This is a genomic window from Myxococcus sp. RHSTA-1-4 (assembly GCF_020037125.1).
Lineage (GTDB): Bacteria > Myxococcota > Myxococcia > Myxococcales > Myxococcaceae > Myxococcus.
Genome location: NZ_JAIQDG010000033.1, coordinates 57,521 through 115,191 on the forward strand (window position 1 = coordinate 57,521; position 57,671 = coordinate 115,191).

The 57,671-nt window shown below is 70.2% G+C and carries 45 protein-coding genes and 1 pseudogene (1 of these 46 cut by a window edge); 27 read left to right on the top strand and 19 right to left on the bottom strand.

The genetic code is table 11. The annotated features are described in order from the left end of the window. Positions 1-254 precede the first annotated feature (254 nt). Positions 255-668, bottom strand: coding sequence for a hypothetical protein (locus tag K8638_RS34605; protein WP_223758975.1), 414 nt, complete (start codon positions 666-668; stop codon positions 255-257). 63 nt (positions 669-731) lie between these two features. Next, positions 732-2,183, bottom strand: coding sequence for a S8 family serine peptidase (locus K8638_RS34610; RefSeq protein WP_223758976.1), 1,452 nt, complete (start codon positions 2,181-2,183; stop codon positions 732-734). A 599-nt stretch (positions 2,184-2,782) separates the two neighbouring features. Between K8638_RS34610 and K8638_RS34615 the strand changes: the two genes are divergently transcribed. Next, positions 2,783-3,592: a prolipoprotein diacylglyceryl transferase family protein gene (locus K8638_RS34615; protein WP_223758977.1), complete on the top strand. Its 810-nt coding sequence runs from the start codon at positions 2,783-2,785 to the stop codon at positions 3,590-3,592. 165 nt (positions 3,593-3,757) lie between these two features. Beyond that, positions 3,758-4,336: a class I SAM-dependent methyltransferase gene (locus K8638_RS34620; RefSeq protein WP_223758978.1), complete on the top strand. Its 579-nt coding sequence runs from the start codon at positions 3,758-3,760 to the stop codon at positions 4,334-4,336. Here K8638_RS34620 and K8638_RS34625 read toward each other — a convergent pair. Further along, entirely contained in the window at positions 4,311-5,285 is a 975-nt protein-coding gene (locus K8638_RS34625) for a sigma-70 family RNA polymerase sigma factor (RefSeq protein ID WP_223758979.1), read from the bottom strand. The two genes, K8638_RS34620 and K8638_RS34625, sit on opposite strands and share 26 nt — an antisense overlap. A gap of 3 nt (positions 5,286-5,288) precedes the next feature. After that, positions 5,289-6,599 (bottom strand): NAD(P)/FAD-dependent oxidoreductase, encoded by a 1,311-nt coding sequence (locus tag K8638_RS34630; RefSeq protein WP_223758980.1) that lies wholly within the window; start codon positions 6,597-6,599, stop codon positions 5,289-5,291. Positions 6,600-6,749: 150 nt separating this feature from the next. On the opposite strand from K8638_RS34630, the gene K8638_RS34635 reads away from it, so the two are divergent. Together K8638_RS34635 and K8638_RS34640 are read left to right on the top strand one after the other, a co-directional pair. Further along, entirely contained in the window at positions 6,750-7,130 is a 381-nt protein-coding gene (locus K8638_RS34635; RefSeq protein WP_223758981.1) for a TfoX/Sxy family protein, read from the top strand. Positions 7,131-7,324: 194 nt separating this feature from the next. Then, entirely contained in the window at positions 7,325-8,266 is a 942-nt protein-coding gene (locus tag K8638_RS34640) for an alpha/beta fold hydrolase (protein WP_223758982.1), read from the top strand. A 58-nt stretch (positions 8,267-8,324) separates the two neighbouring features. Here K8638_RS34640 and K8638_RS34645 read toward each other — a convergent pair whose 3' ends face one another. Next, on the bottom strand, positions 8,325-9,230 hold the full coding sequence (locus K8638_RS34645; RefSeq protein ID WP_223758983.1) for a DMT family transporter: 906 nt from the start codon (positions 9,228-9,230) through the stop codon (positions 8,325-8,327). A 430-nt stretch (positions 9,231-9,660) separates the two neighbouring features. On the opposite strand from K8638_RS34645, the gene K8638_RS34650 reads away from it, so the two are divergent. Beyond that, on the top strand, positions 9,661-10,812 hold the full coding sequence (locus K8638_RS34650; RefSeq protein ID WP_223758984.1) for a glycosyltransferase family 2 protein: 1,152 nt from the start codon (positions 9,661-9,663) through the stop codon (positions 10,810-10,812). 109 nt (positions 10,813-10,921) lie between these two features. Here the strand turns inward: K8638_RS34650 and K8638_RS34655 are convergent, their stop codons facing one another. From K8638_RS34655 to K8638_RS34680, 6 genes are all read right to left on the bottom strand, one after another. Next, on the bottom strand, positions 10,922-12,361 hold the full coding sequence (locus tag K8638_RS34655; RefSeq protein WP_223758985.1) for a hypothetical protein: 1,440 nt from the start codon (positions 12,359-12,361) through the stop codon (positions 10,922-10,924). Positions 12,362-12,373: 12 nt separating this feature from the next. Continuing rightward, entirely contained in the window at positions 12,374-13,258 is an 885-nt protein-coding gene (locus K8638_RS34660) for an NAD(P)-dependent oxidoreductase (RefSeq protein ID WP_223758986.1), read from the bottom strand. Further along, positions 13,258-14,874 (bottom strand): GMC oxidoreductase, encoded by a 1,617-nt coding sequence (locus tag K8638_RS34665; RefSeq protein WP_223758987.1) that lies wholly within the window; start codon positions 14,872-14,874, stop codon positions 13,258-13,260. The genes K8638_RS34660 and K8638_RS34665 overlap by 1 nt, the downstream gene beginning before the upstream one ends. Further along, entirely contained in the window at positions 14,864-15,334 is a 471-nt protein-coding gene (locus tag K8638_RS34670; protein WP_223758988.1) for a hypothetical protein, read from the bottom strand. The genes K8638_RS34665 and K8638_RS34670 overlap by 11 nt, the downstream gene beginning before the upstream one ends. Positions 15,335-15,467: 133 nt before the next feature. Then, on the bottom strand, positions 15,468-16,877 hold the full coding sequence (locus K8638_RS34675) for a hypothetical protein (protein WP_223758989.1): 1,410 nt from the start codon (positions 16,875-16,877) through the stop codon (positions 15,468-15,470). Continuing rightward, entirely contained in the window at positions 16,874-17,482 is a 609-nt protein-coding gene (locus K8638_RS34680) for a TetR/AcrR family transcriptional regulator (RefSeq protein WP_223758990.1), read from the bottom strand. Before K8638_RS34680 ends, K8638_RS34675 begins: the two co-directional genes overlap by 4 nt. A gap of 139 nt (positions 17,483-17,621) precedes the next feature. Between K8638_RS34680 and K8638_RS34685 the strand changes: the two genes are divergently transcribed. From K8638_RS34685 to K8638_RS34700, 4 genes are all read left to right on the top strand, one after another. Continuing rightward, on the top strand, positions 17,622-18,947 hold the full coding sequence (locus K8638_RS34685; RefSeq protein WP_223758991.1) for an alpha/beta fold hydrolase: 1,326 nt from the start codon (positions 17,622-17,624) through the stop codon (positions 18,945-18,947). A gap of 8 nt (positions 18,948-18,955) precedes the next feature. Further along, the gene (locus K8638_RS34690; RefSeq protein WP_223758992.1) at positions 18,956-20,023 is read left to right on the top strand and encodes a BamA/TamA family outer membrane protein; all 1,068 of its coding nucleotides are present in this window, start codon (positions 18,956-18,958) and stop codon (positions 20,021-20,023) included. Between the two features lie 63 nt (positions 20,024-20,086). After that, positions 20,087-20,602 carry a GreA/GreB family elongation factor gene (locus K8638_RS34695; RefSeq protein WP_223758993.1) on the top strand — a complete coding sequence of 172 codons (516 nt, stop codon included), beginning with the start codon at positions 20,087-20,089 and terminating at the stop codon, positions 20,600-20,602. Between the two features lie 100 nt (positions 20,603-20,702). Next, positions 20,703-23,249: an ATP-binding protein gene (locus K8638_RS34700; protein WP_223758994.1), complete on the top strand. Its 2,547-nt coding sequence runs from the start codon at positions 20,703-20,705 to the stop codon at positions 23,247-23,249. 6 nt (positions 23,250-23,255) lie between these two features. On the opposite strand, the gene K8638_RS34705 is transcribed toward K8638_RS34700, so the two are convergent. Beyond that, positions 23,256-24,938 carry an ATP-binding protein gene (locus tag K8638_RS34705; protein ID WP_305071213.1) on the bottom strand — a complete coding sequence of 561 codons (1,683 nt, stop codon included), beginning with the start codon at positions 24,936-24,938 and terminating at the stop codon, positions 23,256-23,258. Positions 24,939-25,193: 255 nt separating this feature from the next. On the opposite strand from K8638_RS34705, the gene K8638_RS34710 reads away from it, so the two are divergent. From K8638_RS34710 to K8638_RS34720, 3 genes are all read left to right on the top strand, one after another. Next, on the top strand, positions 25,194-28,067 hold the full coding sequence (locus tag K8638_RS34710; RefSeq protein ID WP_223758995.1) for a PAS domain S-box protein: 2,874 nt from the start codon (positions 25,194-25,196) through the stop codon (positions 28,065-28,067). Between the two features lie 115 nt (positions 28,068-28,182). Further along, on the top strand, positions 28,183-29,613 hold the full coding sequence (locus K8638_RS34715; protein ID WP_223758996.1) for a VWA domain-containing protein: 1,431 nt from the start codon (positions 28,183-28,185) through the stop codon (positions 29,611-29,613). Between the two features lie 12 nt (positions 29,614-29,625). Beyond that, entirely contained in the window at positions 29,626-30,735 is a 1,110-nt protein-coding gene (locus K8638_RS34720; protein ID WP_223758997.1) for a hypothetical protein, read from the top strand. 12 nt (positions 30,736-30,747) lie between these two features. Here K8638_RS34720 and K8638_RS34725 read toward each other — a convergent pair whose 3' ends face one another. Beyond that, positions 30,748-31,107 (bottom strand): hypothetical protein, encoded by a 360-nt coding sequence (locus K8638_RS34725; RefSeq protein WP_223758998.1) that lies wholly within the window; start codon positions 31,105-31,107, stop codon positions 30,748-30,750. A 296-nt stretch (positions 31,108-31,403) separates the two neighbouring features. On the opposite strand from K8638_RS34725, the gene K8638_RS34730 reads away from it, so the two are divergent. Beyond that, positions 31,404-32,234, top strand: coding sequence for a sterol desaturase family protein (locus tag K8638_RS34730; RefSeq protein ID WP_223758999.1), 831 nt, complete (start codon positions 31,404-31,406; stop codon positions 32,232-32,234). A gap of 42 nt (positions 32,235-32,276) precedes the next feature. Here K8638_RS34730 and K8638_RS34735 read toward each other — a convergent pair whose 3' ends face one another. Further along, complete coding sequence (locus tag K8638_RS34735; RefSeq protein ID WP_223759000.1) at positions 32,277-32,687, bottom strand: hypothetical protein; 411 nt, start codon at positions 32,685-32,687, stop codon at positions 32,277-32,279. 367 nt (positions 32,688-33,054) lie between these two features. On the opposite strand from K8638_RS34735, the gene K8638_RS34740 reads away from it, so the two are divergent. Beyond that, positions 33,055-33,489, top strand: coding sequence for a fibril protein (locus K8638_RS34740; protein WP_223759001.1), 435 nt, complete (start codon positions 33,055-33,057; stop codon positions 33,487-33,489). Between the two features lie 6 nt (positions 33,490-33,495). On the opposite strand, the gene K8638_RS34745 is transcribed toward K8638_RS34740, so the two are convergent. Together K8638_RS34745 and K8638_RS34750 are read right to left on the bottom strand one after the other, a co-directional pair. Further along, the gene (locus K8638_RS34745; protein ID WP_223759002.1) at positions 33,496-35,274 is read right to left on the bottom strand and encodes a DUF885 domain-containing protein; all 1,779 of its coding nucleotides are present in this window, start codon (positions 35,272-35,274) and stop codon (positions 33,496-33,498) included. 104 nt (positions 35,275-35,378) lie between these two features. Further along, complete coding sequence (locus K8638_RS34750; protein ID WP_223759003.1) at positions 35,379-36,326, bottom strand: GRAS family protein; 948 nt, start codon at positions 36,324-36,326, stop codon at positions 35,379-35,381. A 611-nt stretch (positions 36,327-36,937) separates the two neighbouring features. Between K8638_RS34750 and K8638_RS34755 the strand changes: the two genes are divergently transcribed. From K8638_RS34755 to K8638_RS34765, 3 genes are all read left to right on the top strand, one after another. Next, positions 36,938-37,357, top strand: coding sequence for a hypothetical protein (locus K8638_RS34755; RefSeq protein ID WP_223759004.1), 420 nt, complete (start codon positions 36,938-36,940; stop codon positions 37,355-37,357). Between the two features lie 620 nt (positions 37,358-37,977). Further along, positions 37,978-39,288, top strand: a complete 1,311-nt coding sequence (locus K8638_RS34760) for an AHH domain-containing protein (RefSeq protein ID WP_223759005.1) — start codon at positions 37,978-37,980, stop codon at positions 39,286-39,288. Between the two features lie 22 nt (positions 39,289-39,310). Further along, positions 39,311-39,892 (top strand): imm11 family protein, encoded by a 582-nt coding sequence (locus tag K8638_RS34765; protein ID WP_223759006.1) that lies wholly within the window; start codon positions 39,311-39,313, stop codon positions 39,890-39,892. 106 nt (positions 39,893-39,998) lie between these two features. Here the strand turns inward: K8638_RS34765 and K8638_RS34770 are convergent, their stop codons facing one another. Genes K8638_RS34770 through K8638_RS34780 form a run of 3 tightly spaced genes read right to left on the bottom strand, consistent with a single transcriptional unit; the run spans position 39,999 to position 46,308 of the window. Continuing rightward, complete coding sequence (locus tag K8638_RS34770; RefSeq protein WP_223759007.1) at positions 39,999-42,974, bottom strand: type I restriction endonuclease subunit R; 2,976 nt, start codon at positions 42,972-42,974, stop codon at positions 39,999-40,001. Beyond that, positions 42,974-44,254, bottom strand: coding sequence for a restriction endonuclease subunit S (locus K8638_RS45400; RefSeq protein WP_223759008.1), 1,281 nt, complete (start codon positions 44,252-44,254; stop codon positions 42,974-42,976). The genes K8638_RS34770 and K8638_RS45400 overlap by 1 nt, the downstream gene beginning before the upstream one ends. After that, entirely contained in the window at positions 44,251-46,308 is a 2,058-nt protein-coding gene (locus tag K8638_RS34780; RefSeq protein ID WP_223759009.1) for a class I SAM-dependent DNA methyltransferase, read from the bottom strand. Before K8638_RS34780 ends, K8638_RS45400 begins: the two co-directional genes overlap by 4 nt. 311 nt (positions 46,309-46,619) lie before the next feature. Between K8638_RS34780 and K8638_RS34785 the strand changes: the two are divergent. The 10 genes and pseudogenes from K8638_RS34785 to K8638_RS34830 all read left to right on the top strand — a co-directional run. Next, positions 46,620-47,975: pseudogene (locus K8638_RS34785) on the top strand (AHH domain-containing protein). Positions 47,976-47,998: 23 nt separating this feature from the next. Continuing rightward, the gene (locus K8638_RS34790) at positions 47,999-48,571 is read left to right on the top strand and encodes an imm11 family protein (protein ID WP_223759010.1); all 573 of its coding nucleotides are present in this window, start codon (positions 47,999-48,001) and stop codon (positions 48,569-48,571) included. A gap of 90 nt (positions 48,572-48,661) precedes the next feature. After that, positions 48,662-49,231 carry an imm11 family protein gene (locus K8638_RS34795; RefSeq protein ID WP_223759011.1) on the top strand — a complete coding sequence of 190 codons (570 nt, stop codon included), beginning with the start codon at positions 48,662-48,664 and terminating at the stop codon, positions 49,229-49,231. A gap of 111 nt (positions 49,232-49,342) precedes the next feature. Further along, positions 49,343-49,627, top strand: coding sequence for a hypothetical protein (locus K8638_RS34800; protein WP_223759012.1), 285 nt, complete (start codon positions 49,343-49,345; stop codon positions 49,625-49,627). A 423-nt stretch (positions 49,628-50,050) separates the two neighbouring features. Further along, on the top strand, positions 50,051-52,756 hold the full coding sequence (locus K8638_RS34805) for an AsmA family protein (RefSeq protein WP_223759013.1): 2,706 nt from the start codon (positions 50,051-50,053) through the stop codon (positions 52,754-52,756). 261 nt (positions 52,757-53,017) lie between these two features. Next, positions 53,018-54,295: an FAD/NAD(P)-binding oxidoreductase gene (locus K8638_RS34810; RefSeq protein WP_223759014.1), complete on the top strand. Its 1,278-nt coding sequence runs from the start codon at positions 53,018-53,020 to the stop codon at positions 54,293-54,295. Positions 54,296-54,349: 54 nt separating this feature from the next. Further along, positions 54,350-55,666 (top strand): sigma-54-dependent Fis family transcriptional regulator, encoded by a 1,317-nt coding sequence (locus K8638_RS34815; protein WP_223759015.1) that lies wholly within the window; start codon positions 54,350-54,352, stop codon positions 55,664-55,666. 209 nt (positions 55,667-55,875) lie between these two features. Then, on the top strand, positions 55,876-56,580 hold the full coding sequence (locus K8638_RS34820; RefSeq protein WP_223759016.1) for an MBL fold metallo-hydrolase: 705 nt from the start codon (positions 55,876-55,878) through the stop codon (positions 56,578-56,580). A 145-nt stretch (positions 56,581-56,725) separates the two neighbouring features. Further along, on the top strand, positions 56,726-57,328 hold the full coding sequence (locus K8638_RS34825) for a rhodanese-like domain-containing protein (protein ID WP_223759017.1): 603 nt from the start codon (positions 56,726-56,728) through the stop codon (positions 57,326-57,328). Beyond that, a protein-coding gene (locus K8638_RS34830) for a sulfite exporter TauE/SafE family protein (protein WP_223759018.1) crosses the window boundary here: on the top strand, positions 57,328-57,671 show its 5' end (the start). It continues 526 nt past the right edge of the window; only the first 344 of its 870 coding nucleotides appear in the window; the start codon lies at positions 57,328-57,330; its stop codon lies off the right edge, out of view. Before K8638_RS34825 ends, K8638_RS34830 begins: the two co-directional genes overlap by 1 nt.

The following is a 57,671-nucleotide window of genomic DNA, read 5'->3' on the forward strand; positions in this document are numbered from 1 at the left end:
TGTCCGTTTCTGAACCATGACATCCGACCGCGCGGCAGTGGCCAGTTGGCAGGACAATCCCGAGTTTCTAAGCTAATCAGGAAGAAGCGGCCCTGACGTCGGTTCACCGTGGCGGGAACGACGGAACCGGGGCCCCTTCAACCGGGCGGCGCGAACGTGCGCCGCCGAAGGTGGCCCCGGAAGCCACCAGGGCTGCCCTCCTCACGCTCGGAGGGGGGCCCAGACCAGGGGTGCATGGCGAGGGGCACCCACCGCTAGATGAGGTCGAGGGGCATCATGGTGCCCGCTTCGAACTCCGGCGCGCGGCGCAATTGGTCCAGCACGCGCGGGGCGCAGCGCAGGTGGAGCATGGGCAGCGAGCCCGGCTCGCTCACCGAGCGCACGGCGCCCAGGAGATGACGCTCCTCGAGCCATCGCATGAAGCTCTGGTGGAAGCGCGCGCTCTCGGCCACACCGGACTGGTGTATCTCCGCCCTGGAGCGGGGCACCGGCCTGGGAGGCGTGCGCGCGCGCGGCGACACGGGTGCCTCACGGGGCATCACCGTGACGTCAATCCACTCGGGCTGCACGTCCGAACCGGCCGCGCCCGGAAGCGAGCGCACGTTCGAGGACAGCCGGGGTGCACCTTCGGCGTAGATGTCTCCCGGCCCGCCATTCTTCCTGCTCATGGCCTCATCCTCCCCCGGGTCCGGCGCTCATCTGGCGCCGACCCCGGTATCAACCCACCGCCGTCACCTGAACACGGCCAGGCCCTTGCCCGTCCGGTGTGTCCCCGAGCGAGCCAGCTTGACCGCATTGGCCAGGATCAAATCCCTCACCTCGAGCGCCGTCAAGTCGGGGGCACGGCAACGGTACAACGCTGCAATACCCGCTACATAAGGCGCCGCCATGCTCGTGCCACTCATTCGCTCGTAGAACGCCTGGTTGTTGCAGCGGCGCTCAGTGGACGAATACACGTTTACCCCGTAACCCATGACGTCGGGGACGATTCGCCTACCCACCGCCCCACTCGCGGAGAATGTGGCCACGTTGCGCTCGAAGTCGACTGCGCCCACCGCCAGGGATTCCGGAAAGGCGGCTGGATAACCAACCGTGTCGGGTCCACTGTTGCCTGCCGCGACAACAGGCAGGACATTGCTGTCGAGCAGACGACGAATCATGGTCTGCAGCGCGCGCAGGTTGAGGTTGTAGTCGGCCTCCGAGATTCCGGGCGGCGGGTTGAGGGGGAAGCCCAGCGACAGATTCACGACAGCCGGGCGCGTGGAGTTCTCCGGACGGCTGAACTGGTGCAGCAGCCACTCCATGCCGGCGGCGACGCGGCCGAGGCTGGTGCGGATGGTCTCCGATTCGATGACGGACGCGACGTAGAGGTCCACCTCCGGGGCGACGCCGTGGTGCACGCCCGCGGCGATGCCGCACACGTGCGTGCCGTGGCCGTCCGGGTCGAAGCCGCGGATGTCACGGGCTGGATTGTGCGGCGAGTTGGGGAACAGCGACACGTAACGGAACTGGATGACGCGGGCGGCGTGCTCGGGGTGGTCCGCGTCCACGCCGGTGTCGAGGATGCCGAGCATGACACCCGCGCCGCGGATGCCCTGGGCGTGGGCCAGGGGCACGCCGCACTCCTCGGGCCACTCACGCTCGGCGAGCGAGGACATGCCGCGGTTGCGAGGCCCCGTCTGTCCGGCGGATACCGGTCCGGGGAAGGACAGGGGCACGACATCGGGGATGAACTCGAAGTCGCGCTCCAGCTCGCCGCGCGCCTGCTTCTCGGTGGCGTCCTCGTAGAAGTGGGCCATGGTGGCGCCGATGAGCGGCATGAACCGGTAGCTGCCCGGCTCGGCGCCCGTCTGCTCCGCCACCGTGGCGCCCGGCATGGGCATGGTGGACGAGTCCGCGCCCTTCATGTCGATGCGCTTGCCCTTCGCGCCCTTCGCCGGCTTCGCGCTCTTCGCCTTCGCGGCCCGCAGGCGGTCTTCCTGCCCGCTCACCTGCGGACGCAGGCCGGGCAGCGTGGCGGAGCGCAGGCCGAGCGCCGACAGCGTGTCGGGGGCCTTGTTCGCGACGGCGAAGCGCAGCGCCGTGGTGCGCGGCAGCACGCGCTCGCCCTGCTCCGTGCCACGCGGCCCCACGCGCGCATCCGTCTCGATGGACTCCTTTGGAACCAACAGGTAGGACTTCATGGGTGGTGTGCTCCTTGGACGACCTTGCAACGCCGGATGCGTGAGGCGAGGGCCTCCGGCACCAGTTCAGCGCCCGCCGCGCGCGGTGCCTCTCGCGCGCGCGGGGGACCATGGGGGCGCGCTCGTGGCGGCGTCCCCCCGACAGGGGTGGCCCGCGCCCGTGGCGGCGCGTCCACCGTGGTGGGTGAGTCCGACATCCGCGCGGGGACACACGCCGGCCCCGCGCACCGAGGCGCGTCCGGCATGTGGTGGCTTTCCCCTAGCCGCGTCATGTCCTCACCTCGTTCTCCGAAGGCCCGGCCCACAGTGCGATTGGACAGGATGGGCCTGACAAAAAACCAAGGATTTCCTGTAGTAGACGCGTGAGCCCCCCTGATTCGGTCCTCCCGGGTCTTCCGCGAACGTCCGGAAGTGGGAGTGATTCCCTCCAGGGTACGAGGAGAGTGCCAGGAGGCACACAGGGAGGTTGTCATCCACCGGACCCACGGAGTCGGAGGGACGCGGCGGCGGCGGGAAAGTCCGCGTCCTTACAATTGTTCGCCACCGTCCCTCCACCCGGATAAAGGGAGGGACGTTCGCCCGTCCTGGAGCTTCAAGCCGTGATTCCCTACTGGAAACCGCCCTCCATCCACCTGGGGCCCCTCACCATCGAGCCCTTCGGCATCTTCGTGGCGCTGGGCATCCTGCTGGCCGCTCGCCTGCTCGTCCGCGCGGCGGAGCGCGAGAAGCTGGACCCGACGCCGCTCGCGGACTACGCGATGTGGGGCGTGCTCGCCGGTGTCGTCGTGGGGCACTGGGTGCACCTGTTCTTCTACCACCCGGAGGAGCTGTCCAAGAGCCCCTTCCAGATTCTGAAGGTGTGGGACGGGCTGTCGTCCTTCGGAGGCCTGCTCGGCGGCATCCTCGCGGCGGTGGTGTTCTTCCGGATACGCAAGCTGCGCTTCTCCGACTACGCGGACTCGTTCGCGCTGGGCGTGGCCCCTGGCTGGGCGGTGGCCCGCCTGGGCTGCTTCGCCGTGCATGACCACCCGGGCGTGCTGACGGACTTCTTCCTCGCGGTGAACTTCCCCGGCGGCGCGCGGCACGACCTGGGCATGTACGACGCCATCGCCCTCTTCGCCATCAGCGGGGTGCTGTACGCCCTGCGCAACGCCGGGAAGCTGAAGGGCAAGCTGCTGCCGCTGCTCGCGCTGCTGTACGCCGCGTGCCGCTTCTTCTTCGACACCCTGCGCGCCACGGACATGTCCTACGTGGACGCGCGCTACTTCGGCCTCACCCCCGCGCAGTACGGGTGCCTGGCCCTGGTGCTCTACGGGCTGTGGGGCCTGCTGCGGCGCGTGCCCGCCCGGGCCGCGCCCATGCCGCCCTCGGGCCCGGGCAGCACCCATCCGGCCGGCGCCGCGCGGTAGTCGCGCACCGGCCAGAGCGGCCGGGAGGGCACTCGCCCCCCGGCGGTACGACATGCGCTGGCGTTAGCATCGGCCCGGTGTTCCTGGCACACCGCCAGGGGTTCCGGGCCGAGCCGTTTCCGGCCCGTGGCTTCGTGACTTCATTCACGTGGAGGAGGGTTCGGCATGAAGGCGCTCGCGTACGACGCGGTGATGGCTCCGCTCGGATGGATGGGACTCACCGAGGCCCGGAGGAAGCTCGTGCGTGGGCTGGCCGGCCGTGTGCTGGAGGTGGGCACCGGCACCGGCCTGGCGCTGCCGGGCTACCCGGACACCGTGACGTCCGTCACCGCCATCGACGTGGACGCCGAGGCGCTCGAGCGGGCCCGGCGGCGGCGCCCGGACGCCGAGCTGGTTCACGCCAGCGTGGAGGAGCTTCCGTTCCCCGACGCGGCCTTCGACGCCGTGGTGTCCAGCCTCGTCTTCTGCAGCGTGGACGCGCCGGCGCGTGGGCTGGCGGAGGTGTTCCGCGTGCTGCGCCCCGGTGGCGAGCTGCGCATGCTGGAGCACGTGCGCGCGCCGTCTTCCGGGCTGGCCACCGCGCAGGACCTGCTCACGCCCGCCTGGAAGCGGCTGACGGGCGGGTGCCGCCTCAACCGGGACACCTGGCTGTTCGTCCAGCAGGCCGGCTTCGAGGGGGTCCGCCGCGTGCAGCGGCTCCAGGGCATGAGCGAGCTCATCATCGCCCGCCGCCCTCCCCACTGAGGGGCATGCGCAGGCCCGTGAGCTTGCGGTCCGTGAGCACCGAGTGGAGCCGGGTGATGCGCCCGTCCGCGTCCACCTCCACCCGCACCACCGCGCGCGAGGCCCACATCGGGTCCTTCACGTCCGCGTACACGATGACCAGCGCCGGCAGCCCGTTGAGCATCTGGAGCTCCACCGCCGCCGGCGGGCCGCGCATCTCCATCAGCCGCGTGAGGAAGGTGAGCACCCGCCGCGCGCCCACCACCGGCACGTGCGCCGCGCGCACCTTGCCGCCACCGTCCGTCAGCGCGCGCACGTCCTCGGACAGCATCGCCTCCGCCGCCGCCACGTCGCCCGATAGCAGCGCGCCCATGAAGCCCTCCAGCGCCGCGCGCGTGCGCTCCTGGAGCTCTCGCGTGGGAACGCAGCGCGCGCGGTCGTACTCCGCCATCGCCGCGCGGGCGCGGTGGTGCACCACCTTCACGTGGACCTCGCTCATGTTCAGCGCCTCGGCCACCTCGCGCACCGAGTAGTCGAACACGTCGCGCAGCAGCAGCACCGCCCGCTGCTTCGGCGCCAGCGCCTCCAGCGCCAGCAGGAACGCGAAGGAGACGCTCTCCAGCAATTCGTAGCGGCCCTCCGTCGTGCCCCCTCCCGGCAGCCGTGCCTCCACTCCCGGCGGCGGCTCGGTGTCGCTCGTGTCCACGGGGGACGGGAGCCAGGGGCCCACGTAGGACTCCCGCTTGCGGCGGCGCAGGTGGTCCCTCGCCAGGTTCACCGCCACCCGCGTCAGCCACGGGCGCAGCGCCTCCTTCCGCTCCGGTGGCGAGGCCAGCGCCCGCGCGTACGTCTCCTGCACCAGGTCATCCGCGTCCGCGGCCACGCCCGTCATCCGGTAGCAGAGCCCCCAGAGGAAGCGCTCGTGCTCGCGCGCCGCCTCCGCCACCGCCCCGTGCCCCTGCGCTTCCATGCGCTATGCCCCCACCGCGCGCCGCGGCTCCGCCCGCTGGCCCTGAAGCAGGGAGCGCGCCACGGACTCGGCGCTCGCGAAGGACGCGTCCGCGAGCATTCCCTCCTGCCCCACCCAGTCCCCCACCCGGTACAGGCCGCTCACGTGCGGCACCTCCACGGGGGGCCGTCCGGACAGGCCGCCTCTCTTCGCGCTCGGCAGCAGGTGGCTCACCAGCAGCGCGGGCCGGAAGCGCCGGGCGACCACGTTCATGCGCCAGCCGGGTTGCAGCACGTCCATCACCGCCTCCAGCTCCGTCTCGCTCGCGCCGGCATCCGCGCCGGACAGGTACTTCATCACATGCACCATCGCGCAGCCCTCCGGCGCCAGCCGCGCCGACGCCGAGTGCACGGACGCGTACCACGGACCGTCCACCCCGAGCGCGAACAACGCGTCCGGCCTTGGCAGACCGGACAGTCCGAGCTCCAGCGTCGCGGCCTTCACCGGCACCGCCTCCGCCGCGTCCCCCGCGAGCACCGCGTCTCCGGGCACCAGCGACGCCACGTCGCCCGGACTCCCCGACATCACCACCGCGTCCGCCGCGTGCACCGTGCCGTCCGCGAGCCGGAGTCCCTCCACGTGCGCACCCGGTCCGTGGCCAGCGAGGCCCACCGCCTCGACTCGCACGGAGGTCTCCAGCCGGACACCGGCCTCGCGCGCCCGGGACGCCAGCGCGTCCACCAGCGTGCTCCAGCCGCCGTCCACGTAGAGGACGTTGTCGGCGAGCGCCATCTGGATTTGCGACACCGCCACCTCCGCGCTCAGCGCGTCGTGGTCCGCGCAGTAGGACGACACCCGCGTCAGCGCGCCGACGAGCGCCCGGGCGTCGTCGCGGGACAGGCGCGTGTCCAGCCACTCGCGCATCGACATGCCCGCCAGCGCGTGCGTGTCGATGCGGCCGATGCCCGCCAGCAGGCGTGCCAACTCCAGCTTCCCGGCGAGCGTGAGCAGGTCCGTCGTCATCAGGGACACGGGCCCGCGAGGCAGCGTGTGCAGCCGGCCTCCGCGCAGGGCGAAGGTGCCCGTCTGGCCGGGGATGCCACCCGTGGGCTTCACCCCCAGGCGGGTGAGCACCCGCAGCGCCGCCCCGCCCCGGTACAGCGCGTGGGGGCCGAGGTTGAAGCGGAAGCCCTCCACCTCCGTCGTCCAGGCCCGGCCTCCGAAGTGCTTCGCGCGCTCGTACACCGTCACCGCGCAGCCCCCGCGCGCGAGCAACACCGCCGCCGCCAGTCCGCCCAGCCCGCCTCCCACTACCGCCACCCGGGTCGCCTGCATGTCCTTCCTCCCGCTGTTGGCCCGGGAAAGTTCCGGGCGTTCAGCGGCTCCACGAAAGAGGGCGGAAAAAGGTTACAGGCGCGGCGCGGATGCTCCCGGGAAGGGAGGGGCCGGGCGCCCGGCTTGGAGTAGAACGGGCGTTCCGAGCCCATGCCCTCGTCCCGCTCCTCGCGCACGAAGACTCCCGCCGTGACGGCTCCGACTCCGAAGAAGAAGCGGAGCGCGCCCGGTCCGGCGAAGGCCGACACTTCCGCCGCGGGCTCCACGGCCCGGCTGTTGAACCTTGGCGAGCGCACCTCCGAGCGACTCCACGCCGTGGGCATCACCGACGAGGCCATGCTGCGCGCGGTGGGTGCCACCGAGGCATACCGCCGCCTCAAGGCCGCGTTTCCGAAAGACGTGTCGGCCGTGGCCCTCTATGCCCTGCACGGCGCGCTCACGAACACGCACTGGAACGACTTCCCGCCCGAGGTGAAGGCGCAGATGCGGGCGCGGGCGGAGGACTCCGGGCCGCCGTCGCGGCGCCGATGAGCCTCCGGCCTCCATCCGCTCCAGCCCACCAGCGGGTCACACCCACCTCACGCTGGTCAGGCCGGCCTCACGGGGCGGACAAGAATTCCTGACAACCCCGCGAGTTACTCTCCATCGGGCAATGTCAGAGGTAGGCGTATGATGACTCGTACAGCGGCGGACTCTCCCGCCGCGAACGTCCGAGGCATCAACGCATGAGAAAGCTCCTCGCCGCCCTGCTCGCACTTCCCGTCCTCGCCGCCTGTGGCCCCGCACCGGAGCCCGACACCTCCACCACGGCCGGACAGGCGCAGCAGGTCGACGCGCGCACGGACACGCAGGAGCTGTCCGCCGCGCCCCGCGAGCGCTCCATCACCCTGAGCACCGGCGTGACGCTCCGCTACGTGGAGCAGGGCGCGAGGAACGGCCCCGTCGTGGTGTTCCTCCACGGCTACACGGACTCGCACCACACGTGGGATTTGAACCTGCCCATCTTCCCGCGCAACTTCCACATCTACGCGCTGGACCAGCGCGGCCACGGTGACTCGTCCCGTCCCGGGTGCTGCTACACGCAGCAGGACTTCGCCGCGGACGTGGTGGCCTTCCTGGATGCCATGGGCGAGGAGCAGGCCATCCTCGTCGGCCACTCCATGGGCAGCTTCATCTCGCAGCAGGTGGCGCTCGACTACCCGGGCCGCGTGCGGGCGCTGGTGCTCGTGGGCTCGGCCCCCACCGTCGCGGGCAACGAGGTGGCCCTGTTCCTGAAGTCCATCGTCGACACGCAGGTGGGCACGGTGGACCCGGACTTCGTCCGCGAGTTCCAGACGAGCACCTTCCTGCGGCCCGTGCCGCCCTCGTACATCGACACGCTCGTCTCGGAGAGCCTGAAGCTGCCCGCCAGCGTGTGGCAGGCCACGCTCGACGGCCTCATCGCGGAGGACCACTCGGCGCGGCTGGGCGAGATTGACGTGCCCGTGCTGGTGGTGGGCGGTGACTCGGACGGCTTCTTCCCCGTCGAGCAGCAGCAGGCGCTGGTGGATGCCATTCCCGGCGCCACCTTCGTCCTCTACCCGGGCACCGGCCACGCGCCCCACGCGGAAGTGCCGCACCGCTTCGTGCACGAAGTGCAGCGCTTCCTGAAGTCGGTGTCGAAGTAGCCTGACGCGCGGGCCCGGCGCGGGAGGCTCCAGGTGGGTCCCCGCCCCGTGCCGGCCTCTACCCCGGCCCCGCGGGCTGAGCGTCCCGCGAGGGAGCCTCGGATGAGGGGGGCGCACCGGCCCGCGCCAGCATCACCGCGGCGGTGAGGATGAGGAGGCCGCCCAGCATCTGCCGGGCGCTGAGCCGCTCTCCCATGAAGAGCGCGCCAATCACCACCGCCGTCAGTGGCTCCATGGTGGACACCAGCGACGTGTTCACCGGGCCGATGCGCACCATGCCCATGAAGAAGAGGAGCACCGCGGCCACGGTGCACACCAGCGCCAGGGCGAGCACCGCCCCCCAGCCGGTGGCGGTGGTGGGGAAGGCCGGGCCCTTCACCGCCACGCCGATGCCCAGCGTGACGGCGGCGGCGCAGAGGATGAGGGTGCTGGAGGCCAGGGGCCCCGCCGCGCCCGCCACCCGCGAGCTGATGACGACGTAGACGGCGTACAGGAGCGCCGACAGCAGGCCCAGCAGGAGGCCCACCGGCTTCACCCCTCCCGCCGCCAGGTCCACCGTCAGCGCCGTGCCCCCCAGCGCCAGCGCCACGGCCAGCCACCGCACCCGGCCCAGCCGCTCGCGGAAGACGAAGACCTGGAGGAGCGCCACCAGCGCCGGGAAGGAGTACAGCAGCAGCGCGGCCAGCCCCGCGGGGATGTGGCGGAGGGCGGCGAAGTAGGAGCCCGCTTCACCCACGTAGAAGCCACCCAGCAGCACCAGGCCCAGCGACACCTTCCAGCCCGGCAGCCGCTGGCGGCGCACCGCCATGACACAGGCCAGCACCCCACCGGCGAGGCCGAAGCGCAGGAAGAGCAGCGAGGCCACGTCCGCGCCCGCGTCGTAGGCGAGACGTCCGAAGAAGCCGAGCGCGCCGAAGCACGCCCCGGACAGGGCCACGAAGAGGAAGCCAGCGGTGCGGTTCATGACGGGCGCGCGCACCCTGCTTCAAGCGGGCGCCCGTGTCACGCGTCCCGCGCCCCTGGCGTCAGCCGGCCCGGACTACCAGTAGCTCACGTCCAGCGGCACCGCGCCTTCCGCGACGAGCTGCCGGGCCTTCTGTGAGAGTTCCTGGGGAGTCATACCTTTCATCCTCCGGCGAGCCGCCCCGGCGGAAGCGTGCATCTTCCAGGGATGTGGTGACTTTCCAGACGAGACGAGGGGACGGGAAGCCGTGGAATGAATGCCGGGAGGCAAGGGCCCACCCGGGCGCCTGCCTTTGGGGGCCGCCTCCTATCCCCAACCATTTTTCCCATGGTAAGAGGCCGCGGCCCTCCCAACCCGGTGCATTCCCTTGCCCTCTTCCGCGCTCATGCTCGCGCCTGATTCGTCCCAGCCCCAGCAGCCGGACGACTCGATGGAAGTGTCGGTCGTCATTCCCTGTCTCAACGAGGTCCGCACGCTCGGGGCCTGCATCGAAAAGGCACTCGCGAGCTTCCAGCGGCTGGGCCTCCGCGGCGAGGTCGTGGTCGCGGACAACGGTTCCAATGACGGCTCGGTGGAGCTGGCCCAGTCGCTCGGGGCGCGGGTGGTGCACGTGCCGCAGCGGGGCTACGGCAACGCGCTGCGCTTCGGCATGGCGGGGGCCAGGGGCCGCTGGCTCATCATGGGCGACGCGGACGACACCTATAACTTCGAGGAGATTGGCCCCTTCGTCGAGCGGATGCGCAACGGCGCGGAGTTCGTGATGGGCACCCGGCTGGGGCCGGGCAAAATCATGCCGGGCGCCAACCCGCTGCTGAACCGCTACGTCGGCACGCCCGTGCTCACCTTCGTGCTCAACCGGCTCTTCAGCACCCGCATCCGCGACGTCAACTGCGGCATGCGCGGGCTGACGCGAGAGGCGTTCGACCGGCTGCAGCTCGAGAGCGAGGGCATGGAGTTCGCGTCGGAGATGGTCATCAAGGCGGCGCTGCACGACCTGGACATCCAGGAGGTGCCCGTCACGCTGTACCCGGACCGCCGGGGCCGCCCGCCCCACCTGCGCCGCTGGCGCGACGGGTGGCGGCACCTGAAGTTCATGCTGCTGCACGCGCCCGACCAGCTCCTGTTCCGCCCCGGGATGGCGGCGCTGCTGCTCGGCCTGCTCTTCGTGGTGCCCGTGTCCTTCGGGCCGGTGGTCATCCTCGGCCAGTCGTTCGACTTCCACTACCTGTTCTTCGGCGGCACCCTCGTCCTCATGGGCATGCAGGGCGTGCTGGGCGCGTTGCTGGCGCGCAGCCTGGTGGGAGGCGTCATCATCCGCCCCGGGCGCTTCGCCTCCGCGCTCGCCAACTGGCTCACCTTCGGACGCGGGCTGGCGGTGGGCGGCGCGTTGCTGCTCGCGGGCCTGGTGCTCGAGGCGGTGGTGGTCGGCATCTGGCTGCACAACGACATGCGCGTGCTGATGGAGCCGCGCCGCAGCGTGCTGGGCATGTTGCTGATGGGCGCGGGGGCGGAGGTGGCGCTGTTCTCCTTCCTCCTCGCCGTCCTCAAGACGCACAGCCAGCCGCGCCAGGCCCAGGCCTGAGCAGGGCCCCCTCTGGAGAGGGGCCCACCAGAAGAAGCCCCGCGTCCCCTTCTGGAGCGCGGGGCTTCTTCGTTGCGGGAGTGGGGCCGCCAGCCGGCCCCGCGCCGCTTCAGCTCGCCACGCTGGCGCGGGCGGGGGCCTCGTTCGCTGGCGGCAGCGACACGGGCGCGGGCACCTCGCCGCCACCGCGCGCCGCGCGCCGGGCCCCCCAGAGCTGGTACGCCATGACGATACAGGCCAGCACGGGCAGCCACATCACCCGGGCCTGGTAACGGTGGTAGACGCCCGACAGCAGCGCTGTCACCATCGCGTTGCCCAGCAGCGTCAGGGCCACCATCACCGCCAGGAGCACCGTGCGCCCGTCCAGCCGGCGCCGGTAGGCGAGCACCGCCAGCACTGGCAGCAGCACCAGCGAGAGCATGCCCAGCGTGCGGTTGAGCGGCCGATGCTGCTTGAAGAACTCCTCCAGCCGATTCATCTGCTGCAGCGAGTGCTCGAAGGCGAACACCTCCCGCGGGTACTGCTCGGGGATGATTTGAAGAATCCGGTTCGAGCGGGAGTAGGCGCCCAGCCCATCCCCCAGGTCATAGGAGTCCAGTTGCCGCCCCACGTTGCGCACCGCCTTCTTCAGGTGCAGCCAGGGCAGGTAGCGCACGGAGTCCTTCACCATGCGCATGGACTCTTCCGACTTCGCATAGCCGCCCACCGCGTGGAAGGCGGGCGGCCCCTCGAAGAGGAAGGTGTCCGAGTGCATCCCCCGCAGCTCCTCCTGGTGGTCACACAGGACGTAGTGCTCCACGCCACAGCGCCGCGCGAGCAACTCCTGGATGATGCCCTCCTTGATGAGCCGCGCGGTGATGAAGATGTGGCCCGCGCGGGAAAAGTAGGCCGCGCCGGTCAGCAGCTTGTACATCGTGGGCCAGAGCACCAGCACCGCCCCGAGCGCCAGCGCCGGCACGCCCAGGTGCAGAAGCCCCCGGCACCCTCGCCGCCGGAGCCCCCAGGCGATGAGCCCCACCGACACCAGCAGCCCCAGCGCGATGGCCAGGTGCGAGTTGTGCACCATCACCGACACCATGAAGATGCCCACCAGCACGGCGCGCTCGCCCTTGGCCAGGCTCGAGCCGTGGCAGGCCAGCAGGTAGAAACTGACCACGAGGTAGGAGAGGAACACGTCCGCGACCAGCTGCCCGGCGAAGCGCGACAGGCCGGTGGTCACTACCAGCACGGCCAGCACCGTCAGCCGCGAGCCGCTCCGGCCCAGGCCCATGCGCGAGAGCAGCAACAGCACCAGGAACGCGCCCATGGCGGCCTGCGCGAGAGCCGGAACCCACAGGCTTCCGAAGGGAATGAAGAGCCGCAGGAACAGGCCGTAGAAGATGGGCCGGTCATGCAGCACGACCATCTCATTCGCCGAGACCAGGTACGCGGCCGTGTCTCCGAAGATGAGCGGATACCCATTGATGTAGGGCACCACCATGCACAGCAGGGTGCCGAGCGCCAACTCCCACCACGGCAGACGCGGGTGGGACGGAACGGAAGGCGTCATGAAGGTCTCCGCTCAGGGAGGAAGGTTGGCGAGGCTCTCCGCGGCGCTGCGCGCGCGCAGCCCCAGCCGGGCGAGGTCCGCTTCCGAGGGCACATGGCGCAGCGCGCGCATGCCGAGCAGGTTCTCCGAGGACACCGGCAGCGGCAGCCGCAGCTTCTCCACCAGCCGCAGCGCCAGGAGCACCGGCCCGTAGGGCAGCGGCAGGATGAAGCGGCGGCGCCCCAGCTGCGCGGCCATGGAGAGGAAGAGCTCGCGCAGGGTGACGCCTCCGGGCTCGGCCACGGTGAGCGTGCCGGTGATGCCGCGCTCAATCGCCACCTGGATGCCGCGCACCAGGTCCTCGATGTGCACCGTCTGGATGACCTGACGGCCGCCGCCGAAGACGGGCACCACCGGCAGCTTGCGGATGGTGGAGCGCATGCGCTCGAAGAGGCCCGAGTCTCCGATGATGAGGCCGGGACGGAGCGCGAGGTCCCTCGCCGGGTCCAGCTCGCGCTCCAGCCCGTACTTGCTGCGCCCGTAATAGGACTCCGCCTCCGCGTGCGCCGAGGTGCTGGAGATGAAGATGAAACGCGGCACGCCGGCCTCGCGCGAGGCGCGCAGGAGCTGCCGCGTCCCCTCCTCGTTCACCCGCTGGGCCTCCGCCAGGTTGGTGAAGCGCGTCATGTAGGCAGCGTGGATGACGACGTCCGCCCCCTTCAGCGCCGCCGGGTCCAGCTCTCCCGGCAGCGACAGGCGGAAGCGCTCGATGCCGGGCTGCTTCCATGGATAGGCGGCGGTGTCCCGCACGAGCGCGCGCACCTGGAAGCCCTCGCGGGCGAGGTGCTCACACAGCGCGCGCCCGAGCAGTCCGTTGGCGCCGCTGACGGCGACGGTGCGTCCGGTGGATGCGGTCATCAGACGTGCCCTCCCTGGAGCCGGCGAGCGAGGCGGGTGCCCACGCGGTCGGCATTGGCCATCATGGTGAAGGTGAGCCCCTTCGAGGGCAGCTTCGGGAACACCGAGCCGTCCGCGAGGTAGACGTTGCGCGTGCCGTGCAGGCGGCAGTCCCCGTCCACCGTGAGCGGGCCGCCGCCCTCGCGCATGGGGAAGGTGCCCGCGTAGTGGATGCTGGAGCCGTGGCCGGGGCGGATGCGCTTGAGCGGCACGCAGCCCAGCCCGAGGAAGTGGCGCAGCAGCGCGCGCTCGCCGTCGGACTGCGCGCGCTCCTCCTCGGCGGCCGGCTCGTAGCGGACCTCCAGCCGGTCCGGCGCGCCGTCCGCCCCACGGTGCAGGGCCACGCTCTTGCCCGGCCCCGGGCTGTCCTCGTGGTGGATGCCGAGGATGTTCACCAGCGGCATCAGGAGCTGCATCACCTGCACGCCCTCACGCAGCGGCAGCGGCGCCTCCTTGAGGAGCTTGAACATCAGCAGCGAGCGGTACGAGTAGAGCTGCCCGTGCATCCCCACGCCGTCCTTCGGGTGGTAGACGACCTCGAGCTGGGTGAGGCTGTGGCGCCTGTCCCGCGGGGCCTTCCCGAGCATCCCCAGGTTGACCATGGGGACGTACGTGTACGGGTTGCAGACCAGCGGCACGCGCTCGCCGTAGCGCCCGAGCGAGCGCAGGACGATTCGCGCCGTGCCGAGGGTGCCCGCGGCGAGCACCAGCGCGTGCGCGTCGTGCCGCTCGTCCGCGCCGGTGTCCGCGTGGCGAGCCAGGAGGCTCACGCCGCCGCCGTCCCGCTCCGAGAAGGACAGCACGAAGCGCCGGTCGAGGTAGCGGAAGTTGGGGAAGCGCTTCAGCTCCTCCAGCGTCCACTGGGGCCGGTACACGCTGCGGTCCGTGTCCGCCCAGAACTCCATGTCGCGGTAGGCGTGGCCGTCGCGGCCCCGGTGGGGACGGCTGCACACCGCGAGCCGCGCCTTGCCCATGAAGAAGCCGGCCGCGTTGAGCTTCTCGCGCTTGCGCTGGTAGCGGGAGAGCACCGCCTCCGCGTTGCTGTCGATGTCCAGCGGCGGCTGCATCGCCTGGGAGTCACCCAGGAAGGGCAGCAGGTCGTCCCTGTCTCCGGAGACGCCCACGCGCTCGGCCACCGTGTCGTAGTGCGGCGCCAGGTCGGCGTGCGTGAAGGGCAGTCCCTCCAGCTCGTGCGCGTCGAAGGGGAAGGCCCCCGCGCCCCAGCCGGCGGCGAGCCCGCCCACCGCGAGGCTCTCCGTGGGGGTGAAGGTGTTCGAGTCCAGCGGCATCCACCGGGCCGTGTCCGCGGAGATGTGCATGCGCGGCGGGGTGAGCTGCGCGCCCACTCGAATCTTGCCGAAGGGCACGCCCTCGAACTGGTCGCCAAGGAAGTAGCGATGCTGCCGGGCATCGCCCTGGCGCACCTCGGTGAAGGGCTGGTGGGGAATCAGCGGCGCGTAGGTGCGGTCCGTGTTGCCGAAGTCCACCAGCGTCACCCGGTGGCCCGCCTCCACGAGGGGGAAGGCCGCGTTGACGCCGCTGGCGCCGGAGCCCACCACGAGGACCTCAGCGCTCATCGCCACCCGCCTCCACCATGCTCAGCAGGATGAGCCCCACCACCAGCTTGAAGGCCACGCTCAGGCCGAGCAGCGCTCCGCGCAGCACCAGCCGGGGCACGGACACGGCCTGGGGCAGGAAGCGCGCGGTGAAGTCCGGCGTCGCCTCCAGCACGGCCGCGCCCACCAGCAGCTTGCGGCGCAGCAGCGAGTCCGGACGGCGGAAGGCCGCCGCGGCGTCCAGCATGGGCAGCGCCCACGGACGCCGAGTCACGTAGTCGAGCAGCCGCGCGTCCGCGGCGGAGGCGGGCTCGGCGAAGAGCTTCTCATTGGCGGCGCGGTAGCGCTCCACCACTTCCGCCGGAGGCTCGGCTCCAAGCAGGTAACGCAGGAAGACGTGGGCTTCGAGAGGCGCGAACACGAGCTCCGCGAGCGCGGAGCCCCCCGGCTCCGAGGTGGAGACAGCACGGCTGGCAGGCATGACGGGGCGCACCTTTACCATGAATGTCCGGGATGCGAAGTCCAGCGGCGCGCTGACCGGACAGACGGGCTGGCGCCGGGCCGGCGTGATGCATGCCGGGCCGGGACACCCGCGCATGGAGCGGGCTCGCGCCTCAGGGCGTGAAACCCAGCCGAGAGGCCTGCTCGCCGCGTCCCTCGTTCCCGGTCCGCCGGTTCGCCCAGAGCCGAAGCGCCAGCGCGACGCAGGCCAGGATCGGCAGCCACATCGCGCGGGATTGCAAGCGGGGGAAGACGCCCGACAGCAACGAGGTCAGGACCGCGTTGTAGACGAGCGTGAGCGCGACCATCACCGGCAGCACTGCCGCGCGCCACTCCCCGCCACGCCGGAGTGTGAGCCACCCCAGCACCGGCAGCAACACCAGCGAGAGCACGCACACCCACTGGTGGAGGGGCCGGTGCCGGCCGAGCAGTGGCAGCAGCCGGTCCGTCTCCTGCATCGAGCGCTGGTAGCTCGGCGCGTCGGCGGGATACAGCTCCGCGATGGCCCGGAAGGCGTACCGGTCCGGCCCGTACCGCTCCACCCCGTCCTCGAGGTCGAAGGAGCGGAGCTGGCTCCACACGCCGCGCACCGCCGCCTCGAAGTGCATCCCGGGCAGGTAGCGCACCGAGTCCACCAGCATCCTGCTCACCTGGCGAGAGCGCATGTTCCAGCCGCCCAGGCCGATGAAGGAAGGGCGGTCCAGGAACAGGAACTCGCCCGAGCTCATCCCCTTCAGGTCGTCCTGGTAGTCACAGAGGGCGTAGTGCTCCACGCCGCAGCGCCGGGCGAGCAGCTCCTGGACGATGCCGTCGTTGATGAGCCGCCCGGTGAGGAAGATGTGGCCCGAGCGGGAGAAGAAGGCCCTTCCCGACAGCAGCTTGTTGACGGTGGGCCAGATGACCAGCACCGCCACGAAGGCCAGCGCCGGCAGCCGCAGGTCGGCCACTCCCCGCGTCCCACGCCGGCGCAGCCCCCACGCGAGCAGCCCCACCGACACCAGCATCGCTCCGCAGAGGACCAGGTGCGTGTTGTGCACCAGCACGGACACCATGAGGATGGCCACCAGCAGCGCGCGCTCCACCCGGGACAAATCCTCGCGGTGACAGGCCAGCAGGTAGAACGACAGCACGAAGTAGCCGAGGAACACGTCCGGCATCAACTGCCCGGCGAAGCGCGACAGCCCCGTCACCAGGACCAGCACGGCCAGGACCGCCAGCCGCCGCGTGGCGCGGCGGAGCCCGAAGCGAATCAGCACCAGGCTGACCAGGAACGCGCCGATGGCCGCCTGGACGAGCACCGGAGCCCACAAGGTCTTGAAGCCGTGGAACAGGCTCAGGAACAGGCTGTAGAAGATGGGCCGGTCCGGCGGGACGGCCCAGTCGAAGGAGTGGAGCAGGTATACGCCGGTGTCCGAGAAGACGAGCGGGAAGCCGTTGAGCCACGCGACCGCCGAGCAGAGCGCGGTGCCCAGCAGGAGCTCCCACCAGGACGGACGGGGAAACGACGGGTCGGAGACCTTCATCGGGTCTCCTCGCGGAAGAGCATCCGTGAGGCCTGCTTCGCCCAGGCACGCCGCGTCTCGAGCGTCCCGAAGTCGAGCAGGAGGAACTGGTCGAACAGCCGCGGCATCATCCCGAGCAGGAGCACCGAGGACCAGACCTGGGTCAACGCCAGACGGAGTTGGTACTCGGTGAGGTGCGGCGCCGCCGGGGCGAGCCTCGGCACGAGCTCGCCGAGAAAGGCATTGAGGCGCTGGATGGCCACCCCGTCATAGCGCTGCTGGACGAGCACCTCGCGGAAGTGCGCGTGCGCGATGCGCGGGTAGCGCGTGGTGTTGCCCAGGAGGTCCTCGAGGAGGACCTCGAACGCCTCGCGGATGCCGAGCCCCTCGGCGCGAAGCTTGTCGAAGTCCGTGAGCACGTGCCCGAAGGCCTGGTCCAGCGTCTGCTCGATGGCCAGGGCAATCAGCCGCTCCTTGCTCCGGAAGTAGTAGCTGATGGCCGCGCTATTCACCTGCGCCTCGCGGGCAATCTCCCGAATGCCCGTGGCGTCCACCCCGTCCCGCTCGAGGCAGACGATGGTCGCCCGGAGGATGCGCTCCCTCGCGCCCTGGTCCTCGCTCTCCATCCCGATAAACCCTTGAAATGACGTAAAAACCCGAGGCGCACTTGACGCCAGGGCGCGTTTCAATCAATTGATTCAATCAAACGATTGAATCGGGAGATTAAATCCAATGACCAACCCGGGTGACAGTAGCGCAGGAAGGGTGAGCCGGCGAAGCATGCTGGCGGGCATGGGGCTCTTCGCCGGTGGAGCGGCGGCGGCGGCAGGGGCTCGCCAGTTCCTGGTGCCGGCTCCGGTGGAGGTCCCCGGCATCAACCCCCGCGGCGACGCCTGGTACGACCTGCGCCTCACGGGCGACGGGCTGATGGACAACCAGCTCCTGTGGTTCCTGGGCCATGCCACCCACGGGCAGAGCGACGTGGGCGAGGCGCTGGAGACGGCGAAGCGCATCCAGGCCGGCGACGAGAAGAGCTGGTTCGACGCGTGGCTGAAGACGGCGCAGCGGGTCCACGGCATCGCCAGCACCGTCGAGGCGAAGGGGCACCGGCTGAGCGCGGGCGCGGCCTACGCGCGCGCCGCCAACTACTACCGCGCGGCGACGATGCACTACACGGACACCGCGGACCCGCGGCTGCTGGAAGTCACGCGGAACGCGGCCACCACCTTCGAGAAGTCGAACGCGCTGCTCGGGTACGCGGCGGAGCCGCTCGACATTCCGTACGAGGGCACCACGCTGCCCGCGTACTTCCTCCGCTCACCCCATGCGAAGCCAAGCGCGCCCGTCCTCCTGCTCCACCAGGGGCTGCACGCGTGGCCGGAGGAGACGAAGTGGGTCTGGGACGGCGCGTACAAGCGGGGCTACCACGTGCTCCTCCTCCACGGACCCGGACAGGGCCGCTCGCTCCGGGAGCGGGGACTGTCCTTCCGGCCGGACTGGGAGAAGGCCGTGTCTCCCGCGGTCGACGCGGTGGAGCGCATCAGCGGGGTGGACCCGAAGCGCATCCTGCTGATGGGGCTGTCCTTCGGCGGCGCGCTGGCGCCCCGGGCGGCGGCCTTCGAGCCGCGCATCTCCCTGTGCATCGCGAACCCCGGCGTCCTGAGCTGGTGGGACGCGATGACGGGGCACTTCAACCGCTGGCTCCCCGGCGTGCTGTCCCTGCTGAAGTCGCACCCGGTGCAGTTCGACCGGGCCATCCTCGAGCTCGCGGAGGGCTGGCCCACCGCGAGGTACTGGCTGCGGGACGTGTACTGGAAGCATGGCGCGAAGACGCCCTCCGAGCTGTTCCGGAAGCTGGAGGAGTTCGACAACACCTCCGTCGTGGAGCGCATCCGCTGCCCCGTCCTCATCATGGAGGGTGACGCCGAGGACGCGTCGCCGGGCCAGTCCCAGAAGCTGTACGACGCGCTCCGGGGGCCGAAGCACCTGATGCGCTTCACCCACGAGGAGGCCGCGCCGCTCCACTGCCAGGCGGCTTCCATGGCCCTGGCCGAGCAGCGGCTGTTCGACTGGCTCGATGAGAACGTGTGAGGCGCGCGATGACCTCCGTGCGCCCCCTCGCCTTCGTCCTCTGCCTCCTCGCCCTCACGCCGGCCCGGGCCCAGGAGGAGGGACGGTTCAGCCTCGTTCCCTTCGTGCTGCCCGCGTACCAACCGGAGACGAGCTTCCTCCTCGGTGGCGCGGCCTCCCTCGTGTACCAGCCGCCAGGCGGGAGTGGCCGCCGGGACTCCCAGGTCCTGCTGGCCGCCGCCGCGAGCATCCGGGGGCAGTTCACCCTGCTGCTCCAGCCGGACGTGTACTTCCTCGATGACCGGCTCAACCTCACCGCGACGGCCAGCGCGGCGCGGTTCCCCGACGTGTTCTTCGGAACGGGCGCGTACACCCGGGCCGAGGACGAGGAGGACTACACGCCCGTCTACTTCGAGGTGGAGCTGAGCCCGAAGTGGCGGGTGGCGCCCCGGCTGTATGTCGGCCCCACCTTCCGGCACCAGCGCGCGCGCATCACGAACATGGCACCGGAGGGAGCGGTCCGCTCCGTGACGGGCTCCGCCGGAGGGACGACGCTCCAGTTCGGGCTCACCGCGCTTTATGACTCGCGGGACAACACCCTGAACCCCACGACGGGCTTCCTGGGGCGGCTGAACCTGCGCCGCGCGAGCGGGGACTGGGGCTCCGACTACACGTTCGACCTGCTGCGGCTCGATGCGCGGCGGTACGTGCCGCTTCCGTGGGGGCAGCGGCACGTGCTCGCGCTGCAAGGACTGGTGGAGCTCCGCCGGGGCGAGCCGCCGTTCTATGACACCGGCCGGCTCGGGGGCATGGAGCTGAGCCGGGGCCACCTCGAGGGACGCTTCCGGGAGCGGCAGCACCTGGGCGCGCAGGTGGAGTACCGCGCGCCCCTCTTCTGGCGCTTCGGCGGAGTGGCCTTCGCCTCGGCCGCGACGGTGGCTCGCGGCCTGGACGACCTCGAGGCCAGGGCCATCAAGCCCGCGGGGGGCGTGGGGCTGCGCTTCGCTCCGCTCGACGACGTGCCGGTGAACGTCCGGCTCGACGTGGCCTACGGCACGCAGATGAGCTTCTACCTCAACGTGGGCGAGGCCTTCTGACCCCGTCCCCAGGCGGAAAACTGGAGGTGCCGGCACAGGGCGCTACAGTCCTGTGCCGATACCATGCCACTCGACAAGCATGAGCTCCTGAGACAGCTCGCCGAGCGACTCCAGCAGTCCGACCGGCTGGCCCACCGGGCCGAGGCCGAGGCGCGCGAGGCCGCCCGCAGCCTGGCCACGGAGTCGGAGAAGAAGGAGGACGGCCGCGCGGCGCTGGAGTTCGGCAGCCTCGCCACCGGTCAGGCCGCCCGCGCCCGCCGCGTGCAGGAGGAGTTGCAGGCCCTGGCCGCCTTCGGCCAGGGAGAGATGCCCCGCTTCCCGCGCAAGGGCCCGGTGGCCCTGGGTGCCATCGTCGACATGAGCACCGAGGACGACGACGGCTTCGCCGAGCGCACCTTCTTCGTGCTGCCGGTGGGCGCCGGCACCGAGTTGACGGGCCCCGGCGGCGACGGCTTCCTGTCCGTCATCACCCCCGCCTCCCCCGTGGGCCGTGCCCTCATGGGCCGCAAGGCCGGGGACGTGGTGGAGGTGACGCTGGCCGGAGAGGTGCGCGAATGGACGGTGCTCGAGGTGGCATGACGCGCCGTGTCCCTCGCCATGCGCCCGGGATGTCAGGCCCCGGACGAAGGCCCGGGGGACAGTAGAACCCCGTAGTCCCGCCGGGCGTGAATCCGGGAAGATGTATTCTTCCCATTCTCCGCAGACCGAGGCTCCGGCTTCGCCGTTTCCCCTTCCGCTGACGTGGCCCGCCGCCCTGGTGGGGCTGCTGTTCGGCCTGCTGATGACGTACGTGCCGTACGAGTTCCGGATGGTGTCCTTCCGGCCGCTCTACCCGTACGTGCGCGTGATGGGGCTCACCTACCTGGCCGGCAGCATCTTCCTGATGGGGGCGCTGCTGTACCCCCACGCGCCCCGCTGGCTGGACGTGGGCGGGCGCCTGGCGCTGAGCGCGGCCATGGCGCTGTACTGGTGGGTACTGAACGTCCTGCCCGGCAGCTTCACCGGCATCGTGCTCTACCCGCTGCTCTTCGGCGGCCTGATGCTGGAGGCGTGGCCCGCCATGCGCCGGCGCCCCATCCTGCGCGCCTTCGCGGCCCTCACCGGCACCGCCTTCGGCGTGGCCCTGCTCGCGGCGCCGGAGCGCTTCCCGATGTCCGTGTACGCGCACCTGTACCCGCTGCGGCCGCTGGTGGGCGTCATCTTCGCCCTCGCGGGCGTGGGGCTGCTGCTGCCCTCGGGCCGGCTGCACGCGCGGCTGCCGCACGTCCTCCTGGGCGTGCTGGCCGTGCCCTTCGCCCTGCTGGCGTACGCGCTGGGCCGCGGCGCGTCGTTGCTGGGCGCCAGCGTCTACGCGGTGCTCACCCTCGCCTGCGTGGCGCAGGCCCTGGACTGGCGCCCGCGCGCCCCGCGCACCGTGGGCTGGAAGCTCCTGCGCGGGCTGGCCTTCGCGGGGCTGGTGCCGCTGCTGGCGCTGGGAGGACTGGCCGCGTTCCTCGCCCAGCGCGCGATTGAGCAGCAGGTGCGCGACGACACGCAGCGCGCCGCCGCGGGCGAGGCGGACTTCCTGCGCCGCTACCTGGACGACGCGCGCGAGTCGCTGGATTTGATGCTGGAGTCCCCCGGCTTCCGCGCCGCCTTCGCCGCGGGAGAGCGGGCCCGGCTGGAGCCGTACCTGCGCAACCTCGCCGCCCAGGCGCGCGCCTTCGACGCCGCGCTCGCGGTGGACGCGTCCGGCACGGTGCTGGCCACCTCGCCGGGCATGGAGGGCTGGAACCTGTCCCGGGGCTTCCTCTCCGCGGCGCTCGCCCACGGCGGAGCGGAGGTGTCTCCGCCCATCATCCGCCCCCCGGGCCGGCCGCTGGTGGCGGTGACGCGGCCCTTCGAGCACGACGGTGAGCTGCACGGCATGCTGGTGGGGCTGCTGTCGCTGGAGCGGCTGAGCGAGTCCACCACGCCGGCCTCGCGGCGCTTCCGCGTGCAGGTGCTGGACCGGCGCGGCCTCATGGTGCTGCGCGACACGGCCCCCGGCTCCGTGCTGCTGGGCGCGGCGCGCCTGCCGGACGCGCTGCACGCGGAGCTGGACCGGCCCGGCAGCGGTGTCCTGGAGGCCTTCGACGTGGCGGACCGCCGCATCCTCGCCGCCGAGGCCCCCGTCGAGGACACCGACTGGAGCGTCCTGGTGACGCAGGAGCTGGTGGTGGCCTACGCGGCGATTACGCGCATGAGCGCCGCGGTGGTGGGGCTGGTGCTGTTCGGCGTGGTGCTGGCCCTGGCCCTCTCGCAGCTCGTCGCCCGGGACGTCATCCGCCGCCTGGACGCGCTGCGCGAGGCCACCTCCGCGCTGGCCGCCGGAGACCTGGAGCGGCGCGTGGAGGTGGAGGAGGACGACGAGCTGGGAGAGCTGGCGCGCAGCTTCAACGAGATGGCGGCGCGCACCGGCGCCGCACAGGCGGAGCTGAAGGAGGCCGTGCGCGCGCGCGAGCAGTTCATCAGCGTGGCCAGCCACGAGCTGCGCACGCCGCTCACGCCCCTCAAGGGCTTCGCCGCCATCACCCTCCAGTGGCTGGAGAAGAACGGCGACTTCCCGGAGCGCGAGCGGCTGCTCAAGGCGCTGCGCTCCATGGCCCGGCAGACGGAGCGGCTGGGGCGGCTGGTGGACGACATGCTGGACACCACCCGCATGCAGGGCGGCCGCTTCGAGCTGGAGCGGCAGCGGGCGGACCTGGTGCCGCTGCTGCACGAGGTGGTGGAGCGCTTCGAGCTGCGCGGCGAGAGCGGCATCACCTTCGAGCTGCACACCCCCGGCCACGCGGTGGAGGGCGACTGGGACGCGCCCCGGCTGGACCAGGTCCTCACCAACCTGGTGAGCAACGCCGTGCGCTACTCCCCGCAGGGCGGCACCGTGCGCGTGTCCCTGGAGGAGGAGGCCCACCACGTCGTCGTCCACGTGAAGGACCAGGGCATCGGCATCCCCCCGGAGAGCCTGGCCGGACTGTTCCGCCCCTTCGCCCGCGCGTCCAATGCCCAGGCGCGCCACTACGGCGGACTGGGGCTGGGCCTCTTCATCTGCCGCGAAATCGTGGAGCGCCACGGCGGCACCATCTGGGCGGAGAGCCCGGGCTCCCAGCAGGGCAGCTCCTTCCATGTGCGGCTGCCCCGCGAGGTTCTCAGCCCCGTTCCCTCGCCCGGCCCCGCCACCGCGTCCTCGTCCGCGCATGCGGCATGAGCCGCGTCAGGAGACGGCCAGCCACTCCTCGGGGATGTCTCCGCGCGGCAGCTCCAGGACGAAGGTGGAGCCGAGGCCCGGCTCGCTGGTGGCGCTCACCGTGCCGCCGAAGGCCTCCACAATCTGGCGGGTGATGTAGAGCCCCAGGCCCAGGCCGCCGTAGTGCCTGTCGCTCACCGCGCGCTCGAAGCGCTCGAAGATGCGGGGCAAATCCTCCGCGGAGATGCCGATGCCGCCGTCCTTCACGGTGAGGCGCGCGGTGCGCCCCTCCGCCTCCACGGTGACGCACACGGGCTTGCCGGCGCCGTACTTCAGCGCGTTGGACACCAGGTTCGTCACCACCTGCTCCAGCCGCAGCCGGTCCCACCGGCCCACCACCGGCAGCGGGGCGTGCAGCTCCAGCGAGCAGTGGATTTGCGCGGCGGACGGAGCGAAGCGGTAGAGGATTTCCGCCGCCACGCTGGCCAGGTCCATCTCCTCCAGCTCCAGCTTCAGCCGGCCCGCGGTGATTCGCGACACGTCCAGCAGGTTGTCGACGAGGCTCGTCAGCTTGCGCACCTGGCGCTGCACCACCTCCAGCGTCTCCGAGACGCGCTCCGCGGACACCGGCTGGCCGTTGGCCGCCAGGAGCTCCACCTGCTTGTGCAACAGCTGCACCTTGAGGTGCAGCGGCGTCAGCGGCGTCTTCAGCTCGTGGCTGGCGATGCCCAGGAACTCGTCGCGCAGGCGCACCGCCTCGCGCGCCTCGCGCAGCAGCCGCGCGTTGTCGACGGAGAGCGCGGTGCGGCGGGCCAGCTCCTCCGCCAGCCGCTCCTCGTCGAGGCCGAAGTCATGCGCCTCGTCCGAGCGGAAGAGGGCCAGCGCGCCGATGACGCGCCCGCGCGCCACCAGCGGCACCCCCAGGTAGCAGCGCAGCTCCAGCTCCCGAGGGGGCCGCGCCGCCGCGTCGTCCCCGGCGCCGGAGGCCGTGTCCACCTCCGCCAGCCGCAGCCGCCGCGTCCCACTGGTGCCCGGCGGCGGCAGGCTCCCCGCCACCAGCGTGTCCACCGGCTGGCGGCGCAGCCACTCCACCAGCAGGACGTGCCGCTCCGGCCAGGCGTGTACCGCCGCCACCGCGCGCGCCGCCTCGCCGGGCGGCCCCAGGTAGAGCACCCCCGCATCCGCCACCGCGGGCACCAGCAGCCTCAAGAGCGGCTCCATCCGCTCCTCGGCGTCCAGCGCCCCGCCCAGCAGCGCCCCGGCCTCCGCCAGCAACCGGGCGGCGCTCGCGGCATCCAGGCGGACGGGCGCCTCCTCACGGGCCCGCAGCAGCGCTCCAGCCGCGCGCCCGTCCCGGACGCCCAGCGGCACCACGGAGCCTCGCAGCACCACCACCGTCCCGTCCGGCCGGCGCAACCCCCAGCGCGACTCCCTCACCCACTCGCCCGCCAGCCCTCGCGCCAGCGGCGAGTCCTCCAGCGACAGCGACGTATCCTCCGCGCGCACCCACGCGCACCCGGGCAGCCAGCCCCGCTCCATCCGCTCGGGACGGGACATGCGGAACTGGCGCGCGGCTTCACCGTTGAAGGCGAGCACACGCTCCGTCGCATCCACCAGGACGAGGGCGTCCCCCGCCTGCTCGAGGAGCAGCCGGAGCACCGCGTCGTTCAGGAGGGTCTCCGCCCTCGCCTCTGGTTCCGGGAGAATCATCGAAAGCTGAGCGCTTCCAGAGGACATGAGGGAACTTCCCGTACGCGGCCATGGTGTCATTCCCGCCCATCCCGAAGGAAGACGGCTTCTATTACCCTGCCTCAACATCCAGAAGGGCGCTGTGACCATCCCACGTTTCGCGGGGTCATCCTGGCCCCCTTGCTTGCCAGGCAGTAAATCCAGAATCGTTACGAAATTATGAAGCGCCCGGACGCCCCCCGCCCGGGCCAGCGGTTCTCATCCTCGAGCCTCATCATGAAGACACCGCACACGCGTCCGGACTGGATTCCCAGTGATCGCCGCTACCGGCTGGTCATCGACAACCTGCGGGAGGTGGTGTTCCAGACGGACACGCAGGGCGCATGGACGTTCCTCAATCCGGCCTGGGTGGAGCTGACGGGCTTCACGGTGGAGGAAGTGCTCGGGCGTCCCTTCCTGGAGTTCCTCCACGAGGAAGACCGGGCGCGAGCGCTGGAGCTGTTCGGCCCGCTGGTGGAAGGGAAGGTGGAGTACACGCGCAAGGAGGTGCGCTACCTCCGGCGCGACGGCGGCTTCCGCTGGGTGGAGGTGTTCGCGCGGCTGATGCTGGACGAGGCCGGCAACGTGCTGGGCACGTCGGGGACCTTGAACGACGTCACCGAGCGCAAGGCCGCGGACAGCGCGCTGGCGCGGCGCGAGCGCTACCTCACCGCGCTGGTGGAGATGCAGCAGCGGCTGCTGGCGACGCCGGAGGGAGGAGACCTGTACGGGCCCGTGCTGTCGACGCTGGGACAGGCGTCTGGCGCCAGCCGGGTGTACGTGTTCGAGATGCACCACGGGGAGGACGGGGCGCCGCTGAGCAGCCAGCGCGCCGAGTGGTGCGCGCCCGGGGTGAAGCCCGAAATCGACAACCCGGACCTGCAGAACCTGCCCATGGACCCCATCCTCTCGCGCTGGACGGAGACGCTGTCGCGGGGGGACGTCATCGAGGGGCTGGTGAAGGACTTCCCGGACGTGGAGCGCGCGCTGCTGGAGCCGCAGGGCATCCTCTCCATCCTGGTGCTGCCACTGCGGGTGCAGGGCGTGCTGGCGGGCTTCATCGGCTTCGACAACGTCGCGGAGGCGCGGGCGTGGGACCGGCTGGAGGTGGACCTGCTGTCGGCGGCGGCGGGCGCCATCGCGGTGACGCTGGAGCGGCGCGAGTCGGAGCGGGCGCTGCGCGAGCGCGAGCGGCGCTTCCGCCAGCTGGCGGAGAACGCGTCGGACGTGCTGTACCTCTACCGCCGCGAGCCGCCGCGCGGCTTCGCGTACGTGAGCCGCGTGGCGCACGCCAAGCTGGGCTTCGGCCCGGTGGAGCACTACGCGGACCCGGGGCTCTGGTACCAGCGCGTGCACCCCGAGGACCGGGCGCTGCTGGAGCAGCTCCTGGAGGCGCCGCAGCCCGTCCAGGGCGCGCCGGTGGTGGTGCGCTTCCTCCACCCGGACGGGCGCACGCTGTGGCTGGAGCACGTGGTGGCGCCGGTGATGGACGCCTCCGGGCGCGTGGTGGCGGTGGAGGGCCTGGCGCGCGACATCACCGTGCGCCGCGAGGCGGAGGAGGCGCTCAAGCTGTCCGAGGCCAGCTTCCGCGCGCTGCTGGAGGGCGTGCCGGATGCGGCGGCGATTGAGCGGGACGGCCGCATCGTCTACGCCAACGCGGCGCTCGTCTCCACGCTGGGCGCGGAGAGCGCGGAGCAGCTCGTGGGGCGGAGCTTCAACGAGTTCGTCAAGGACATGCGCGGCCCCGGGGGCACGCGGGAAGGGGCGCTCACCGGAGAGCGGCGGCTGGTGCGGCACGACGGGCGCACGCGCGTGGCGGAGGTGGTGTCGCTGCCCCTGCGCTTCGACGGGCAGCCGGCGGTGGTGTCCATCGCCCGCGACGTGACGGAGCAGCGCCAGCTGCAGGCGCGGCTGACGCTGGCGGACCGGCTGGCCTCGGTGGGCACGCTGGCGGCGGGCATCGCCCACGAAATCAACAACCCGCTGGCCTTCGTCCTCTCCAACCTGGGCTTCCTGTCGGAGGAGTTCCGCCACCACCTGCCGCCGGGGGACGGCGCGGCGGCGTTCCAGGCGCGGCTGATGAAGGGCGACGCCGACCTGGAGGAGTGGAAGGAGGTGCTCCACGAGGCCTGCGAGGGCGCCGAGCGCGTGCGGCAGATTGTCCGCCAGCTCAAGACGTTCTCCCGGCCGGACGAGGAGCGCGTGACGCCGCTGGACATGCACTCGGTGCTGGACTCGGTGGCGATGATGGCCGCCAACGAAATCCGCCACCGCGCGCAGCTGCGGCGGGACTACGGCGAAATCCCCCCCGTCATGGCCAACGAGGGGAAGCTGAGCCAGGTGTTCCTCAACCTCGTGGTGAACGCGGCGCAGGCCATTCCGGAGGGCGCGGCGCACCGGCATGAAGTCCGGCTCGTCACGCGGCGGGACGGGCAAGGGCGCGTGGTGGTGGAGGTGCAGGACACCGGCGTGGGAATCCCGCGCGAGGTCATCGACCGCATCTTCGACCCGTTCTTCACCACCAAGCCGGTGGGCGTGGGCACGGGGCTGGGCCTGTCCATCTGCCACAGCATCATCAGCGGACTGGGCGGCGACATCACCGTGGAGAGCGAGCCCGGCCGGGGCACCAGCTTCCGGGTGGTGCTGCCCACCCCGGAGCCGGAGAAGCGCGTGGTGCCGGTGCCGCTGGAGCCGAAGTCCTCGAAGAGCGCGCCGCGCGGCCGCGTGCTGGTGGTGGACGACGAGCCGGCGGTGGGGCGCGTGCTGCAGCGAATCCTCCGCGAGCACGAGGTGGAGGTGGCCAGCAGCGGGCGCCAGGCGCTGGAGCTGCTCGAGGTGGGGCCGGAGCCGGATGCCGTCCTCTGCGACGTGATGATGCCGGACCTGACGGGCCGGGACGTGTACGAGGCGGTGCGGCGCGAGCACTCGGGGCTGGAGCGGCGCTTCGTATTCGTCTCGGGCGGCGCCTTCACCACCGGCGCGCGCGAGTTCCTGGCCAGCATCCCCAACCTCCTCCTGGAGAAGCCCTTCGACGAGGGCCGCGTGCGCACCGTGGTGGAGGAGCTGGTGCGGCGGCGGCAGCCCGTGGCGCTCGCCACCGGGAGCACCTGAGCGGGCGCGGAGGCATCGGTCATCCGGAGGACCCTCCTCCCGCTGACCGATGCGCGCGGGCGGGCGGCCGGGCGAACGTGCGCCTGGCACTTCGCCCCACTCCCCGAGGCCCTGAATGAACCGCACCCTGTTGCTGGTGTCCGCCGCCGGACTGCTCGCCCTGGCCGCGCTCGTGGTGGGCAAGCCCCCACCGCCGCCGCCCCCGCCCGTCACGGACACCAGCCACACGGTGGCGCGCACGGACGAGCCGCCCGCCACGGTGACGCTGCCGCTCGTCACCTCCTCGCCCGCGGACGGCGCGCTCACCCTGTCCGGCAAGCTGTCCGGCGCGTACGTGCTGACGGGCCCCAGCGAGGCCTTCGCCTGGCTGGAGCTGAAGGCCCGCCCGCCCGAGGCCGGCCACCGCGTCCCCGTCAACCTGGCCCTGGTGCTGGACCGCTCGGGCTCCATGGCCGGCAAGAAGCTGGCCGACGCGAAGCGCGCCGCCCTGGAGCTGGTGCACCGCCTCACGCCCGAGGACCGGCTCGCCTTCATCGACTACGGCACCGACGTCAACGTGCTGCCCAGCCGGCAGGTGACGGAGGCGGTGCGCGCCGAGCTGCTCCTGGCCATCAACAACCTGCGCGACGAGGGCTCCACCCACCTCAGCGGCGGCCTCACCGAGGCGGCCAGGGCCCTGCGGCCCCACCTGCGGGAGTACCGCGTCAGCCGCGCCATCCTCCTGAGCGACGGCCAGCCCACCATGGGCATGGTGCTGGAGGCGGACCTGCTCCGGCTGGCGCGCTCCCTGCGCGACGAGGGCATCACCGTGAGCGCGCTGGGCGTGGGCCAGGACTTCCAGGAGTCGCTGATGCGCGGCATGGCCGAGCAGGGCGGCGGCTTCTCCGGCTTCATCGACGACTCGGCACGGCTGGCGGAGGTGTTCTCCCGAGAGCTGGACCAGGCCGCCGGCACCGTGGCCCGGCGCGTGGAGCTGGAGCTGGTGCTGTCCGACGCCGTCCAGGCCGTGGAGGTCATGGGCGTGCCCTCCACCCGCGAGGGCAACACGGTGAAGGTGCCGCTGTACGACCTGGCCGGAGACCAGTCCGTGCGCGTGGTGGCGAAGCTGACGCTGAAGGCGAATGCGCCCGAGGGGCAGGAGCTGCCGATGCTGGACGCCCGGGTGCGCTACGTGGACGTGTCCCGGGACGGGCCCGCCGAGACGGCGCTGCGGCTCACCGCGCGGGCCACGGGCGACGCCGCGCTCATGCGGGCCAACCTGGACAAGGACGTGCGCGTCCATGCGACACGGGCGTTGGGTACCCAGCAGATGCTGGCGGCGGCGGAGGAGATGAAGCGCGGCAACCGGGTGGCGGCCCGTGGGTTCCTGGACAACGCGCGGAAGCTTTTCGGCGCGTCGGCCTCGGCGCTCTCGGGGGAGCTTGCGGAGCTGGACCAGACAGAGGCAGCCTATGAACGCGCGTCCGGCGAGGAAGAGGTCCGCCGGGAGACCCGGCACCTCTACCGGAAGACGATGAAGAACTTCGGCCAGAGCAACTCGTACTAGGACGGTGTACCGATGGCCCTCTCCGTGCAGTTCCTCCACCGCGAGGAGTTCGAGTCGCGCACGCTCCGCGCGCTGGGGGGCGCGGCCTGCATGGGCGTGCTCGGGGCCATCACCCAGAAGTTGTTCTTCCCGCTGGAGCCGGGCTACTTCGCGGTGGTGGCCGCGGCGCTGGCGGGCGCGAAGACGTCCTTGCGCCATGCGGTGGGCCTGCGCGCGGCGCTGACGGTGCTGCCCGCCCTGCCCTTCTTCCTCGACCTGCCGGACCCGCTCCCCCAGAGCCTCGCGGCCGCCGTCGCCGCGGCGCTGGTGGCATGGCTGGGCAACGGGCGCGAGGAGGCGGGCAGACCCTCCTCCGTGGCCGCGAGCGCCGCCGCCGCGGGCGTGCTCGTCCCGCTGGGGTTGTACACGCAGCAGGTGATGGAGGCGCGCTTCCTCGGCACGTCGGGGCTCGTCCCCGTGCTGGTGGGCTTCCTCACCGTGGCCCTCTTCTGGAGCATCGGCACGCTGCCGGCCAACGTGGTGGTGGAGTCCGACGTGGTGGAGGCGAGGGGCCGGCTGCTGGAGAACGCTCTCAAGGGCGAGGCCCGTGAGCCGGGCGTGCGCGCGCTCGGCCTCTACCGCCAGTGCAAGGCGGTGGTGCTGCGCATGCCGGCCAGCGCCGGGCGCACGGAGCTGCTGGGCGTGCTGGAGAAGATGGCGCTGGAGAGCTTCTCTCTCGCCGAGGCCCATGCGGGGCTGGAGGCACAACTGGGCTCGGTGGTGGCCAACGACGTGGACGCACAGGTGCGCGAGCTGCGCGCGCGCGCGGCCTCCACCCAGGACGCCGTGGCCCGGCGCCAGCTGGAGCTGGCCGCGTCGTCCCTGGGCGAGGAGCTGAACCACCTGGACGCGCTGGGCCGCCGGCGCGAGCGGCTGCTGGCCCAGCTCCACGCGCAGGTGGCGCTGCTGGAGCGGGCCCGCGTCTCCTTCATCGGCGTGCAGGGCAGCGAGATGGGCGCCAAGGGCGCGCAGGCGGCCCAGCTCGCGCGCAAGCTGAAGAGCCTGGGCGAGGAGCCCTCCACGCCGGCGCCCGGCGACGCCCAGCCGGTGTCTCCGCCCCAGGGCACGCGCGTCACGTCCTGAGGGACGTGGACGTCACTTCCTGGAGCCGCGGCCTCCCGCGCGCTTGCGCTGGGTGCGGACCTTGGCGGGCGTACGCGGCGTGTGGAGCTGGTCCGCGATGCGCTGCTCAATCGCCTCGCGCGTGCCGCGGGCCTGGGCCAGCGCGGCCTCGATTTCCTCGCGCACCCGCGCGGCCCGCTCCTCGGCCGCGGCGCGATACTCCGACGTCGTCCGGCGCAGGGCGATGGTGCCCCGGTCCCCCGCCGCCATCTTTCCCGCAGCCGCCATCTTCCCCGCAGCCGCCTTCTTCCCCGCGGCCCGGCCCACCCGTGGAGCCGTGCGCCGCGCGCGGTCCTTGCTGCCCCGCTTCCCCTGCTGTGCCTTCTCCGCCATCGGAGTCTCCTGGAAAGTCGTTTCGGCTCTCCGGAAGGTGAGACCCATTCGGGCACCAGGGAAGCCCGTCCCCCGGTCGCACGCTTTGCGGACGGGGGGACAAACGGTAACTCCCCAAGCAGCATTCCTTCTCAGCAGGCGAAGAAAAGCGCTATAGCGCCGGAACCGTAACGGAGCTTTTCAGAGAGCCCCTGCTACTAGAGGGCCGCCGAGTACCCCGTGGCCGGCGGGGCGGCGCGGGCTCATCCAGCTCCTCAGCCTGCTATGGCCGGGCAGCGGCTACTGCGAGGGATACCGTGTCAGTCAGCGCACCCTTCTCTTTCCTGAAACACCGGAAGCACAACCTGGACCGGATGACACTGGGCGATCTGGTCTACTCGTTCTTCACCTACTACGCCGTCATCGCCTACATCGCCGTGGGCATCACCAGCCTGGTGTTCGCGGTGAAGTGGTTCGAGAACCCGCTGCGCATGCTGGCGGCCATGGCCGCCGCGAGCGTCGTCTTCCCGCTCGGCTGGTTCCTGGTGCACAAGCACATCCTGCACAGCCGCTTCCTCTACAAGTCGCCCCTCACCGCGGCGACGTGGAAGCGCATCCACTTCGACCACCACCAGGACCCCAACGACTTGCGCGTCCTCTTCGGCGCGCTGGTCAACGTGCTGCCCACGGTGGGCGGCGTCATGGTTCCCCTCGGCTGGCTCATCAACGGCAAGGCCGGCGCCGCCGCCGCGCTGGGCTGGGCGATGGTGATTACGTGCTTCTACGAGTTCTGCCACTGCATCCAGCACCTGAACTACACGCCGAAGCTCAAGTTCCTGAAGGAAATCAAGCGACTGCACCTGTCACACCATTTCCACAACGAGCAGGGCAACTACGGCATCACCAACTACTTCTGGGACCGGCTCTTCGGGACCTACTACTCGAAGGCGGGTGACCTGCCCAAGAGCCCCACCGTCTTCAACCTGGGCTACACGGAGGAAGAGGCCAGGAAGTACCCCTGGGTGGACCGCCTCTCCGGTGGCACCCGAGGTGACGGGCACCCGCGCCGCTTCTGGGAGGGGCAGAACCCGGACGCCGTCCAGACGCTCCACGACGAGCCCTCCCGGGCCGCCAGCACCGACCGCTGACCCGGCCGGTCCGCGAAGAAGAAGCAGCTCCCGGTGGCACCGTCACCGGGTGCCGCAGGCGTCGGAGATGGCGGTGCGAGCGCCGTTCATCACGGCGGTATGCGCGGCGAGCACCTCGTGGAGCGACACCGGGGCGCTCGCCGGGACACTGACATCGACTCCCGCGTCGGCGAGCTGGGCCCAGGCATTCGCGAGGTGGTCGATGCTGGTGCAGTAGTCCTCCACGGCGTCCTTGAGCCGGGCATCCCGGATGTCCAGGGCGCGCAGTTCGGCGCTCACGGCGCGCAGCCGGCGCGCGTGACGGGTGATGGCCTCCCCGTCATGGAGATGGTCGTGGAAGCCATCCACGACGCGAATCTCCCCCAGCACGCGGGCCTGCACCTCGGCGCACTCGTTGTCCTTGCGCGGAGTGCACGCGGGCCCCAGCCCCAACGCCAGGGCCAGCCCCCACACTCCAAGCCACCATGAGGCGCGAAGGCAGGCGGGCCCGGGCCGCGGCACGGGAGCGGGCGCAAGCCCTTGCATGACGAGGTCGACACGCACCCGTCAACGCTGGCCGCGAGTCCTTCTCCTGTCAAATGCAGACATGCACATGGACCCCCAGCGGTCCGCAAGCGTCGTGAACCCTGACATCGGCTCGCACTGAAAGGACCTGCGCGTCCGGAGAATCCAGGCCCCGTCTGGAATGCCAGGATTTGGAGGGCGCGCGCGCCGGCACCGTGGGTGTCATCCGGCGAACGGCCGGAGGTGGGGCGGGGTGCGCGAACCGGGGGGCGGCAGCAGCTTGGACGGCAGGTCGATGGTGAGGGTGGAGGGTCGAATGTTCCCGCTTCGTGTGGCCTGCGTGGGGCTGTTGCTCCTGGCGGCGTGTGCCTCATCCAGCAAGTCCCTGTCCCCGGGCCGCGAGGCGCGCGGCCTCGTGCAGGGCCCGTCGAAGCCGGGACGGGATGCCTATGGCTTCCACCCAGGGGACCCGGTGCGCGTGGGCTGGGGAGACCGGGGCATCATGGCCTTCTTCGAATCGCTGCGCGGGCCGGAGGGCCAGCACGTGGCGTGGCGCCGCCTCGAACCGGACCGCGGCACCGGAGTGGAGTCCTTCGAGGTGACGTACGAGGGGCTCTCCAGGCCCGTGCGTTTGTACCTCGACCCGAACCATGGGTCCGCCATCCACGCGCCCTCGGGCTTCATCATCCAGGACCTCACCTCGCGGGCGCCGGGGCCCGCGGAGGAGAAGCCCGAGGTCATCGAGCTGTAGTCCCGCTCACTCCAGCGAGGGCGCGGTGTCCCCCGGAATGAGGACTCCGCGCGCGAGCGACACGGGCAGGCCGAGCTGCAGGAAGCGGTCGTGGAAGTCCTTCAGCACGAAGGTCTCTCCGCGCGACTCCAGGTGGCGGCGGTAGTCGTCACGCAGCTTGAGAATCTGCATGCGCCCGAGCGCATAGTAGAGGTACGTCGGGTCGGACGTGCCCCGCTCCACCTCGCGCAGCGCGGGGAAGGGCTCGAAGTACGCAATCTCCGCGTAGCGCTTCGCCACGGACTCCAGCGGCTCGCCGTAGACGTGCAACGCCAGCGCGGCGTACCAGCGCGCGTGGCGCTGCAAGGCCCGGCGGAGCTGCCCCAGCCGCACGCGGGGGTCGCCGTTGCCCAGGCCCTCGTCCACCATCATCTGCTCGGTGTAGTGCGCCCAGCCCTCCACGAGTGACGCGGGGGTGAAGACCTTGCGCACGTCCGTGGGGATGCGGGCCCCGTAGAGCAGCTGCACGAAGTGGCCGGGAATCGCCTCGTGCACGGTGATGCCCAGCAGGCCGGCGCGGTTGAAGTACGTCAGGTGCTGCGCCTTCTGCTCCCGCGTCCAGCCCGGCTCCACGGGGGTGATGTTGTAGTAGGCCTCGGTCGCCTTCGTCTCGAACGGGCCGGGGGTGTCCATGGACGCGAAGCCCAGCCGCGCGTACGGCGGCGCCTCGCGCACGGTGGGCAGCAAATCGGACGGCAGCGTCAGGATGTTCCGCTCGCGCACGAAGCGCTGCAGCTCCACGAGCTGCGCGCGGGCGGTGGGAATCAGCTCCTCCGCCTTGGGGTGGTCCTTCACCAGGGCCGCCATCACCTGCTCCGGCGTGGCCTTCGGGTCCACCTTCGCGGCCTCGCGCGCCACCCAGGCCTTGTACTCGCGGATGGCCCGCTCGTTGATGTCGCGGAGCTGGTCCGCGCTCAGCGTCACGTGCTCCTCCAGCGCGAGCTTCTTTTCGAAGCGCTCACGGCCCAGGCGGAAGTCGCCGTCGGCCCTGGGCAGCAGCTCCTCCTCCAGCCAGGTGACAAAGCCTTCCACCTTCAGCGCGGCCTCCTCGCGGGCCTGGGTGAAGGCGTCGCGCTCGGCGGCGTCCACGCGCGAGAAGCCCTGGGCCTCCAGTGCCTGGGGCAGGTCCGTGCGAAGGTAGGCCACGGTGCCGCGAGCATCCCGCACGGCGAGCTGGGCCCACAGCTTCGGCACGCCCTTCAGGTTGGCCTTCGCCGCGTCGAGCACCTCGGGGATTCGCGCCATGCGGGAGCGCAGGGAGCGCATCCGCTCGTCCACGGGAGCGAACTCACGCGAGGAGAGGCTGGCCAGCCCGCCGGAGATGAGCCCCACGTACCAGGCCGGGTTCCGCTCCCAGGGGCGCTCGTCCTCCAGCTCCGCGAGCTCCGCGCGGATGGCGTTCTCCAGCACGTGGAGGTCGACGGCGGCGTCTCCGTTGAGCGCGCCGCGGTCCAGTTGTTCCAGGCGCGTGAGCCAGCCACGGAGGGCCTCGGCCTTGCGGCCCAGTGCCTCGGCGGAGACGTCCGGCAGGTGGGCGTCATGCATGTGGAACCCGAGCCGCGTGGCCCGGGTGGGGTTCGCCGCGGTGAACCAGTCGAGGTACTCGCGGACGAGGCGGTCATATGCCTCACTCTTCGCGGCGGCGGGGACAGGGGCCACGGGAGACTCCGGCGTGCCCCCCAACGTGCGAGGGGCGGCGCAGGCGGAGACACAGGCCAGCAGGACGAGGGCGGAACGGAAGCGCACGGGGGCTCGGGGCATGAGAGGCCCGCAGTGTCTGCACGGAGGTGCGGTTCGGGAAGGCGCAAGCGCGCGCGACGGACGCGGACGTCCGCCACCCTTCATTCACCTCACCCTGGAGAGCGCCGTGCCACCGGGGTGGCGCACAGCACGGCCACCAGTGTCTCTCCGCGATAGTCGAGGCCCACGTATCCCGGATGACGTTGCGGTTGCACCCACGGGTGAGCGCCCAGGTCCAGCGAGCCGGGGATGGCCGCCGGCGCGAAACCTGCCCGCTCCAGCCGCCGACACCAGCCGCTCACGTGCTCGTACCGCTTGGAGTACCGGCCCTCGGAGTCGGCGAGGAGTCCCTCGAGCTCGCGCGCGAGGAACGTCTTGATGGCGTCCTTGTCCGCAGGAGCCAGGGGGAGCTGGTCCACGAGGTGGAACGTCTGCCCGTAGAAGCGCCAGCCGTTGTGGAAGCGCCGCTCCAGGTCCGCGACCTGGTGGTCCGAGCTGGGCTCGACGAGCACCAGCGCCTTCGGCTCCAGCATCCTCAGCCGGCGCAGCACGCCGTCCCTCCGCTCCTCCCCCATCGCGACTCCCTGGACGTGGTGAAGGGCGAAGGCCGCGTGCACCAGCAGCGTCCCTGGCAGCGAGGCCACGAGGGCCCAGAACGACGGGTCGAGCTCCTCCACCAGTGCGTGGAAGGGCATGACGTGGGCCTCCAGCCCGTACGCCTGCGAGGCCTCCAGCAGGTTGTGCTCCGCGGCCCGGAGGCTCACGGCATCCGGCTCCACGGCCACCACCGTGAGCCTGCGGGGCCGGTCCTCGCGCGCCCCGAGCTGCCGCACCAGGTCCACCCACTGCCGCCCCGAGCCGGGACCGATGTCGAGCAGCACGACGTCTTCCAGGCCCGCCATGTGGTGACACAGCAGCGCGTTGGCGATGGGCCCCGCCAGGGACACGGTCGGCAGCGCGTCGGCCGTGAGCTCCTCCAACTCCTGCCGCGAGCGCGGCGCGTCGTGCATCGCGAGCCCGGAGAGAAGGGTCGTGAGACGTTGAAGGTTCAGGCTCATGACGGCAGTCCCCTGGTGACCCGGAGGCCGCTCGCGCACCGAAGTCGTGATTCGCAATCTCCGCACCCATGACGAACGCTCCGGAGCCGACATATTCCGGCCGCCCCTGGCGACCGGCGCTCCCCGGGCGTTCAGGGGGGTATACGAAGGGAGCCGCGTTTCCTGGCTGGTGGGGCGCTGGGGCACGCTCGGGGGGTACCGGGAGGGCGGGCTTCATGGCCGAAGACCACGCCTCCCGAGCTTGGAGCAACCATCACGTCGAACGAGTCGCGCGGGTACAAGCACACCTCATCCGGGGCCCCCACGATGGGGCCTGGAGCGATGTTGTCTCCCTGTGCGGTCCCACATAGGGTGAAGGGAGATGAACCGGGCACCTGGACTGGCGCGCATGACACCGGCCCCTGGAAGGGAACCTCCAGCTCACGATGCGCGAGGTGGAAGGTGACACCGGTAGGCCGGCCGCGCTTGGAGCGTTGCGGCCTGGGGTGTTCTGGCACGAGTGCAAGCGCGCATTGATGGGCTGGGCGCGGCTGTTGCCATGTATGGGCTCGGGAGCCCTGGCCCAGCGTTCAGTCCTCCGCCGATGCCGATAGGGCTGAGCAGGAGATGACATGGCGCGATGGCTTCCTCTCGCATTCGTGGTTCTTCCAGCATGTGCGCTTTTCCACCGGCCACCTCGGCCCGTCCATGCCCCGCCGGAGGAAGCGGCCCGCTTCGAGTTCCCGGTGACGGGCATTCCTGAAGAGGGACTTCGAGCCATCCCGGGTGACATGGCGCGCGCAATCCAGCTCGCGATGGAGGACTTCTATCCTTGGGACAAGAAGCCTCCCGCCTCCGAGCGGCCAGGTTGGGAATGCCTGTACCGTCGTGAGTCGTATGGCGTGTACGCAGCGCCATACGAGGGTGCCGTCATCCTGGTCAGCATCGTTCTTGAGCCTGGCGCATGTGGGGAACGAGCGGTGCCCTACGACATGGGCGCGCTCTATGCCATCGACACGCGGAACTGGCGCATCCTCGCGATTCAACGATGAAGAGCCATCACAGCGGGGGCGGGAGCGTGAAATGTACAAGGCGTTTGCGCTGACAGGGCTGGCCGTCGTGCTCTCCGGGTGCGCCACACCCGCTCCGACCTGGAATTGCAAGGTGGAGTAGCTCACCGAGGACTCGGCCCGGCTCGTGGGCCAACCCATGGAAGCTGGGGCCGCGTTCGCCGCGGCGGGCGCGGTCCGCGAACTGGTGAAGACGAACCCGTTTCCGGACCTGTTCCAGGGCTGCGCCAGCCCGGAGCAGGGCTTGGATGCCGCCGTCTTCACGGGCCCCACGCCGGGCCTCTACTACGTGGTGCTCCATCCCCTGCGGACAACACGCAACCTCCGTCCGCGCCCGAGACGCCCCCACCATCACCCTCTGCCGCACCTGCTCCGAAACCGGCGCCATGAATACCGCGCGCCCCAAACGCGCTTTGCCTGCCCAACCGTGCGCGGTTCCGCGAGGCCTGCCAGGTCCACGCCTGGCGCGGGAGGCTGGCGCTCCGTCCAGCCCCCATGCACCATGGAGAGAGGTGGCCGTCGTGGGGCCAGCTCAGGCGGCCTTGAGCGATGCCTGAGCCGGTGAACACCTACCGTTTGCAGAGCTTGAAAGGGCCGGGGCCATGAGGACAGTCGGAGCAATAGGGCTACTGCTTCTAGCGGCGGGGTGCGCAACCACCCGTGTTGTCCATCTGGATACCGGGCATGGTGAGCCAGTCACCTACAAGCCTGTGGACGTCGCTCCGGTGGAGGTGAGCGAGGACGAGTTCAAGGCAGCCCTCACTCAACTCGTCCTCGGCATGCGGCTGGATGTGGTCCTCCGCGAGACCGACGAGGAAGACCGGCGGGGGTGGGCGCGGTCCAGGACTCTGCTCGCGTCCTCGAAGGGGATGGTCGACCTGGGGGCGGGCCGCGCAGAGCGCTCCCCGGAGGCGTTGTACTCGCGCATCTGCCCCGAGCCGGACTCCTGCTTGCCCCTGATGGGTGGGACGGGGATGCCGTTCGGGGCGAAGGAGCGGACGCTACTGGCCTTGTCGTTCGCGCTCGATACCGTCTGGGAGGGCGTCGAGGATGCACTCGGCAAGATGCTGAATCCCGTAGCGCTCAAGGCGCTGGTCGCGTCGGCTGCCCTGAGCGCTCTCGTGATGATGACCCTACCCGAACCCGTCACCAAGGTGATTGCCGTTGCATTGAGCGCGGCCCTGGTGGCGTACCTCGGCGTGATTCCGGTCTGGGAGATGGGGCGTGGATTCGTCCGGCTGTGGGACGAAGCCGAGAAGGCCACGAACGTCGTTGAGTTGCAGGACATCGGCCACCGGTTCGGGCGAGTGCTGGGAACGAACGGGACGCGAGTCCTGGTGCTGGTCGTCACGACGGCACTTGGCGGGAATAGCGCGATGGCTGCCCAAGGTCCCAGACTCCCGGGCTTCCCGCAGGCCGCTTTCCGCGCGCGGGCTGAAGGTGGCTTCCAGCTCGAGGCGGCCCTGGCGGGTGAGGTGAGTTCAATCTCGTTGCCCGCCGCTGGCGTGCTCAACGTCGCGCTCGCCCCAGGAGCCGTTGCAGCCGTGGCAATGTATTCAAACGGGCAAATCCCGGGCGACGCGGAGGGCCCGGTTCACCACATCTGCACCAACAAGAACACCGTATCCGCTGCGTCTGGCGGCCCCTGGACGCCCATATGCGAGGAAATCTTCGAGAAGGCAGGCATGAGCCTTGAGGACGTTGCAAACAAAGTGCGGCTCAAGGGACACGAAGGCCCTCATCCCGAGCGATACCACCAAGCAGTGACAGGCCGCCTGCGAGAGGCCGTCCAGCGATGCAAGACGACCGAAGACTGTCGAGCCGAGCTGGTAAACGAGCTCGCGAGGATTGCCAGTGAGCTCCTGACACCGGGCTCAAGGTTGCGGAGTTACATCGTGAAGATGGGGGACTGAGGTGGAACATCATTTCTATTGGGTGGACACCGCTGATGTGCCCCAGTGGTACATCACGACTCCTGTACCGGCCTCGGGAGGGAAGTTCGAGGAGCCGTGGATGTTCGGAGAAGGGCGCCTGCTTCCAGACCCTGGGCCCATCAAGGCTCCAGTCAGGAATCAGGGTGTAAGGCGCACCTTCATGTTCGCTGGGATAGAGCGAGTCCCCATCGTCAGCGAAGCAGTCGCGAACGTCTTCAGGAGGCTTGCCCCTGATGATGTGCAACTCTTTCCGGTAACGGTGGAGGGCGAATCAGCGCCGTTCTTCATTGTCAATGCAGTCAAGGCCGCCGACTGCATTGATGAAGCGAACTGTGAGGAGGTACACCGCTACGACCAGGACGACCCTTATCCTGAGCGCAGAGGCGCGTATCGCTGGATCTACGGCTTGCGAGTCGACCCGGCGAAGACCGACGGCGCACGTGTCTTCAGGCCGAAGAGGTTCACGACCGCGCTCATTGTCTCAGAGGATATCAAGGACGCGCTCGAAAGCGTGGGTTCCTTGGGGGTGTCTTTCGAGCGCGTAACGGGCTCATCCGCCCAGGAAGAATCGCGCGAGACATAGACATAGAGAAAGGACCGCACCAGGGTACGGGGATTCGGGCAAGCCCTCCCCGCCCCCTGTCCGCGTGCCTCTCCCGCCCCCATCACCGTCTCGGCCCTCGCCGGAGCTACGCCGGGGGCCGAAGCTCGCGGTAGATGCGCCGCGCGATTTCCCGTGAGAGCAGCTCCTGGAACTCCGGGTCGTTGAGGAAGCGGCTGACAATGCCCTCGTTGCGCTCCATCCGGTCCACCATCGCCGCCTCCACCTTCTGCCGCATGGAGATGGCGAAGTTGTCGAAGGCGTTGGCCTCGGCGCGCAGGCGCACCTCGGGGTCCTCCTTCGCCTGGGACACCACCTCCTCGAAGAAGAGCCGGTCCGCCTCCTTGAAGTCCGTGCCGAAGCGCTCGTTCAACACCTGGATGAGCTCGGAGAGCGGCACCTCCTTGTCCTCGGCCCGCCGGGTGCCCACGTCCGTCAGCCCCTTGAGGCCCACGGGCGGCTCGCCCGCCATGAGGACGAGGTCCTGCGTGCCGAGCCTGTCCAGCCGGTACCAGGCCAGCGCCACCTCATCATCCAGCTCCAGCGCGCCGCCCCGCTCCGCCCTCGGGAGCTTCAGCTCCAGCGCGCGGCCGAAGGCATAGAGCTTCTCCAGGTCCATGTCCGCGAAGGGCATCACCTGGGAGAGGAAGCCGTAGAGGCGCACGTACCCGGACAGGCCGTTGCGGAAGCGCTCCTGCTGCTCCTCGGGCAGCCCCCGGAAGCGGTCCACCGCGGGCTGGAGGTAGCGGTAGAGCTCCGCATGGTCGCCCATCGCCCGCTTGCTCTTCGGCGCGTAGAACACCCGGGCGAACGCCTCCACCTCCTCGCGCCAGTAGACGCCCAGCGCGTCCAGCTCGTGCTGGAGCGTGTAGAGCTGCTGCGGGTCGGCGGCCTCGGCCACCGTCGTCTGCTCGTAGAAGGGCTGGAAGGCGTGCTGGATGTCCTCGGCGTCGTTGACGAAGTCGAGGACGAAGGTGTCCTCCTTGCCGGGGTGCGTGCGGTTGAGGCGCGAGAGCGTCTGGACGGCCTGCACGCCCGACAGCCGCTTGTCCACGTACAGGGTGTGCAGCAGCGGCTGGTCGAAGCCCGTCTGGTACTTGTTGGCCACCAGGAGCACCTGGAACTCGTCCGAGTCAAAACGCTCGGGCAGCTCCTTCTCCCGGATGCCGCGGTTCATCCCCACCTCGGTGAAGGTGACGGAGGGGAGGTCCGGGTCCACCACCTCGCCGGAGAAGGCCACCAGGACGCCCACGTCGGTGTAGCCCTTGTCCTTGAGGTACGCGTCGAAGGCCTGCTTGTAGCGGACGGCGTGCAGGCGGCTGCTCGTCACCACCATGGCCTTCGCCCTGCCGCCGATGCGGTGGCGCACCTTGTGGCGGAAGTGCTCGACGATGACCTCCGCCTTCTGCGCGAGGTTGTGCGGATGGAGGGCCGCGAAGCGCGCGAGCTGGATGGCGGCCTGCTTCGCGCTCACCTTCGGGTCCTCCTCGCCCTTCTTCACCAGCCGGTAGTAGGTCTTGTAGGTCGTGTAGCCCTTCAGCACGTCGAGGATGAAGCCCTCCTCGATGGCCTGCCGCATGGAGTACAGGAGGAAGGGCGCGGGCTTGCCGTCGGGCCCCTTCGTGCCGAACACCTCCAGCGTCTTCGCCTTGGGGGTGGCGGTGAAGGCGAAGAAGGAGAGGTTCTTCTGCCGCCCCCGGCTCCGCATCACCTGGACGATGCGGTCCTCGTACGTCTCCTCCTCGGCGTCCTCCGGCTCGGGCTCGCCCGGTGACTTCGGGGCGAGCGTCGCCTTGAGGTTGCGGGCCGCCTCGCCCGTCTGCGAGGAGTGGGCCTCGTCCACGATGATGGCGTAGCGGCGCTCCGGGAGCTGGCCCACCTTCTCCGTGACGTAGGGGAACTTCTGGAGGGTGGTGATGATGATGGAGACGCCCCTCTTCAGCGCGTCCGCGAGCTGGGCGGAGTCCTCTTCGATGCGCTCCACGACGCCGCGCTTGTGCTCGAACTGGTAGATGGTGTCCTGGAGCTGCTTGTCGAGCACCTTGCGGTCGGTGATGACCACCACCGAGTCGAACACCCGGGTGTCTCCCGCGCCGTGGAGGGACGCGAGGCGGTGGGCCAGCCAGGCGATGGAGTTGCTCTTGCCGCTGCCGGCGGAGTGCTGGATGAGGAAGGCCTGGGGCTTGCCGGCGCCCTCACGCGCGGCGGACTCCAGCCTCCGCACGGCGTCGAGCTGGTGGTAGCGCGGGAAGATGAGGGACTCCTTCTTCACCTTCTTGCCGCCCACCTCCCTCTCCTCCACGGAGAGGTGGAGGAAGCGGGCCAGCAGGTCCATGAAGGAGTCCGGCGCGAGCACCTCTTCCCAGAGGTACGCGGTGCGGTGGCCGGAGGGGTGCGACGGGTTGCCCCGGCCGCCATTGAGGCCCCGGTTGAAGGGCAGGAAGAGGGTGTCCTTGCCCGCGAGCCGCGTCGTCATGGCGACCAACTCGGTGTCCACGGCGAAGTGGACGAGGGTGCGCTTCTTGAAGCTGAAGAGCGGCAGCCGCCAGTCGCGCTGCTTGTACTGGTGGATGGCATGCTCCACCGTCTGGCCGGTGAGCGGGTTCTTCAGCTCCAGCGTGGCCACGGGCAGGCCGTTGAGGAAGAGCACCATGTCCACGGACTCCTCGGAGTCCGGGTTGGGACGCACCTGCCGGGTGACGACGAGGCGGTTGGCGCGGTAGCGCGCGAGGGTGTCCTCGTTGAGGCCGCTCACGGGCTGGAAGGCCGCGACCTCCAGCCGCTTGCCGTAGAACTTGAAGCCGTGACGGATGACGTCGAGCGCGCCCTGCGTGTCGAGCGCCTTCACCAGCGCGTCGGTGACGGCGGGCTCCAGCGAGGCGCCGTGCTGGGTGCGCAGCTCGTTCCAGAGCGCGGGCTGCGTTGCCTGGAAGAAGGCGAAGAGGTGCGCGGTATCGAGGGCGAGGGTGCGGTCGAATGCGCTTGGGTTGCCCTTGAGCCAGCCATGCTGGAGGAGGTGGTGCTCGATGGCGTCCTCGAAGGCGCGCTCGGTGTGCACGGACATCAGGCGGCCTCCGCTGCTTGGATGTCGAGCTGGCCAGTTACCGCTGCGGTGATGACAGCCTCACGGCATTCACGCAAGAGTTCCAACTGGCGCAGCAGCCTGTTCCGCAACTGAGACACACTGAAGACAAAGCCATCAAGCCAGCGAACGATCTCTCGCTGTTCTTCAACAGGCGGAACCGTGATTGGAAAATCTAGAAGCATCGGCCGCCGCAGGGAATCAACAGTCGACTTCGCATTGCCGGCGAGCACCACCTTCGCTAGCTGCTCGCGAAGGTAATAGAAGAAGAAACGACCAAGCACCCCCTTAAATCCATAGTAAAGATACACTCGCTGATGAAACTCAAGCCTCCCAATGTAATGATGAAATATCCTCCCCACCCCAGCCCCATCGCCAGACGTGAGAACACCCTCTCCCTCGAATGAATACGAATTAATCCGCTCCACATTGTCTGAACGGACAAAGAATGGGTACACCCCACCATCCTCTGCGTCTTGCGTATCACGCCCCCCCGTTGTCAACGAGCAAAGGTGACGCACTTTCATTGTCGTCCAATGCCTCGGAATCACACCGATCCACTCAACACCTGAATCTTTCGCTGGAACTTCGGGGTTGAGCCCCCTTGTTACCGCCTGAGTCGTGGCGGATTGCTGCATTTCCTGGATTAGTTCAAGCAGCCGCTCTTTCTTCTTGATGAGCTCGTCAATGGCAGAGATCTTGCGGTCGAGAGCAGCGGAAATCTGACGCTGAGCCATTAACGGCGGGAGCGCAACGAGCCAAGCACCTATGTGCGATTGACTCACCTTCACCATTGACTGACTGGAGCCTCGGGCATCCGCACGTATCTGCGCACGTCCAGGCGCACTGCGGAGCCAGTAAACAAAGTAGGCTGGATCCACGCGCAAGCGATCAACCTCCAATCGGTAGACAAGGTCGCTGAGCATCAACCGAGGGCGAGTGGCTCTAACGAAGCAAGCATCGCCGACAAGGTCCGGCGTGTTCGCACGCGTCAACAGGACGTCGCCCTCGCGAATTTCAAATCGGGGCTCCGGGGCCGTGGCTGCATCAAGGGCCTTGTTCTCATCGGCAACAAATGAGCCATCGCACACCGCACTCAGCTTGATGACAGCCCACTCGTCAGGGGAGGCGGTGCGGTCCTGGGCAACCGGGCTCCACCCCTGCTCGACCCGTCGCAGGATGCGGCGCATCGGAAGGACCTTCCACCCGGCTGGCAATCTGGCTGCCCACGATGGCAACTCCTCCAGGTTCGGTGCGCTCACCGAAACACCTCCTGAAGCATCCCTTGAATCTCCCGCTCCAACCCGAGAATCTCAGCCTCGATATCCGCCAGGGGCCGCAGCGGCTGGTACTTGTAGAAGTGCCGGGTGAAGGGAATCTCGTACCCCACCTTCGTCTTCGACTCATCCACCCACGCATCCGGGACATGGGGCCTCACCTCCCGCTCGAAGTACGCGTGGACATCCTCCTTGAGCGGCACGTTCTCGGAGTCCCGAAGCTCCGCGTCCGGCTCGGGCTGTCCCTTCGCGTCCAGGCACACCTCCGCCGTCTCGTCCCGCTCGGAGAGGGCGGAGAGCACCGCCTTGCGGAGCAGCGCCGGGAGCTTGAGCCCCGCCAGCTTCATCGCGCCGTCCAGCTCGTCCTCGAACGCGGCCCGGCTCTTCCACATCCGCGCCCCCTCCAGCGAGCGCAGCGCCTTGAGAATGGCCTCCTGGAGCTCGCGGCCGTCCTCGGCCTCCCGCGCCCCCGCGGCGCCCTTCTTCTTCGACTCGGCGAGCCCCGCGAAGGCCCGCTCCGCCTTCAACCGCTCCAGCCGCTCCGGCGACACCTGGAACGACAGCCGCAGCGGGCGCTCCACGGTGATACGGCGGTAGCCGAAGTCCTCCGCGTCGAACACCTTGCAGTGGGGCCCCTCCTGGAAGTCACCGTAGAGCCGCACCACCTGCGCAATCTGCGCCTCGGACAGCTCCTTGCGCTTCTCGCCGAGCGACTTGCGCATCTTCACGAAGAAGTCGGCGGCGTTGATGAGCTGCACCTTGCCCCGGCGCTCCTTGCGCTTCCGGTTGGAGAGCACCCAGACGTAGGTGGAGATGCCGGTGTTGAAGAAGAGCTGGTCCGGCAGGGCGATGATGGCCTCCAGCCAGTCGTTCTCCAGAATCCACCGGCGAATCTCACTCTCCCCGCTGCCCGCGTCCCCGGTGAACAGGGGCGAGCCGTTGAAGACGATGGCGACGCGGCTCCCGCCCTCTCCCGTCCTGCCGTCCACGGGCTTCATCTTCGCCAGCATGTGCTGGAGGAAGAGGAAGCTGCCGTCGTTGATGCGAGGCAGGCCCGCGCCGAAGCGGCCGGCATGGCCCCGCTTCTCGTGCTCGTCCCGCACCGCCTTCTCCACCTTCTTCCACTCCACGCCGAAGGGCGGGTTGGCGATGAGGTAGTCGAAGCGCGAGCCCTCGTGCCCGTCTTCGCTGAAGGAGTTGCCGCGCTGGATGTTCTCCGCCTTCTGCCCCTTCATCATCATGTCGGCGCGGCAGATGGCGTAGGTCTCGTCGTTGAGCTCCTGGCCGAAGACCTCCAGGCTGGCACCGGGGTTGAGCTTGCGCACGTACTCCTCGGCCACGGACAACATGCCTCCGGTGCCGCACGCCGGGTCCAGCATCGTCTTGACGATGCCGGGCTTCGTGAGGAGCGCCGAGTCCTCGTTGAAGAGGATGGCCACCATCAGCTTCACCACCTCGCGCGGGGTGAAGTGCTCTCCGGCCGTCTCGTTGGACTGCTCGGCGAAGCGCCGGATGAGCTCCTCGAAGGCGCTGCCCATGACGTGGTTGGGCACGCTCTCCGGGTGCAGGTCCACGTCCGCGAACTTCACCACGAGCTGGTAGAGCAGGTCCGCCTCCGCCAGCTTGGAGAGCTGCGCCTCGAAGCCGAACCGCTCCAGCACCTCGCGGGCGTTCTCACTGAAGCCCTTGATGTAGTTGCGCAGGTTGGCCGCGATGTGGCCCGGGTCGCCCTTGAGCTTCTCGAAGTCGTACTTCGAGACGTTGTGGAAGGACACGCCGGTGATGCGGTTGAGGACCGGGTCCAGGTTCTTCACCTGGCCGCCCTTCATGGCCTCGTACCGCGCCAGCACCTTCGCCTTCGTGGGCTCCAGCACGCAGTCGAGCCGCCGCAGCACGGTGAAGGGGAGGATGACCTTCCCGTAGTCGTGGGGCTTGTAGTCCCCCCGGAGCAGGTCCGCGACGGACCAGATGAAGCTCGCCAGGCCGCCGAAGTCCTTGAACTGCTTGAGTTCCCGCGCGCTGCTCGTTCCAGTGCTCATGCCTTGTCCCGGGCCCGCGGGCGCCTCGCGGCACCCGCCACCCAACGCTCCGTGCTCATCGCGCCCCCCACCGGGGGGCACACCCGCCCCACGCCGCGCACATCACGCGCCCCGAGGGACAGGCGCGTTTCTACCGCAAACCTGTCCGGGATTTCCGACTGACAGCGGGGCTCCCACCTCACCGCCACCGAGGCGGGCCGCTGCCTGGGAGGCAAGACCGCGAGCCAGCACCCAACCTGGACTGTCAGCCCTTTCGGGTATCACCGGTTTGAGTCCCGTCCATCAACGGACGCTCACGCCGGGGAACCTCCATGACACTGCGTTGGGCCCTCTCCCTCTGGTTGTTGCTGGTCGGCTCCGGTTGTTCAACGACTCGCGTCGTGCGCCTGGATACCGGCGACGAGTCCTTCGTCCTCACCCCGCGCGAGGAAGAGGGGGCGGAGTTGGAGGAGGCGGAACTCGAAGATGAGGAGTTCGAGGAAGCGCTGGTGGAGCTGGCCCGAGACGTGCGGCCCTTCCGCAACCCGATGCGGGAGGCGCGGGAGCTCTTCGGCGTCCCGGAACGCGGTGGAGTGTACTGGTACGAGGGCCGCGGACGGCGGCTTGTCCCCCAGGGCCCGGAGGATGCGGAGGGTCCGCACCTGCTGGAGTCCTACGCGGACGAGGAGCTGACGCGCGCCTATGGCCAGTGGTGCGCACGCAAGGACCAGCCCGGCGACTGCCTGCGCCTCCTGGACGAAGGCCCACTGCTGGCCAGTGACGGCAAGTACGCGCTGGCCATGGCCATCGCCATGGACTCGGTGTGGGAGGAGACGGCCGAGGCCCTGGAGGACATGGCGGACCCCGTCGCACTGCGCGCCACCCTCACCGCCTCGGTGACCATGTACCTGCTGCTCTGGTCGCTCCCCGAGCCGGTGAGCAAGGGCGTGGCCGCCACCCTGACGGCCGTGGCCATCGCGTACCTCGGCGTGGACACCATGTAGCGCCTGCTGGACGGGTGGCTGACGCTGGTGCGTGAGGTGGACCGGGCCACCACCTTCGAGCAGCTCAGCGCGGCGGGGGAGGCGTACGGCGAAGTCCTCGGAGAGAACGCGGCCCGCATCTTCGTCATGCTGGCCACGGCCGCGATTGGGAACACGGCGGGCCTGGCGGCGAAGTCGGCGAGGCTGCCCGGCTCGGCGCAGGCCGCGCTCGCCGTGGAGTCGCAGGCGGGCTTCCAGTACGCGGCGGTGAGCGGCGTGGAGTCGGTGGCCATGACGGCCGAGGGCTTCACCCTGGCGCTCGCGCCCAATGCGCTGGCCATGGCTGACAGGGGAATGAGCGGCGGGAGCTTACGGGTCAGGCGCCGGGGCCATCACCTCGCCACGGACAAGAACAGCGTCTCCTCCGCAAGAGGCGGCCCCTGGACGCCGAGGTTCAAGGTCATCTTCAAGAGAGCCGGGATGGAGCTGAAGGACCCTGAGAACATCGTGGATGTTCCAGGCCACAAGGGGCCTCACCCGCGGGAATATCACGAGGAGGTCTTCGAGAGACTCAACGATGCGACAGCGACGTGCCGTACCGTGGTGGCGTGCCGCGAGTTGCTCACTGCCGAACTCGGGCGGCTTGCGAAGGAGGTCGCCACGAAGGGCACGAAGCTCAACAAGCTGGTAACTCGGAGCAAGTGAGGTGAGGTAGAGAGGGCGCCCATATGCCGAAAGTGCGCTACTTCAGGCTCAAGGAGAACGTTCAGTCTGGGTACTGGTTCCTGGGAGACCCTTTGGACGAACGGGGCAAGGAGGTAGACGACCCTTATGTCTTCAGGGCGGGGCGACCTGTTCGAGTCGAGGGGCGCCTGACAATCCCCATTGAAGAGCCTGGAAAGCGGTTGGACTTCTGCACTGCGGGCGTCGGCGTGACGCCCATCGTCCATGTCCGGGTGGCTTCCATCTTCGCGGAACTGGCTCCGGACGACGTGCAGCTCATCCCGGTAGACGTGCAGGGTCAACCAGACCAGTACCTCATCCTGGTAGCCACGAAACTCATCCGCTGCATCGACGACAAGGCGTCCGAGGAGGTGCGCTACTGGGAGCCCGAGCATGGGCAGCCAGAGCGCGTCGGTGACTATAAATCCGTGAAGGGCATGCGCATCGACCCGACGAAGGTGGGGGATGCCAGGGTATTCCGCACCTGGGGCTGGAACCTCGCCATCATCGTCTCCGAAGACATCAAGACGGCCCTGGAGCGCGCGAAGACCACGGGGGCGACGTTCACGGAAGTGTAATCCGCCGCTACGAGGGGAGTCTCAACGCAGGAGTCGGAACTCCACAAGCTCGCGACCAGGAGCAGGTAGGGGAGAACGAACAGTTCCACCATGCCCAAGCGCTACTTCAGGCTCAAAGAGGACAAGCAGGTCGGAAACTGGGCTTTGGGAGACCCCCTGGACGAACGGGGCCAGGAGGTAGACGACCCTTATGTCTTCAGGGAGGGGCGGCCCGTCCACGTCGAGGGCCGCCTGACAATACCTGTCGAAGCGCCTGGAAGGCGGTTGGAGTTCTGCACGGCGGGGCTCGGCGCCGCGCCCATCGTCCACGTCCGGCTGGCGTCCCTCTTCGCGGAGCTGGCGCCCGACGACGTGCAGCTCATCCCGGTAGACGTGCAGGGTCAACCGGACCAGTACCTCATCCTGGTGGCCACGAAGCTCATCCGCGGCATCGATGATGACTCATCCGAAGAGGTCCTCCACTGGCAGCCGGAGGATGGGCAACCGGAGCGGGTCGGCGAATACAAGTCCGTCATCGGGCTGCGCATCGACCCGACGAAGGTGGGTGATGCCAGGGTGTTTCGCACCTGGGGCTGGGACATCGCCCTCATCATCTCCGAAGACATCAAGCGAGCCCTGGAGCGCGTGAGGGCCACTGGGGCGACGTTCACGGAGGTGTAATCCGCCCCCAGAGACTCCGCGCGCCGCTGGTCGCTCCAGGGACGGAATTACGGCTCTCTCCCGCTCTTCCTGTACGATGCGGCGCTTTCCCCCTGCCCCCTGGAGGCTCCCATGTTGCGACTTCTCTGTGTTGTGGCCCTGAGTGCCATCGGCCTGACGGCTTGCGGTGGTAGTGACATCGAAGCGGGCGACACGCTCGAGAGCACCCGTCAGGGGCTCGCCTGCGAAATCGAAACAGGCTACTGCCCCGGCGACACGGTCTGCGCCTGGTTCTCGACCAACACGGGCGAGGGACTTTGCCGCGAGCCCTGCATCAACGGGACCTGCCCCCAGACGAACCAGATCTGCTGCACTCAGCCCAACGGCGCGCCGTACTGCAACTGGCGCTGCCTATAGCACCACCTCAAAGGCAAGGAACCGCGGGACTGGAGTCAGGACGCTCCAGGCCCGCCCCCAGCCCGCCTGAAGCCCCGTGAGCGGCCGTGCCCCCCGGGCGCACGCGAGCCCCGCCCCCTTCCCACCCGCCCCCGCCGTACACGAATCCACGGCCTGCCGGGTGGCAGGGGGCGCCATGAGGGCCGGCCGGCGCCCCCATTCTTCCCGCTCCCCGAGCAGCCGTGCGTCCCCCGAATGCACTCCACCGTGCATTTCCCCGGGCCGGCGCCGTCCAGAGCGATGAATGACTTTCTGCTGCCCCGAGGCAGCCCCCCGCGTCTGGGACGTGCGGGCGGACCGAGGCTGAGCTAAGCGTCTGCTGGCTCCCAAGGTCCCGCGCCGAGCCGACGCCCGGGGCCTGCCCGCTGGAGGAGGTACCAAGCGATGTCCAACACCGTCGTGAAGAAGAAGCGCCGCTGGCCCTATGTGCTCGGTGGCGTCCTCGCGCTCCTCGTCATCGTCGTGGCCGTGGCCCTCTGGCGCCTGGACGCCATCCTGCTGAAGACGGCCCAGGACCAGGCGGCCACGTACTCGCAGAAGCTGGGCCGGCCCATCGAGATTGGCGACATCTCCACCAGGCTCTTCCCCACCCTCGGCGTCGAAGTCGAAAACGTCACCGTCGGCCCCGCCGAGGGCGAGGAGCTCCCCCTCGCGCAGATGTCCTCGCTCGACATCCGCGTCGCCGCCGGCCCCCTGCTGTCCTCGCGCGGCAAGGACATCCAGGTGAAGAACGCCGAGGTCTCCGGCCTCACCGTCAACGTCGTCCGCTTCCCCGACGGCACCACCAACGTGCAGCGCCTCATGAAGCGCCTGGAGGAGCAGCAGCCGAAGGAGGAGAAGCCCGAGGAGGAGCAGCCCCCCACCGACCTCTCCGGCGTCCACGTCGAGCGCGCCGCCCTCACCGACGGCACCATCCGCTTCGTGGACCGCTCGGGCGGGCAGCAGGCCCGCGAGCTGGCCGTGAAGGACCTGGACATCGAGGTGAAGGACCTGCGCGCCGGCAAGCCGCTCGTCGTCGACCTGGCCGCCGCCGTGCTCGCCGAGAAGCAGAACCTCAAGATGGCGCTCCACGCCGCGCCGCTGCCGCCCACGCTCATCCCCACGCCCGAGCGCGTGACGCTCGAGGCCGACCGCATCGACCTGTCTCCCCTGGGCCCCTTCCTCTCGCCGGAAGTCGGCCTGCGGGCGGGCACGCTGGACGCGGACTGGCAGGCGGACCTCGGCGGCGCGGTGCCCGGCGGCAAGGGCCCCACCCGCGTGGCCGGTGTCATCAAGGCGCTCGGCCTGCGCTTCGCGGGCGCCGAGGGCGGCAAGGCGCTGGACGTGGTGCTCGACACCGACGTCACCGGCGACATGGCCACGGGTGACCTGGCGCTCGACAAGCTCAACCTGGACCTGGGCCCGGCGAGCATCACCGGCAAGGGCCGCGTGAAGGGCCTCCTCACGGAGACACCCGCGGTGGAGGGCTTCGCGCTCACCGGGAAGAACCTCGACCCGGCCGCCATCGCCGAGTACTACCCGCCGCTGAAGAAGCAGCTCAAGGGCATGATTGCCGGCCCCATCGGCCTCGAGGTGCGCGGCAGCGGCACGCAGGACGCCCAGGCCATCAACATCGCCGTGGACCTGACGCCGGTGCGGCTGCGGGTGCCGGACCAGCTCTCCAAGGACGCGGGGGCGCCCATGAAGCTCACCTCGCGCCTCACGGGCGCGGCGGCCAGCGGCGGCGCGCTGCGCTTCACCGCCGACGCCAACCTGGACGGCGTGGACCTGCGTCCCGGCCTGCTCGTGAACAAGGCCCCCGGCCAGCGCATGCAGTTGAGCGCCGCCGGCACCTACGCGCCGGGCAAGAGCGGCTCCGGCATGAAGGTGGACATCCCGAAGCTCACCGCGAACCTGCTCGAGGACACGGTGGCGGGCAGCGCGTCCTTCGCGCTGGCGGGCCAGGGCAAGAAGCAGACGACGACGTTCGCCGCGGACATCAAGAGCCAGCGGCTGGACGCGGACGCGCTGCTGATGAGCGAGGAGGAAGTGGCCGCGCGCACCGGTGGCACGCCTCCGCCGGCGCCTCCGCCGGAGGACCCGGCGCGCTTCAACGGCTACCGCGGCGACATCCGCTTCGCCATCAACTCGCTGCGCTACACGAAGATGGACCTGACGAACGTCACGGGCGTGGTGAAGATGACGGACGACCTCATCACCGTGGAGAAGTTCTCCTCCGGCGTCTACGGCGGCAGGGTGGTGGCGGACGGCACGACGATTCGCCTGGGCCCGCCGCCGGAGAAGCGCCCCTTCGAGGCGAAGGTGAAGATGGAGGGCGTGGAGATGGCCGAGGCCCTGACGAAATTCACTCCGCAGAAGGTGCTGACGGGCCAGTTCAATGGGAATGTGGACGTGAAGGGCGTGGGCTACACGCCGGACCAGCTCGAGCAGACGCTGCTGGGCGCAATCAACGGCAACATCCTGGGCGGCGCGCTGCTGGGCACGGACCTGGTGGCGTCCGTGTCCGAGCCGCTCGCCAAGGCGCTGCCCTTCGCCGCGAAGTCACTCAAGAGCGGTGGCACGACGTCGCTGGGTGAGAACCTGCCCTTCGGCGTGGAAATCAAGAACGGCGTGGCGCAGCTCGAGCGGCCCCTGTCGTGGACGCGGCCCGAGGCGGCCATGAGCTTCAGCGGCGGCATCCGCCTGGACGGCACGCTGGACCTGACGGGCGGCGTGACGCTGACGCCGTCCACCATCAAGACGCTGACGCTCGGCAAGGTGACGCCGCCAGAGCCGATTCCCGTGGGCATGAAGCTGACGGGCAAGGCGTGGAAGCCCGAGGTGACGGGCGTGGACGTGAAGCCGGCGGCGACGACCCTCGCGAAGCTGGCGGCCTCGTCCCTCGCGGGCAGCCTGATTGGCGGCGAGCGCGGCAAGCAGGTGCAGTCCGTCATCGAGGGCGGCGAGGAGAAGGCTCGCGCCGAGGCCGAGGCCAAGCGCAAGGAGCTGGAGGCCAAGGCCGCCGAGGAGAAGGCCCGGCTGGAGGCCGAGGCCAAGAAGAAGGCCGAGGACGAGGCCAAGAAGCGCCTGCGCGGCCTCTTCGGCAGGTAGCCCCCTGACGTCCGTGCACCGCGATGGCCCGGCCCCGAGCAGGCCGGGCCGTCGCGGGTCCGGCGGCCCGGCGAGCGTGACTCCACGATGGAACACGCCCGTCTCCGCCGTGAAGCAACCGGGCGTTCCTGAAACACCCTGAAACACTCGCGCAACACCGTGTCGCCCATCCTCCAGGGTCCGGCCCCTGGGGACGAGCGTGGCACACCCCCTGCAACGGCCTCCTTCAGTGTTTCACGTTTCGCGAAGGAGCAACCCCACATGAACACGACCGAGGATTGCGGCTGCCAGGACCCGGTGACCACGCCCATGCCGGTGGTGGCGCCCATCAATGAGCGTCACCGCGTGCTCATCATCGGCGGCGGGACGGCGGGCATCTCGGTGGCCGCCCGGCTCGCCCGCTCGGGTCAGAAGGACGTCGCCGTCCTGGAGCCCTCGAAGCACCACTACTACCAGCCCCTGTGGACGCTGGTGGGCGCGGGCGAGGCCACCGTCGAGGAGACGGTGCGTGAAGAGGCCGACCTCATCCCGCGCGGCGTGAAGTGGATTCACGACGCCGCCGAGGAGGTGGACCCCGTCCGCAAGGAGGTCCGCACCCGCGGCGGCCTGCGCATCGGCTACGACTTCCTCGTCGTCGCGCCGGGCATCCAGCTCGACTGGGACAAGGTCGCCGGCCTGCGCGAGGCCCTGAAGACGGAGTTCGTCAGCAGCAACTACGACATGCAGCTCGCCCCGAAGACGTGGCAGCTCATCCAGCGCTTCCAGGGAGGCACGGCCCTCTTCACCCACCCGGCCACCCCCGTGAAGTGCGCCGGCGCGCCGCAGAAAATCATGTACCTGGCCGCCGACCACTTCCGCCGCACCGGCATCCTGGACCGCTCGAAGGTCATCTTCGGCTCGGCGGGCAAGGCCATCTTCGGCGTGAAGCCCTTCGCCAACGTGCTGGAGGGCGTGGTGAAGCGCTACGGCATCGACACGCGCTTCGAGCACAACCTCGTCGCCGTGGACGGAGACAAGCGCGAGGCCACCTTCGAGGCCACCCGCGAGGGGAAGAAGGAGCGCGTCACCATTCAATACGACCTGCTCCACGTCACCCCGCCGCAGAGCGCTCCGGACTTCATCAAGAAGAGCCCGCTGGCCTGGCGCGCGGACGCGGGCGCCTGCGCCGGCTGGGTGAAGGCGGACAAGTACACGCTCCAGCACCCGGACTTCCCCAACGTCTTCGCCCTGGGCGACGCGTCGGACCTGCCCACCAGCCGCACCGGCGCCGCCGTGCGCAAGCAGGCCCCGGTGCTGGTGGACAACCTCCTGGCCGTCATGGCCGGCAAGCCGCCGCCCTCGCGGTATGACGGCTATGCGTCCTGTCCCCTCACCACCGGGTACGGAAAGCTGCTGCTCGCCGAGTTCGACTACGACGGCAAGCCCACCCCCAGCTTCCCGCTCATCAACACCATCCAGGAGCGGCGCGACATGTGGCTGATGAAGAAGTACGGCCTGCCGCGCCTGTACTGGTCACTGATGCTACGCGGGCGGGCCTGAGCCCTTACCCGCTTCGCGTGGCCGGGCTAGATATGCCCGCGCCCGGCCACGCCGATGCCCCACTCCCGCCCTCCTTCCACATCCCGACTCGTGTTGCCCGCTCTGGACGCCCTCGCGGGCCCCGTGCTCCTCGTCGACGGCGGGAGGCAGGTGGCCGCGCTCACACCCGCCCTGGAGGCGCAGCTCGGCGGCACCGTCCGCGCGGGCACGCCCCTGGCGGAGATGCTCGTGCCGCACGGCGGCGCCGAGCGGCTGGAGTCCCTGCTGACGGAGGGCCGTGAGACGTCCGCCCGCCTGCGCGCGGGGGGCCGGGTGCACGAGGTGCGGGTGCGCGCCGTGGCGCTGGCGGAGGGCGCGAAGGTGCTGGGCTGGGCGCTGCTCGTCACCCCGGGCGACGCCGCGCACGACACCGGCGGCGGCGCCGAGCTGTTCCACGGCGTCTGGACGAGAGACCCGGAGCTCAAGCGCATCTTCCGCATCGTCGAGAAGGTGGCCCGCACCGAGTCCAGCGTCCTGGTGCGCGGCGAGTCCGGCACCGGCAAGGAGCTCATCGCCCACGCGCTGCATGCGCTGTCCCCGCGCAGCAAGGGCCCCTTCCGGGCCATCAACTGCGCGGCGCTCCCGCCCAACCTGCTGGAGAGCGAGCTGTTCGGCCACGTGCGCGGCGCCTTCACCGGCGCGGTGCGCGACAGCCCGGGACACTTCCGCCTGGCGAACCGGGGCTCGCTCTTCCTCGATGAAGTGGCGGAGATGCCGCTGGACCTCCAGTCGAAGATGCTGCGCGTGCTGGAGACGCGCACCGTCATCCCCGTGGGCGGCCGCGAGCCGGTGCCCGTGGACGTGCGCATCATCGCCGCCACCCACCGCGCCCTGCGGCGCGAGGTGGAGGCCGGCCGCTTCCGCGCCGACCTCATGTACCGGCTGCGCGTGGTGCCCATCTTCCTGCCCGCGCTGCGCGAGCGTCAGGCGGACATCCTGCCGCTGGCCATGCGCTTCCTGGACGAGCTGCGGCAACGCGGAGGCTCGCGGCGCGTGGAGAGCTTCTCGCCCGGGGCCCGCCGGCTGCTGGAGGGCCACACCTGGCCGGGCAACGTGCGCGAGCTGCGCAACGTCATGGAGTACGCCTACGTCATCGGCGAGGGCCCGGTGGTGCGCGAGGCGGACCTGCCTCCCGAGTTCTCCGAGCCACGCCGCGCCTCGCCCCCGCCCGCCCTGCACGCCGGCCCGGACGCCTCGTTGGACCCGCAGCAGGTGCGCGCCGCGCTCGCCCAGGCGGGAGGCAACCGCTCCGAGGCCGCGCGACTGCTCGGCATCAGCCGCGTGACGCTGTGGCGCCGCCTTCGCGACCTGGGAGAGCACGGCGGCGAGTGAGGCCCACGCCTGCCCGCCATCCGCCACGCGACGCCCTGGCGAGGCCCGCCCCGGAGAAACACCCCGCTTCCGAGGAGCCGTTGCACTGTTTCACCGGGTGTTTCACCTGTTGCACGCGGCGGTGCCGCACCTCGCCCCGCCCTGGGCTCCATGGACTGGCACGCGGTTGGCAATAGCCCTGAGGCAAACGAACCTTCCCTGAGGTGGACATGCTGTTCCGGCAGCTCTTCGACGCGGAGACCTCTACCTACACGTACCTCCTGGCGGATGAAGCCACGCGCGAGGCGGCGCTCATCGACCCGGTGCTGGAGCAGGTGGAGCGCGACCTGAAGCTGGTCTCCGAGCTGGGGCTGAAGCTGGTGCTGGTGCTGGAGACGCACGTGCACGCCGACCACATCACCGGCGCGGGCGTGCTGCGCGAGAAGACGGGCGCCACGGTGGTGGCCTCCGGGCAGGGCGCGCCGTGTGTGGACCGGAAGGTGGTCCACGGCGACGTGGTGCGCCTGGGCGGCCTGGAGGTGAAGGTGCTGGAGACGCCGGGCCACACCGACGACAGCCTCAGCTTCCTGTGCGAGGGACGGCTCTTCACGGGCGACGCGCTGCTCATCCGCGCCACCGGCCGCACCGACTTCCAGAACGGCGACCCGGGCCAGCTCTACGACTCCATCACCGGCCACCTCTTCACCCTGCCGGACGAGACGGGGGTGTACCCGGGCCACGACTACGCCGGCCACGCCATGTCCACCATCGGCGAGGAGAAGCGCCACAACCCGCGCCTGGCCGGCAAGTCGCGGGACGCGTTCATCACCTTCATGAAGAACCGCCAGATTCCGCCGCCGAAGAGGCTGGACGTGGCCGTGCCCGCCAACCGGGCCTGCGGCCGGGTCGTGGAGCCTCCCCAGGCCCAGGCCTGAAGCAACGGCGTCACAAGCACCGGACGGCCGGACCCACCGCCCTGAATCCCCGCGGCCCATCCCGGCTCCCACCCGAGGGAGCCGCGCGGCCACATCCATGCCCCCAGCCCGCTCCTCATGAGGATGCAGACGGGAGAAGCCTCTCATGAACAGCCTCTTCGACAGCGCCACCCCACACCCCGACGGCTACCGCGACGTGGACGTGCGGCAGCTCGCGGCACAGTCCACGGCCCACCTGCGGCTGGTGGACGTGCGTGAGCCGTCCGAGTTCGACGGCATCCTCGGCCACATCGACGGTGCCCGGCTCGTGCCCCTGGCCACCGTGAAGGAGGCGGCCGCCGACTGGCCGCGAGACGCGGACCTGCTGATGGTGTGCCGCTCCGGGGGACGCTCGGCGAAGGCGGCCGTGCAGCTCCTGGGCCTGGGCTTCACGCGGGTGATGAACCTGTGTGGCGGCATGCTCGCGTGGAACACCGCGGACCTTCCCGTGGTGCGCCCGTCCGTGGGCGCCCCTCCCCCCCTGGGCCGGGTGCTCGACGAGCTGCTCGCGGGCCTGCACCGCACCGTCGCGCCGGAGACACCGGCCCCCATCTACGGCCAGGGCCCCTCGCGGGAGGCGCTCACCGCGCTGCTGGACGCGCTGCAGGGCGCGCCACCGGCGGGGATGAGAGACCCCGCGGGCTTCGAGCGCATGCTGCGTGAGTGCCGGGATTTGCTCGCCGTCGCGCGGCCGGGAGGTTCGCGTTGATGCTGTACGTGGGTATCGCCGCCTCGCTGCTGGTGGGAGTGCTGCTGGGGTTGCTCGGAGGCGGCGGCTCCATCCTCACGGTGCCGCTGCTGGTGTACGTGCTGGGAGTGGAGCCTCGCACGGCCATCGCCATGTCCCTGGTGGTGGTGGGTGTCACCAGCACCACCGGCGCCGTGCTCCACGCGCGGGCGGGCCGGGTGCGGTGGCGCACGGCGTTCGTGTTCGGCGCGGGCGGCATGGCCGGCGCGTTCCTCGGCGGGCGCATCAACCCGCTCATTCCTCCCACCGTCCTGCTGCTGCTCTTCGCGGGTGTCATGGTGGCCGCCGCGGTGGCCATGCTGCG

Excerpts from the sequence above, each read along its gene's own strand:
- K8638_RS34635 (WP_223758981.1), top strand. The coding sequence starts at position 6,750 with ATGCCCTCGTCCCGCTCCTCGCGCACGAAGACTCCCGCCGTGACGGCT.
- K8638_RS34790 (WP_223759010.1), top strand. The coding sequence starts at position 47,999 with ATGCCGAAAGTGCGCTACTTCAGGCTCAAGGAGAACGTTCAGTCTGGG.
- K8638_RS34825 (WP_223759017.1), top strand. The coding sequence starts at position 56,726 with ATGAACAGCCTCTTCGACAGCGCCACCCCACACCCCGACGGCTACCGC.
- K8638_RS34650 (WP_223758984.1), top strand. The coding sequence starts at position 9,661 with ATGGAAGTGTCGGTCGTCATTCCCTGTCTCAACGAGGTCCGCACGCTC.
- K8638_RS34690 (WP_223758992.1), top strand. The coding sequence starts at position 18,956 with ATGACCTCCGTGCGCCCCCTCGCCTTCGTCCTCTGCCTCCTCGCCCTC.
- K8638_RS34755 (WP_223759004.1), top strand. The coding sequence starts at position 36,938 with ATGGCGCGATGGCTTCCTCTCGCATTCGTGGTTCTTCCAGCATGTGCG.
- K8638_RS34760 (WP_223759005.1), top strand. The coding sequence starts at position 37,978 with ATGAGGACAGTCGGAGCAATAGGGCTACTGCTTCTAGCGGCGGGGTGC.
- K8638_RS34660 (WP_223758986.1), bottom strand. The coding sequence starts at position 13,258 with ATGACCGCATCCACCGGACGCACCGTCGCCGTCAGCGGCGCCAACGGA.
- K8638_RS34780 (WP_223759009.1), bottom strand. The coding sequence starts at position 46,308 with ATGAGCACTGGAACGAGCAGCGCGCGGGAACTCAAGCAGTTCAAGGAC.
- K8638_RS34625 (WP_223758979.1), bottom strand. The coding sequence starts at position 5,285 with ATGGAAGCGCAGGGGCACGGGGCGGTGGCGGAGGCGGCGCGCGAGCAC.
- K8638_RS34815 (WP_223759015.1), top strand. The coding sequence starts at position 54,350 with ATGCCCCACTCCCGCCCTCCTTCCACATCCCGACTCGTGTTGCCCGCT.
- K8638_RS34655 (WP_223758985.1), bottom strand. The coding sequence starts at position 12,361 with ATGACGCCTTCCGTTCCGTCCCACCCGCGTCTGCCGTGGTGGGAGTTG.
- K8638_RS34605 (WP_223758975.1), bottom strand. The coding sequence starts at position 668 with ATGAGCAGGAAGAATGGCGGGCCGGGAGACATCTACGCCGAAGGTGCA.
- K8638_RS34795 (WP_223759011.1), top strand. The coding sequence starts at position 48,662 with ATGCCCAAGCGCTACTTCAGGCTCAAAGAGGACAAGCAGGTCGGAAAC.
- K8638_RS34695 (WP_223758993.1), top strand. The coding sequence starts at position 20,087 with ATGCCACTCGACAAGCATGAGCTCCTGAGACAGCTCGCCGAGCGACTC.
- K8638_RS34800 (WP_223759012.1), top strand. The coding sequence starts at position 49,343 with ATGTTGCGACTTCTCTGTGTTGTGGCCCTGAGTGCCATCGGCCTGACG.
- K8638_RS34770 (WP_223759007.1), bottom strand. The coding sequence starts at position 42,974 with ATGTCCGTGCACACCGAGCGCGCCTTCGAGGACGCCATCGAGCACCAC.
- K8638_RS34700 (WP_223758994.1), top strand. The coding sequence starts at position 20,703 with ATGTATTCTTCCCATTCTCCGCAGACCGAGGCTCCGGCTTCGCCGTTT.
- K8638_RS34720 (WP_223758997.1), top strand. The coding sequence starts at position 29,626 with ATGGCCCTCTCCGTGCAGTTCCTCCACCGCGAGGAGTTCGAGTCGCGC.
- K8638_RS34715 (WP_223758996.1), top strand. The coding sequence starts at position 28,183 with ATGAACCGCACCCTGTTGCTGGTGTCCGCCGCCGGACTGCTCGCCCTG.
- K8638_RS34640 (WP_223758982.1), top strand. The coding sequence starts at position 7,325 with ATGAGAAAGCTCCTCGCCGCCCTGCTCGCACTTCCCGTCCTCGCCGCC.
- K8638_RS34705 (WP_305071213.1), bottom strand. The coding sequence starts at position 24,938 with ATGATTCTCCCGGAACCAGAGGCGAGGGCGGAGACCCTCCTGAACGAC.
- K8638_RS34610 (WP_223758976.1), bottom strand. The coding sequence starts at position 2,183 with ATGAAGTCCTACCTGTTGGTTCCAAAGGAGTCCATCGAGACGGATGCG.
- K8638_RS34710 (WP_223758995.1), top strand. The coding sequence starts at position 25,194 with ATGAAGACACCGCACACGCGTCCGGACTGGATTCCCAGTGATCGCCGC.
- K8638_RS34645 (WP_223758983.1), bottom strand. The coding sequence starts at position 9,230 with ATGAACCGCACCGCTGGCTTCCTCTTCGTGGCCCTGTCCGGGGCGTGC.
- K8638_RS34630 (WP_223758980.1), bottom strand. The coding sequence starts at position 6,599 with ATGCAGGCGACCCGGGTGGCGGTAGTGGGAGGCGGGCTGGGCGGACTG.
- K8638_RS34665 (WP_223758987.1), bottom strand. The coding sequence starts at position 14,874 with ATGAGCGCTGAGGTCCTCGTGGTGGGCTCCGGCGCCAGCGGCGTCAAC.
- K8638_RS34620 (WP_223758978.1), top strand. The coding sequence starts at position 3,758 with ATGAAGGCGCTCGCGTACGACGCGGTGATGGCTCCGCTCGGATGGATG.
- K8638_RS34750 (WP_223759003.1), bottom strand. The coding sequence starts at position 36,326 with ATGAGCCTGAACCTTCAACGTCTCACGACCCTTCTCTCCGGGCTCGCG.
- K8638_RS34805 (WP_223759013.1), top strand. The coding sequence starts at position 50,051 with ATGTCCAACACCGTCGTGAAGAAGAAGCGCCGCTGGCCCTATGTGCTC.
- K8638_RS34675 (WP_223758989.1), bottom strand. The coding sequence starts at position 16,877 with ATGAAGGTCTCCGACCCGTCGTTTCCCCGTCCGTCCTGGTGGGAGCTC.
- K8638_RS34725 (WP_223758998.1), bottom strand. The coding sequence starts at position 31,107 with ATGGCGGAGAAGGCACAGCAGGGGAAGCGGGGCAGCAAGGACCGCGCG.
- K8638_RS34820 (WP_223759016.1), top strand. The coding sequence starts at position 55,876 with ATGCTGTTCCGGCAGCTCTTCGACGCGGAGACCTCTACCTACACGTAC.
- K8638_RS34740 (WP_223759001.1), top strand. The coding sequence starts at position 33,055 with ATGTTCCCGCTTCGTGTGGCCTGCGTGGGGCTGTTGCTCCTGGCGGCG.
- K8638_RS34680 (WP_223758990.1), bottom strand. The coding sequence starts at position 17,482 with ATGGAGAGCGAGGACCAGGGCGCGAGGGAGCGCATCCTCCGGGCGACC.
- K8638_RS34810 (WP_223759014.1), top strand. The coding sequence starts at position 53,018 with ATGAACACGACCGAGGATTGCGGCTGCCAGGACCCGGTGACCACGCCC.
- K8638_RS34670 (WP_223758988.1), bottom strand. The coding sequence starts at position 15,334 with ATGCCTGCCAGCCGTGCTGTCTCCACCTCGGAGCCGGGGGGCTCCGCG.